The 57,671-nt window shown below is 65.3% G+C and carries 46 protein-coding genes and 1 tRNA gene (1 of these 47 running past the window's edge); 22 read left to right on the forward strand and 25 right to left on the reverse strand.

What is annotated here, in order from left to right:
* Both dnaA and HUK72_RS00010 read left to right on the forward strand, forming a co-directional pair.
* A partial coding sequence (gene dnaA / locus HUK72_RS00005; RefSeq protein WP_176594952.1) for a chromosomal replication initiator protein DnaA occupies window positions 1-1,416 on the forward strand: 1,416 nt, incomplete at its 5' end.
* Window positions 1,417-1,447: 31 nt separating this feature from the next.
* Entirely contained in the window at window positions 1,448-2,053 is a 606-nt protein-coding gene (locus HUK72_RS00010) for a peptidylprolyl isomerase (RefSeq protein ID WP_176594953.1), read from the forward strand.
* 269 nt (window positions 2,054-2,322) lie between these two features.
* Here HUK72_RS00010 and HUK72_RS00015 read toward each other — a convergent pair whose 3' ends face one another.
* The 4 genes from HUK72_RS00015 to secB all read right to left on the reverse strand — a co-directional run bounded on the left by HUK72_RS00015 (window position 2,323) and on the right by secB (window position 6,429).
* Window positions 2,323-2,973: a DUF4136 domain-containing protein gene (locus HUK72_RS00015; protein WP_176594954.1), complete on the reverse strand. Its 651-nt coding sequence runs from the start codon at window positions 2,971-2,973 to the stop codon at window positions 2,323-2,325.
* A 198-nt stretch (window positions 2,974-3,171) separates the two neighbouring features.
* Window positions 3,172-4,176, reverse strand: a complete 1,005-nt coding sequence (trpS, locus tag HUK72_RS00020) for a tryptophan--tRNA ligase (RefSeq protein WP_087575500.1) — start codon at window positions 4,174-4,176, stop codon at window positions 3,172-3,174.
* A gap of 3 nt (window positions 4,177-4,179) precedes the next feature.
* Window positions 4,180-5,784 (reverse strand): murein biosynthesis integral membrane protein MurJ, encoded by a 1,605-nt coding sequence (gene murJ, locus HUK72_RS00025; protein ID WP_176594955.1) that lies wholly within the window; start codon window positions 5,782-5,784, stop codon window positions 4,180-4,182.
* A gap of 147 nt (window positions 5,785-5,931) precedes the next feature.
* Window positions 5,932-6,429, reverse strand: a complete 498-nt coding sequence (secB, locus tag HUK72_RS00030; RefSeq protein ID WP_176594956.1) for a protein-export chaperone SecB — start codon at window positions 6,427-6,429, stop codon at window positions 5,932-5,934.
* 193 nt (window positions 6,430-6,622) lie between these two features.
* Here secB and HUK72_RS00035 point away from each other — a divergent pair, with 193 nt between their 5' ends.
* The 4 genes from HUK72_RS00035 to HUK72_RS00050 all read left to right on the forward strand — a co-directional run bounded on the left by HUK72_RS00035 (window position 6,623) and on the right by HUK72_RS00050 (window position 10,860).
* The gene (locus HUK72_RS00035; RefSeq protein ID WP_176597668.1) at window positions 6,623-7,279 is read left to right on the forward strand and encodes a Tim44/TimA family putative adaptor protein; all 657 of its coding nucleotides are present in this window, start codon (window positions 6,623-6,625) and stop codon (window positions 7,277-7,279) included.
* The gene (locus HUK72_RS00040) at window positions 7,276-8,550 is read left to right on the forward strand and encodes a murein transglycosylase A (RefSeq protein ID WP_176594957.1); all 1,275 of its coding nucleotides are present in this window, start codon (window positions 7,276-7,278) and stop codon (window positions 8,548-8,550) included. Before HUK72_RS00035 ends, HUK72_RS00040 begins: the two co-directional genes overlap by 4 nt.
* Before the next feature lie 12 nt (window positions 8,551-8,562).
* Window positions 8,563-9,093 (forward strand): Smr/MutS family protein, encoded by a 531-nt coding sequence (locus HUK72_RS00045; protein WP_176594958.1) that lies wholly within the window; start codon window positions 8,563-8,565, stop codon window positions 9,091-9,093.
* A 90-nt stretch (window positions 9,094-9,183) separates the two neighbouring features.
* A complete protein-coding gene (locus HUK72_RS00050; RefSeq protein WP_176594959.1) occupies window positions 9,184-10,860 on the forward strand; it encodes a bifunctional diguanylate cyclase/phosphodiesterase in 1,677 nt (558 codons plus the stop codon).
* A 202-nt stretch (window positions 10,861-11,062) separates the two neighbouring features.
* Here the strand turns inward: HUK72_RS00050 and dapE are convergent, their stop codons facing one another.
* Entirely contained in the window at window positions 11,063-12,205 is a 1,143-nt protein-coding gene (gene dapE / locus HUK72_RS00055) for a succinyl-diaminopimelate desuccinylase (protein ID WP_176594960.1), read from the reverse strand.
* 161 nt (window positions 12,206-12,366) lie between these two features.
* Between dapE and HUK72_RS00060 the strand changes: the two genes are divergently transcribed.
* Together HUK72_RS00060 and HUK72_RS00065 are read left to right on the forward strand one after the other, a co-directional pair.
* On the forward strand, window positions 12,367-12,810 hold the full coding sequence (locus tag HUK72_RS00060) for a cupin domain-containing protein (protein WP_176594961.1): 444 nt from the start codon (window positions 12,367-12,369) through the stop codon (window positions 12,808-12,810).
* Between the two features lie 20 nt (window positions 12,811-12,830).
* Window positions 12,831-13,838 carry an LD-carboxypeptidase gene (locus HUK72_RS00065; RefSeq protein ID WP_176597669.1) on the forward strand — a complete coding sequence of 336 codons (1,008 nt, stop codon included), beginning with the start codon at window positions 12,831-12,833 and terminating at the stop codon, window positions 13,836-13,838.
* Window positions 13,839-13,867: 29 nt separating this feature from the next.
* On the opposite strand, the gene HUK72_RS00070 is transcribed toward HUK72_RS00065, so the two are convergent.
* From HUK72_RS00070 to HUK72_RS00085, 4 genes are all read right to left on the reverse strand, one after another.
* On the reverse strand, window positions 13,868-14,242 hold the full coding sequence (locus tag HUK72_RS00070; RefSeq protein ID WP_255325568.1) for a hypothetical protein: 375 nt from the start codon (window positions 14,240-14,242) through the stop codon (window positions 13,868-13,870).
* A 17-nt stretch (window positions 14,243-14,259) separates the two neighbouring features.
* The gene (locus tag HUK72_RS00075; protein ID WP_176594963.1) at window positions 14,260-14,436 is read right to left on the reverse strand and encodes a hypothetical protein; all 177 of its coding nucleotides are present in this window, start codon (window positions 14,434-14,436) and stop codon (window positions 14,260-14,262) included.
* A 280-nt stretch (window positions 14,437-14,716) separates the two neighbouring features.
* Entirely contained in the window at window positions 14,717-15,181 is a 465-nt protein-coding gene (locus tag HUK72_RS00080) for a vgr related protein (protein WP_176594964.1), read from the reverse strand.
* Window positions 15,178-15,657, reverse strand: coding sequence for a copper chaperone PCu(A)C (locus HUK72_RS00085; RefSeq protein WP_176594965.1), 480 nt, complete (start codon window positions 15,655-15,657; stop codon window positions 15,178-15,180). The genes HUK72_RS00080 and HUK72_RS00085 overlap by 4 nt, the downstream gene beginning before the upstream one ends.
* A 176-nt stretch (window positions 15,658-15,833) precedes the next feature.
* Between HUK72_RS00085 and dnaK the strand changes: the two genes are divergently transcribed.
* Both dnaK and dnaJ read left to right on the forward strand, forming a co-directional pair.
* Complete coding sequence (gene dnaK / locus HUK72_RS00090) at window positions 15,834-17,732, forward strand: molecular chaperone DnaK (protein WP_176594966.1); 1,899 nt, start codon at window positions 15,834-15,836, stop codon at window positions 17,730-17,732.
* Window positions 17,733-17,795: 63 nt separating this feature from the next.
* Window positions 17,796-18,926: a molecular chaperone DnaJ gene (gene dnaJ, locus HUK72_RS00095; RefSeq protein ID WP_176594967.1), complete on the forward strand. Its 1,131-nt coding sequence runs from the start codon at window positions 17,796-17,798 to the stop codon at window positions 18,924-18,926.
* A gap of 49 nt (window positions 18,927-18,975) precedes the next feature.
* Here dnaJ and HUK72_RS00100 read toward each other — a convergent pair whose 3' ends face one another.
* From HUK72_RS00100 to HUK72_RS00110, 3 genes are all read right to left on the reverse strand, one after another.
* Entirely contained in the window at window positions 18,976-20,262 is a 1,287-nt protein-coding gene (locus HUK72_RS00100; protein WP_176594968.1) for an amino acid permease, read from the reverse strand.
* Between the two features lie 245 nt (window positions 20,263-20,507).
* Window positions 20,508-22,310 (reverse strand): acyl-CoA dehydrogenase C-terminal domain-containing protein, encoded by a 1,803-nt coding sequence (locus HUK72_RS00105; RefSeq protein WP_176594969.1) that lies wholly within the window; start codon window positions 22,308-22,310, stop codon window positions 20,508-20,510.
* A gap of 37 nt (window positions 22,311-22,347) precedes the next feature.
* The gene (locus tag HUK72_RS00110; protein ID WP_176594970.1) at window positions 22,348-22,755 is read right to left on the reverse strand and encodes a MerR family DNA-binding transcriptional regulator; all 408 of its coding nucleotides are present in this window, start codon (window positions 22,753-22,755) and stop codon (window positions 22,348-22,350) included.
* Window positions 22,756-22,859: 104 nt separating this feature from the next.
* Here HUK72_RS00110 and HUK72_RS00115 point away from each other — a divergent pair, with 104 nt between their 5' ends.
* The 4 genes from HUK72_RS00115 (at window position 22,860) to HUK72_RS00130 (ending at window position 27,828) form a co-directional block, all read left to right on the forward strand.
* The gene (locus HUK72_RS00115; protein WP_176594971.1) at window positions 22,860-23,282 is read left to right on the forward strand and encodes a DUF2946 family protein; all 423 of its coding nucleotides are present in this window, start codon (window positions 22,860-22,862) and stop codon (window positions 23,280-23,282) included.
* 42 nt (window positions 23,283-23,324) lie between these two features.
* Complete coding sequence (locus tag HUK72_RS00120) at window positions 23,325-25,349, forward strand: TonB-dependent receptor (RefSeq protein WP_176594972.1); 2,025 nt, start codon at window positions 23,325-23,327, stop codon at window positions 25,347-25,349.
* 42 nt (window positions 25,350-25,391) lie between these two features.
* On the forward strand, window positions 25,392-27,014 hold the full coding sequence (locus HUK72_RS00125; protein WP_176594973.1) for an NAD(P)/FAD-dependent oxidoreductase: 1,623 nt from the start codon (window positions 25,392-25,394) through the stop codon (window positions 27,012-27,014).
* Between the two features lie 421 nt (window positions 27,015-27,435).
* Complete coding sequence (locus tag HUK72_RS00130; RefSeq protein ID WP_255325569.1) at window positions 27,436-27,828, forward strand: energy transducer TonB; 393 nt, start codon at window positions 27,436-27,438, stop codon at window positions 27,826-27,828.
* 130 nt (window positions 27,829-27,958) lie between these two features.
* On the opposite strand, the gene HUK72_RS00135 is transcribed toward HUK72_RS00130, so the two are convergent.
* A complete protein-coding gene (locus tag HUK72_RS00135; protein ID WP_255325570.1) occupies window positions 27,959-28,966 on the reverse strand; it encodes a DUF2279 domain-containing protein in 1,008 nt (335 codons plus the stop codon).
* Here HUK72_RS00135 and HUK72_RS00140 point away from each other — a divergent pair.
* Window positions 28,954-29,343: a hypothetical protein gene (locus HUK72_RS00140; protein WP_176594975.1), complete on the forward strand. Its 390-nt coding sequence runs from the start codon at window positions 28,954-28,956 to the stop codon at window positions 29,341-29,343. The two genes, HUK72_RS00135 and HUK72_RS00140, sit on opposite strands and share 13 nt — an antisense overlap.
* Before the next feature lie 189 nt (window positions 29,344-29,532).
* Window positions 29,533-29,850 carry a thermonuclease family protein gene (locus HUK72_RS00145; RefSeq protein ID WP_176597671.1) on the forward strand — a complete coding sequence of 106 codons (318 nt, stop codon included), beginning with the start codon at window positions 29,533-29,535 and terminating at the stop codon, window positions 29,848-29,850.
* A 68-nt stretch (window positions 29,851-29,918) separates the two neighbouring features.
* On the opposite strand, the gene HUK72_RS00150 is transcribed toward HUK72_RS00145, so the two are convergent.
* From HUK72_RS00150 to rpoB, 3 genes are all read right to left on the reverse strand, one after another.
* A tRNA-Gln gene (locus HUK72_RS00150) sits at window positions 29,919-29,992 on the reverse strand.
* Window positions 29,993-30,228: 236 nt separating this feature from the next.
* Complete coding sequence (gene rpoC / locus HUK72_RS00155; RefSeq protein WP_176594976.1) at window positions 30,229-34,485, reverse strand: DNA-directed RNA polymerase subunit beta'; 4,257 nt, start codon at window positions 34,483-34,485, stop codon at window positions 30,229-30,231.
* An 80-nt stretch (window positions 34,486-34,565) separates the two neighbouring features.
* Complete coding sequence (gene rpoB / locus HUK72_RS00160; RefSeq protein ID WP_176594977.1) at window positions 34,566-38,732, reverse strand: DNA-directed RNA polymerase subunit beta; 4,167 nt, start codon at window positions 38,730-38,732, stop codon at window positions 34,566-34,568.
* Window positions 38,733-39,166: 434 nt separating this feature from the next.
* Between rpoB and HUK72_RS00165 the strand changes: the two genes are divergently transcribed.
* Window positions 39,167-41,467, forward strand: a complete 2,301-nt coding sequence (locus tag HUK72_RS00165; protein WP_336950454.1) for a TonB-dependent receptor domain-containing protein — start codon at window positions 39,167-39,169, stop codon at window positions 41,465-41,467.
* On the opposite strand, the gene HUK72_RS00170 is transcribed toward HUK72_RS00165, so the two are convergent.
* Window positions 41,447-42,661, reverse strand: coding sequence for an MFS transporter (locus tag HUK72_RS00170; RefSeq protein ID WP_176594978.1), 1,215 nt, complete (start codon window positions 42,659-42,661; stop codon window positions 41,447-41,449). The two genes, HUK72_RS00165 and HUK72_RS00170, sit on opposite strands and share 21 nt — an antisense overlap.
* A gap of 124 nt (window positions 42,662-42,785) precedes the next feature.
* Here HUK72_RS00170 and HUK72_RS00175 point away from each other — a divergent pair, with 124 nt between their 5' ends.
* Window positions 42,786-43,880, forward strand: a complete 1,095-nt coding sequence (locus HUK72_RS00175) for a helix-turn-helix transcriptional regulator (RefSeq protein WP_176594979.1) — start codon at window positions 42,786-42,788, stop codon at window positions 43,878-43,880.
* Window positions 43,881-43,889: 9 nt separating this feature from the next.
* Here HUK72_RS00175 and HUK72_RS00180 read toward each other — a convergent pair whose 3' ends face one another.
* The 8 genes from HUK72_RS00180 to hflK form a co-directional block, all read right to left on the reverse strand.
* Window positions 43,890-45,230, reverse strand: coding sequence for a cell wall hydrolase (locus tag HUK72_RS00180; protein ID WP_176594980.1), 1,341 nt, complete (start codon window positions 45,228-45,230; stop codon window positions 43,890-43,892).
* Window positions 45,231-45,260: 30 nt separating this feature from the next.
* On the reverse strand, window positions 45,261-46,178 hold the full coding sequence (cysK, locus tag HUK72_RS00185) for a cysteine synthase A (RefSeq protein WP_176594981.1): 918 nt from the start codon (window positions 46,176-46,178) through the stop codon (window positions 45,261-45,263).
* On the reverse strand, window positions 46,175-47,479 hold the full coding sequence (locus HUK72_RS00190) for an MFS transporter (RefSeq protein ID WP_176594982.1): 1,305 nt from the start codon (window positions 47,477-47,479) through the stop codon (window positions 46,175-46,177). The genes cysK and HUK72_RS00190 overlap by 4 nt, the downstream gene beginning before the upstream one ends.
* A 254-nt stretch (window positions 47,480-47,733) precedes the next feature.
* Complete coding sequence (locus HUK72_RS00195) at window positions 47,734-48,147, reverse strand: hypothetical protein (protein WP_176594983.1); 414 nt, start codon at window positions 48,145-48,147, stop codon at window positions 47,734-47,736.
* A gap of 16 nt (window positions 48,148-48,163) precedes the next feature.
* Window positions 48,164-49,792, reverse strand: coding sequence for a helicase HerA-like domain-containing protein (locus HUK72_RS00200; protein ID WP_176594984.1), 1,629 nt, complete (start codon window positions 49,790-49,792; stop codon window positions 48,164-48,166).
* A gap of 121 nt (window positions 49,793-49,913) precedes the next feature.
* Window positions 49,914-51,431, reverse strand: a complete 1,518-nt coding sequence (locus HUK72_RS00205) for a Do family serine endopeptidase (protein ID WP_176594985.1) — start codon at window positions 51,429-51,431, stop codon at window positions 49,914-49,916.
* A gap of 123 nt (window positions 51,432-51,554) precedes the next feature.
* Window positions 51,555-52,400, reverse strand: a complete 846-nt coding sequence (hflC, locus tag HUK72_RS00210; RefSeq protein ID WP_176594986.1) for a protease modulator HflC — start codon at window positions 52,398-52,400, stop codon at window positions 51,555-51,557.
* Window positions 52,400-53,518, reverse strand: coding sequence for an FtsH protease activity modulator HflK (gene hflK, locus HUK72_RS00215; RefSeq protein WP_176594987.1), 1,119 nt, complete (start codon window positions 53,516-53,518; stop codon window positions 52,400-52,402). Before hflK ends, hflC begins: the two co-directional genes overlap by 1 nt.
* Before the next feature lie 335 nt (window positions 53,519-53,853).
* Between hflK and HUK72_RS00220 the strand changes: the two genes are divergently transcribed.
* The 4 genes from HUK72_RS00220 to hemH form a co-directional block, all read left to right on the forward strand.
* Window positions 53,854-54,624 (forward strand): Mrp/NBP35 family ATP-binding protein, encoded by a 771-nt coding sequence (locus tag HUK72_RS00220; RefSeq protein WP_255325752.1) that lies wholly within the window; start codon window positions 53,854-53,856, stop codon window positions 54,622-54,624.
* 171 nt (window positions 54,625-54,795) lie between these two features.
* Window positions 54,796-55,230: a CoA-binding protein gene (locus tag HUK72_RS00225; protein ID WP_176594989.1), complete on the forward strand. Its 435-nt coding sequence runs from the start codon at window positions 54,796-54,798 to the stop codon at window positions 55,228-55,230.
* A 39-nt stretch (window positions 55,231-55,269) separates the two neighbouring features.
* Window positions 55,270-57,537 (forward strand): xanthine dehydrogenase family protein molybdopterin-binding subunit, encoded by a 2,268-nt coding sequence (locus HUK72_RS00230; RefSeq protein ID WP_176594990.1) that lies wholly within the window; start codon window positions 55,270-55,272, stop codon window positions 57,535-57,537.
* 5 nt (window positions 57,538-57,542) lie between these two features.
* Window positions 57,543-57,671: the start of a ferrochelatase gene (gene hemH, locus HUK72_RS00235; RefSeq protein WP_176594991.1), read on the forward strand. It continues 843 nt past the right edge of the window; only the first 129 of its 972 coding nucleotides appear in the window; its start codon is at window positions 57,543-57,545; its stop codon lies off the right edge, out of view.

Raw genomic sequence — 57,671 nt, forward strand, 5'->3', positions numbered from 1 at the left:
ATGAAGGATATTGCGGCAGTGATTGGAAGTTTGAGCGGTCTCGACACGCAGCAAAGCGCGCGCCTGGAGACTGTCTGGGCGACCATTCGCGCCGGCCTGCGCCGCGACATTGGCGCGCGCATGTTCGATCAGTGGCTGAAGGCCGCGCAACTGGGCGACTATTGCCCCGAATCGCAGACGCTCGATCTGCTGTTCGCTTCCGACTTCACGGCGAACTTCGTGTCGGGTCAGTTCGGTGACCGCCTGCGCATGGCATGGCGCTGCGCGGGGGCGGGCGTGCGCGAGGTCCGCCTGCGACGGGCGCCCAATGCGGTGGGTCCGCGCGTCCTTGAACTGCACCAGACGGAGACGGCGGCCGCCGCCGACAGCGTCGTGATGGACGTTCAGGGCCCCGCCTCGAATTTTCAGCCGCGCCACAGCTTCGACGAATTCGTGACGGGCGAAACCAATCATCTCGCCTTTTCGGCGGCGCAGGCCTTGGCCGGCAAGAGCCAGCCACGGTTCAGCCCGCTCTTCATCCATGGCGGCACCGGCCAGGGCAAGACGCATCTGCTCCACGCCATCGCCCGGCTCTTCTCGGAGCATTCTCCGTCGGCGCCGGTCCTCTATATGTCGGCCGAGCGGTTCATGATGGAATTCGTGAACGCGATGCGGGCCAATGAGACCATGATGTTCAAGGCGCGGCTGCGCGCCGCCCGCTTGCTGCTGATCGACGACATCCAGTTCATCGCCGGCAAGGGATCGACGCAGGAAGAGTTTCTGCACACGATCAACGATCTCATCGATTCGGGCGCCCGCATCGTCGTGACCGCCGACCGCGCACCGCAAATGCTGGACGCGATCGATGCGCGCATCCTCTCGCGCCTGGCCGGCGGGCTGGTGGCGGACATCCGCCCGGCGGGGCTCGACCTGCGCCTCGCGATCCTGGAGGCCAAGCGCGCCATTGCCGGCGATCCGCCGGTGCCCGACGCCGTGGTGGATTTCCTTGCCCGCTCGATCCGCTCCAATGTCCGCGAGCTGGAGGGCGCGTTCAACAAGCTGATCGCTTATGGCCAGCTCACCGGGCGGTCGATCGATCTGGAGTTCGCGCAGGCGATGCTGGCCGACGCGGTGCGCGCCAATGCCCGCCGCATCACCGTCGACGAGATCCAGAAGGCCTGCGCCGCGCATTACAAGATCGACGCGGCGGAAATGCGGTCCAAGCGCCGGGCGCGCGCGGTGGCTCGTCCCCGCCAGGTGGCGATGTATCTCGCCAAGAAGATGACGCCGCGCTCCTTGCCGGAGATCGGCCGCATCTTCGGCGGACGCGACCATAGCACCGTTATCCATGCCGTGCGCACAATCGAGGAATTGCGGCAGAGCAATCCGGATATCGACGCCGATATCCGCGCTTTGCAGCGCCAGTTGGAAGGCTGACAGGCGAGCGGCTTTGGATTAGGCTTCACGCATGATCCGACAGCTTGCTCTTTTCCTCGCCGCTTTTTTCTGTCTTGGCCCTGCCTTCGCGCAGACCGTTTCTGCGCCGTCACCCGCCGATGTGCGGGTCGCGCTCGAAACCAGCGTCGGGCGCATTGTTGTAGCCGTGCATGTCGCCAAGGCGCCGGTCACGGCCACGAACTTCCTGCGCTATGTCGATCAGAAGCGGCTGGACGGCACGCTATTCTATCGCGGTGTCGGCACGGCCGATTATGGCTTCGTGCAGGGTGGCGCGCAGAACAATCCCAAGCGCGTCCTGCCGCCGATCAAGCATGAACCGACAAGCCAGACGGGCCTTACCCATGATGATGGCGCGCTTTCCATGGCCCGCTATGCGCCGGGCAGCGCGACCGGCGATTTCTTCATCGTGCTGGGCAAGATGCCGGGCATGGACGCGCATCCGGAGGCGGGGGGAGACAATCAGGGTTTCGCCGTCTTCGCCCATATTGTCGAAGGCATGGACGTGGTGAAGGCGATCCTGGCCGCGCCCAAATCGCCCACGGCTGGCGAGGGCGTGATGAAGGGGCAGATGCTGGAGCAGCCGGTGAAGATTCTGACGGCGCGGCGCATGCCCTGAAGGATGGCGATTGAGGGTGGGTTGCGGACTTTCAGTTTCCGTTCGCCCTGGCTTGTCGAAGGGCCCTGCTGAGCGAAGGCGAAGCATGGGAGCCTCGCTCTGCTCGGTTGAGGGCTTCGACTTCGCTCAGCCCGAACGGATATCCCACGTCAGCAATTGGCCAAAACCCATCCATCAACAAGCCGAACGCTTCTCCCAAAAGAAAACCCGGCGATCCTAGACCGCCGGGTCATTGGGCTAGGCCGGGAGCCGCTCGTCTGGAAAGCCGCTCAGCCCTTCTTTTCGGGCGGCAGGGTGATCTTCACATTCTCCCCATTTTGCCCAGGGAAGCCGGTGAACATCGCGTCGATCAGGTTCGGCACCAGATAGGTCAGCTTGTTAGACAGCGACTGGGCCTGCGCCTTGCCTTCGAACAGGCGGCGATTGTCGGCGGCGCGGTCGATCTTCATGCTGAGGTCGCTGGTATAGACCGTATAGCTGCTGATGTCGTTATAGCTGCCGGGGCCGAACAGCCACGGGTCATAGAAGCCATAGCCCCAGGGACGGCCCCAGCGCCCGCGCCAACCCCAGCCGCCGTAGAAGAAGGGGTCAGGCGCACTGATGCCGGTCGAGCGCACCTTCTCGCGCCCATTGTCCACGCCGTAGGACACCCTGACGATCAGGTCGGCCCGCGCCGGGTCACCGGCCGCGACATAGCCGGTTTGGGTCAGGCGCTGGCCGACGAGATCGGCATAGTGCGAAAATTCAAGACCACCGGCGAGACGCGGATCGTCCGCGACGATGGTGAAGCTCTGCCCGGCGGGCGCCGGGAGCTGCTGAAAGCGGGCGACATCCGCCTTGAAGGAAGTTGCGCAGCCCGACAGAGCCACGAGCGCCAAAGCGGGCGCCGCGATCAGGCCGATCTTTTTGAAACGGGTCATTTTTCTGCGTCCTGTATCAGGCACTACGCCTGCCAAACATCTTGCGTCTTGCCATAGCAAAACGCAACTGAACATCGTTTGAACGCGCGTAACGGGCGAACGGGCGCAAACCATGTCCTGCCATCCTTACGACGGCGCGGGCAGGATTATTCCGTCGCGGGCAGGGAAGGGGCCGCCGCTTTGGCGACCCCTGTGGCATCAGCGCATCAGTCCCATGGCGTCATAAGCGGCACGCAACGTCGGCGCGGCTGCGGTGGATGCCTTGGCCGCGCCTTTTTCCAGGATCGCGTCGAGCGCGGCGTCATCCGTGCGCAATTCCATGAACCGCGACCGGATCGGCCGAAGCGTTTCGACCAACAGCTCGCCCAGCGCGGGCTTGAACGCGCCGAAGCCCTTGCCCGCAAACTCGGCGCAGACGGCGTCGGCAGTGGTGCCCGCCAGCGTCGCATAGATGCCGACCAGATTGTTCGCTTCAGGACGCCCGGCCAGCCCTGCGGCGGTTTCGGGCAGCGGCTCGGGATCGGTCTTGGCCTTCTTCACCTTCTGCATGATGGCATCGTCATCGTCGGTCAGGTTGATGCGGCTCATGTCGGAAGGGTCGGACTTCGACATCTTGGCCGTGCCGTCGCGGAAAGACATGATGCGCGCCGATTCCTTGGGGATGATCGGATCGGGCAGGGTGAACAGCTCCACGCCGAAATCAGTGTTGAACTTGGTGGCGATGTCGCGGGCCAGTTCCAGATGTTGCTTCTGGTCCTCGCCCACCGGCACATGGGTGGCGTTATAGACGAGGATGTCCGCCGCCTGGAGCACCGGATAGACGAACAGGCCGATGGAGGCGCCTTCGCGGTCCTTGCCGACCTTGTCCTTGAACTGGGTCATGCGGTTGAGCCAGCCGATCCGCGCCGTGCCGTTCAGCAGCCAGCAAAGCTCGGCATGGGCGGGCACCCGCGCCTGGTTGAAGAGTACCGAGCGGTCGGGATCGATCCCCGCGGCGACCAGAGCCGCGGCCATGTCGCGGACGTTGCGGATGCGTTGCTCGCGCCCTTCATGCACGGTGATCGAATGCATGTCGGCCAGGAAGAAGAAGCACTGGCTGTCGGCGTCCATCTCATCCTGCATCCGCACCCAGTTGCGGATCGCGCCCAGATAATTGCCCAGGTGCAGATTGCCGGTCGGCTGGATGCCGGAAAGGACGCGCATGACTTATCCGTTCTCTTCTTTGGTTGCACTTTTGCGACGCATCAGCGCCTTGAGGTCGGACAGCCGATAGGCGCCCGTGATGAAACAGGCCACCCCGTAAAGCGCAATGCCGGCGCCGACAAGCAGGGCAAGCGCCACATAACGCTGGAGCATCACCCCGCCGAGCCAGGGATCGAGCAGGCCTTCGCCCGCATAAAGCGCCGCGCCCATGGCGATCGCCGCCAGCGCGAGGCGGGGCAGGCGCCGCCGCAATTGCGCGTCGGCGGCGAAATGGCCGCGCTTCACCAGCGTCGAATAGAGCATGGCGACATTAACGGTGGAGGACAGCGCCGTCGCCAGCGGCGGGCCGACATGCCCCATGCCCACCCGAGCCAGCAGCGGGATCAGCAGGAAATTGCCGATGATGTTGATGACGATCGACAGCATCGCATAGCGCACCGGCGTCCTGGTGTCGCCCCGCGCATAATAGCCGGGCGTCAGCACTTTCACGAGGACATAGGAGGGCAGGCCGATGGAGAAGGCCGACAGGGCCCAGCCGCAGCGCTGCGCATCCTCGACCGTGAAGCGGCCATATTGGAACAGGCCGCGCACGATCGGCTCGGCCACGGTGATGAAGGCGACGGTGGCGGGCAGGGTCAGGAACAGCGCCAGCTCTATGCCGCGATTCTGCGTGTCCATCGCCACTTGCTCCTGCCCCGTCGACAGCAGGCGCGAGACGGTGGGCAGCAATATGGTGCCAAGGCCGATGCCGATCAGGCCCAAAGGCAACTGGTTCAGCCGGTCGGCATAATAGATATAGGTGATCGATCCCGAAGCGAGCAGCCAGCCCGACAAGGCGGTGGAGATCAGCAGGTTGATCTGTGACGCGCCCGCGCCCGCCGCTGCCGGAACGATCAGGCGGAGCAACTCCTTCACATCCGCGTCGAAACGCGGCCGCTTGAGCTTCATCGACACGCCCGCCCGGCGGCAGGCCCAGACCAGCCAGAGCAATTGCAGCGCGCCACCCACAGTGACGGAAATCGCCTGTACCCGCGCCGTTTCATATTCATTGGCACCGTGGAACAGCCAAAGTCCCGCGATCATGGCGACGTTGAGCAGGATCGGCGCGGCGGCATTCACCCAGAATTTGTCGAGCGAGTTCAATATTCCACCCAGCAGCGAGGCTAGGCTGATCAGCGCCAGATAGGGCAAGGTGATGCGCGACAGCATGACCGCGAAGGCGAATTGCTCGGCCGTCGGATGCTGGCGCGAAAAGCCGCCGGATAGCGCCCAGGTGATCGGCCAGGCCGCCGCGATCAGCAGCGCGGTGAAGACCACCAGCACCGGCAGCAGCACTGCCAGCGCCCGCTCGGCAAAATGATAGCCTTCCGCGATCCCGCCCGGTCCCGCCGCCTTGCGGTTGAACATCGGGATGAAGGCGGCGGAGAAGGCCCCCTCGGCAAAGAGGGCGCGGAACATGTTGGGCAGGCGGAAGGCGACGCCGTTGAACGCGTCCGACGCGAAACCCGCGCCGACATAGCGCGCCGCCAGCGAATCGCGCACCAGCGCGAGTATCCGGCTGGCGAGCGTCAGTCCGCCGACCGAGCCCAGCGCCCTGGCCAGTTTCATGCCATGGCTTCCCGTTCGTCCTGAGTAGCCGCTGAGCGAAGTCGAAGCGGCGTATCGAAGGATGGTTGCGGAGCTGCTTCGATACGGGCCTTCGACAAGCTCAGTCCCTACTCAGCACAAACGGACAGGAGAATATTCTGGCTTTGCTCAGGCGTGACCGGCCGGCTCGCCCGTCGTCTGCGCCATGGCTTCGGCCTGCTGGACATAGAGGCCGCCGAAATCGATCGGGTCGAGCAGCAGCGGCGGGAAGCCGCCGTCGCGGATCGCGTCGGCCAGCACGCGGCGGGCGAAGGGGAAGAGCAGGCGCGGCGCTTCGGCCAGCATGAAGGGCTGCATCTGGTCCTCCGGCACGTTGCGCATGCCGAAGATCGCGGCATAGACCAGCTCCACGGCGAAGGCGGTGCCCTGCGGCGCGGTCGCCTTGACCTCGATCTTCAGGGAGACTTCGACCACTTCGTCGCCCACCTTGTCGGCGCCGATGTTGAACTGCACGTCGATCTGCGGCTGGTCCTGCCACTGGTAGACGGCGGGTGCGTTCGGGTTCTCGAACGACAGATCCTTCACATATTGGCTGATCAGCGCGATTTGCGGGCCGTTGTCGGCGCCATTGCCGGTGGTCTGAATGGTATCGGCTTCCTCGGCCATCTTATTTCCCTGGGTGTTTAGGTTTGCCTTGGCAGGCAGAATGCCCGCGCATGTCGATCCGCGCGCTTAGCAGGGGCGGCAGGGCGGAGCAATGGCGGCCCCGCGAAAAGCCGCCATTTGAATATGCGGGGAAACATGCTTATGTTGGTTGCGTTACAGTAATTCAGATTCAATCCAAAGGGTGCCTGACCCCGTGTATGTGATCGTCATCCTCGCCATGATTGCCGGTTTTCTGGCGCTGCGGCTCTATTCCGTGCTCGGCAAGCGGACCGGGCATGAACAGGAGCCTGCTCTGCGTCCGGCGGAGGAACGCGCCAAGGTGACGATCGTGCAGCCCCGGCCGGTCACGGAAATGGCGGGCGATTCGGTACGGCTGTCCGATGGCCTGATCGCGCCCGGCGGCGAGGCGTGCGTGCGCGCCTTGATCGCGGCGGACCGCAGCTTCGACGTGCCCCAGTTCGTCGAAGGCGCCAAGGCTGCCTATAAGATGGTGCTGGAAGCCTTCTGGCGGGGCGACCGGCAGGAACTGGAATGGCTGTGCGACGCCGATGTGCTGGCGTCGTTCGAGGAGGCGATCGCGGCGCGGGAGGCGGAGGGCCATGTCCTCGACAACCGTCTGGTCCGCATCGAGAAGGCGCAGATCGTCGACGCCAGCGTCACCGGCCGAATGGCGGAGATTTCCCTGCGGTTCGAGGCGGACATCGCCGCCGTCACCCGCGACAGGGACGGCCATGTCGTCGCCGGTTCGCTGACCGACGCCGTCGGCACCAACGATATATGGACCTTCTCGCGCGATCTGCGCAGCACCGACCCCAACTGGAAGCTTAGCGAGACCGACGAGGCGGCATGAGCCTGCGGTCATTGGGTGGCGTGCGGGCGGGAGGCGCGCTGGCCACGGCCCTGCTGCTGTCCGCTTGCGCCGGCGGCGTGATTCCGCCGGGTGCGGGCGGTCCCGCGCCAGCCCGTCCGCCCCGCGGCAGCGGCGAGACGACGACCCGGCCGATTCCCTCAACGCCCAGGCCGCCCGTGCCCGTCACTCCGCCACCGACGACTATGCCCGCCGATACCGCCAATGCGGCCAGCGCGGGCGTCACGCGCGGACCCGACATTGCCGATCTCATTCCCTCGGGCGAACGCTCGCGCAAGGCGTTGCAGGCTTTCCGCCTCTCCTGCCCCTCGCTGATGAAGCGCGGTGACCAGAGCGGGCTGACGCGGGGAACGGACTGGAACAGCGCCTGCGCCGCCGCCTCTAGCTGGCCCGAGGCATCGGCCAACGAGTTTTTCTCCCGCTATTTCGAAGCGGTGCAGGTGGGCGAGGGGAAGGCCTTCGTCACTGGCTATTATGAGCCGGAGATCGCCGGATCACGCAACCGCCAGCCCGGCTATCAGGTGCCGATCTACCGCCGCCCGGCCAATCTGATCGACGTCAATCTGGGCCTGTTCAGCGACAGCCTGAAGGGCAAGACCATCAGGGGCAAGGTGGACGGCAGCAATTTCGTTCCCTTCGACGACCGGTCGCAGATCGTGGGCGGATCGCTGGCGGGCAAGGGGCTGGAACTGGCCTGGGCCGCCGATCCGGTCGAATTCTTCTTCCTCCAGGTGCAGGGCAGCGGCCGGTTGCTGCTGCCCGATGGCGGGGTGATGCGGATCGGCTATGACGGGCAGAATGGCCGCGATTATACCGGCATCGGCAAGCTGATGAAGGATCGCGGACTGATCCAGGCCGGGTCGATGCAAGACATCATGGCTTATTTGCGCGCCAACCCCGCAGAGGGCGCGGCGATCATGGACGAGAATAAGAGCTTCGTCTTCTTCCGCGAGCTGACCGGCGCTGGGCCGCTGGGGGCGCTGGGCGTGCCGGTCACGCCGGAGGCGACGGTGGCGGCCGACCCCAAATATGTGCCGCTGGGCGCGCCGGTGCTGCTGTCGCTCGACCGGGCCGAACCCAATGGCATCTGGATCGCGCAGGATACGGGCGGCGCGATCAAGGGCGCCAACCGCTTCGACAGCTTCTGGGGCGCGGGGGCCAGTGCGCGCAGCATCGCGGGCGGCATGTCGGCGCGGGGCAGCGCGCTCATCCTGCTGCCGCTGGGGTCGGCGGCCCGGCTCGGCCAGAACTGACGCCATGCTGCCATGGGTCGGCGCAATCTCTCCTCCGAAGAACAGGCGCTCTGGACGGCGCTGACCCGGTCGGTAAGGCCGCTGCGTCCTGGCGCGCGGACGCCTTCTCCGCCGGCGGTGCCAGTCAAGGCTGCGGACGCAACAGGGTTAACGCTTCCCTCCGTTCAGACGGGGGCCGCAGCCCCGGCGCGAACCCCGACGGCCACGCTGGATTCAAGCTGGGAGCGCAGAATCCGTAGCGGAAATATGGCGCCGGACATGGCCATCGACCTGCACGGGCATAGCCTTGCGGCGGCGCATGCCCGGCTTAACCAGGCGCTGGCGGCGGCATGGGCACGGGATGCGCGCATCCTGCTGGTGGTCACCGGCAAACCGCCGAAAACCGCCTCTGCCGGCGGATCGCGCCGGGGAGCCATTCGCGGCGAGATTGGTCACTGGCTGGAGACCAGCAGCTATGCCGACCGCATCGCCAGCGTGCGGATCGCGCATCAGCGCCATGGTGGCGAGGGTGCGCTCTACGTCATCCTGCGGCGCAAGAAATAAGCCCTTTTCGAGCGATACACTGACCTTTTCTTAACCACTGTCCTTCATATCCGGCTGATCCGGGATCGGATCGCGCGGGTAGGGAGGCACATGCAGGGCGTGACATTGACGAGCCGCGCCACTGCCTTCGCCTGCGCCGCGGGGGCGCTGGTGTTCATCCTGTCGCTGGTGCTGGGCCAGGGGCAGGCCACGGATATTGACGGCATCGGCCGGTCCCTCATCATCGCGATCCTGTGCGGCACTTTGAGCTGGGCTTCGGCGCGCCGAACCGTGGCGACGACGGCCAGCGCCATTGACGGGGCGACGGAGCGGTTGCTGGCGGCAGCGCATGGCGACCTGCAATCCGCCGTGCCCGCCGACATAGGCCAGGAACTGCCCGACCTGTCGGTGGCGATGGAGAGCCTGTTCAGCCAGGTGCGCACCAATCTGGATCATGTGCAGGCGCTGGCCCTGTTCGATCAGGTGACCGGCCTTGCGAACCGCGCCAGCTTTTGCCGGCAGGTTGAACGGATGCTGGCCGAGCGCAGCGAGGAGGGGCTGGCGGCGCTGTTCTTCATCGATCTCGACGGGTTCAAGGGCGTCAACGACACGCTGGGCCATGCGGCGGGCGACCAGTTGCTGGCCCGCGTCGCCGGTCGACTGCGCGAAGTCGCCATGGCGCAGGCCAGCGCGGGGACGGGCGATTGCCTGATCGGCCGTCTGGCGGGGGATGAATTCACCCTGTTCGTGCCCGCCATGCCTGATCTGGACACTGCCGGCCGCATCGCCCGCGCCATCCAGTTCGCGCTGCGCGAGCGCTTCGACCTGGGCAGCCAGCATGTCGATCTGGGCGCGTCGATCGGCATCGCCTGCTATCCCGAACATGGCGACACGCTGCCCGCGCTGCTGCGTTCGGCCGACATCGCCATGTATCATGCCAAGCATCAGGGCCGTAACCGGGCCGAGATGTTCACCACCGAACTGGCGCTGGAAGCCGCCGACCGCGCCGAACTGGAGCGCGATCTGCTGCTGGGCCTGCAGCGAGACGAATTCCTGCTGGAATTCCAGCCGCAGATCGAGATCGGCAGCGGCCGCGCGGTCAGCGCCGAAGCGCTGGTGCGTTGGGTCCATCCGGAACGGGATCTGGTCATGCCCGGTTCTTTCGTGCCGGTGGCGGAGGAAAGCGGCGCGATCGTGGCGCTGGGCGATTGGGTGATGGGGCGGGTGTGCGAAACGGCGGCGCGCTGGGCGCGGGCCGGGGTTGGGCAGCGCATCGCGGTCAACATTTCTTCGCGGGAATTGGCGCAGGCCGATTTCTTCCTGCGCCTGCGTCATGCCATGGACGCGCATCAGGCTCCGGCGGTCATGCTGGAACTGGAAATCACCGAATCGCTGGCGATGGACATGAAGGCGCAGACGCTCGATCAATTAAGCGCCCTGAGGCGCGATGGCGTGCGCGTGGCCATCGACGATTTCGGGACGGGCTATTCCAACCTGTCGCGCTTGCGCGAACTGCCCGTCGACCGGGTGAAGATCGACCGCTCTCTGGTCCGCGACATCGCCGTTTCGGCCGAGGCGCGCACGATTTGCAGCGCCGTCGTCGGGCTGATCCAGGGCCTTGGCATGGAAGTGGTGGTCGAGGGCGTGGAAACCGAGGCGCAGATGGAGATGCTGCGCGTGATCGGCTGCTCGCTGTTCCAGGGCTATCATCTGGCGCGGCCGACGGGGGAGGCGGATTATCTCGCCCGTTTCGCCTTCGTGCCAATGCCGGAGCGGCGCTCGGTCTAGAGCATCGTGCGCAAAAGTGGGAACCGGTTTTGCGCTTAAAATTATGCGACAACAAAAGCTTAGAGCGCGCGGCCTGCGTCCGATTTAACGCAGTGCGCTCTAAATCCGATATTCGTGTTCCTGCGAAGGCAGGAATCCAGTTCGGGCGGTGGAACTGGACTCCTGCCTTCGCAGGAGTACGGCTTGCGTTCGGGACGGGTTCTTATTCGCTCAAGGCGCGCATTGTCACCAGCCGGTAGATTTCCGTCAGATCCTTGAGATCGGCCAGCGCCACCGCCTCGTCCAGCTTGTGCATGGTCGCATTGTTCAGGCCGAATTCCACGACCGGGCAAAGGCGCGAGAGGAAACGGGCGTCCGACGTCCCGCCGGTGGTCGACAGTTCCGCCTCCACCCCCGTCACTTCCCGGATCGCGCCCGCCACCAGGTCCGACAGCGTGCCCGGCTCCGTCAGGAAGGGTTCGCCGCTGATCTTCGCCTCCACCGTGCCGCCTTCGGTCGCGGCGAGCGCCGTGATGAGGTCGACCAGTTCCGCGCCGCTATGTTCGTTGTTGAAACGGATCGAGATGCGCGCCTGCGCGGCGGCGGGGATGACGTTGGTGGTGGGATTGCCGACGTCGAGATTGGTGATCTCGATATTGCTGGCCTGGAACCAGTCATTGCCCTCGTCCAGCACAATGGCGTCGATGGCCGACAGGATGCGGATGAGGCGCGGGATCGGGTTGTCGGCCAGATGCGGATAGGCGACATGGCCCTGCACGCCCTGGACATTGATCCACATGTTGACCGAGCCGCGCCGGCCGATCTTGACGACGTTGCCCAGCCGTTGCGAGGATGTGGGCTCGCCCACCAGGCAGAGGTCGGGGCGCAGGCCATGGGCGGCCATGCGATCCATCAGGGCGAGCGTGCCGTGGACAGCCGCGCCTTCCTCATCGCCGGTGATGATCAGGCTGATCGTGCCGGGCAGGTCTTCGGGCAGGTCGTGCAGCGCGGCGACATAGGCGGCGATGGCGCCCTTCATATCCACCGCGCCGCGGCCGTAGAGCAACTCGCCGCGCCTTTCCGGCTGGAACGGATCGCTGGCCCAGCCATTGCCCGGCGGGACCACGTCCAGATGCCCGGCGAAGGCGAAATGCCTGCCCGGCCCGGTCGTCCGCCAGGCCAGCAGATTTTCCACTGGTCCGTCCGGCGCCTCGCCGGTCAGGAAGCGATCGACGGTGAAGCCCAGCGGCTTCAGCATCGCTTCCAGCACCGCGAAAACCTCCCCCGTGGCGGGCGTGACGGATGGGCAGGCGATCAGCTTCTCGGCTATGATGATCGGGTCGGCATCGGTGCTGGTCTTGGTCATGCGGTTGCGTTAGAGCATTTTGAAGCCGGCTGGAACAGCCGGCGGCTCGCAAAATGCGGCGGAAAACGGCAGGGCATTTTGAAGCCGGCTGGAACAGCCGGCGGCTCGCAAGATGCGCCTGCAACGGCGCCGGGCAGCTTTGCCGGCAAGGAGGATGTGTCATGCCCAAGATCGACCTTGCGGCCATCGAACAGAGCAATCGGACCGGCTATCCGCCGCAATATGCGGGCGCGGTGGCGGAACGATGGGTGCGCAAACTGGGACCGGCGACCGGCCTTTCCGATTTCGGCGTCAGTCATGTGGTGCTGAAGCCCGGCGCGGCATCCTCCCAGCGGCACTGGCATGAGGATGAGGACGAGTTCGTCGTCATGCTGAGCGGCGAGGCGGTGCTGGTCGAGGAAGGCAGCCGGACCAAGTTGCGTGGCGGCAACATGGCGTCCTTCCCCAAGGGCGAGCCCGATGGCCATCATCTGGTCAATGAGAGCGACGCGGACTGCGTGTTCCTGGCGGTGGGGCGCGTTCCGCTGGGGGATGCGCACTATCCCGACATCGACATGCAATGGGTCAAGGGCGCCTATCGCCGCAAGAATGGAAGCGGCTTTTGAAGCTGGACCGGCGGGCGTCGATGGCGTTGCTGGGCGCGGCGATGGCGGCTCCCCGGGCCTTGGCCGCGGCTCCGGCGGGGGTGGTGAAGCCGCCCCGGCTGCGTCCTGGCGACATGGTGGGGCTGGTCGAGCCGGCGGGCTTCACCGATGACGCCTTCGACCTCGATCTGGTCAAGGAAACGATCGTCGCCATGGGGCTGGTGCCCAAGCCGGCGAAGCATCTGGTGGAACGCTACGGCTATCTGGCGGGGACGGATGCGGACCGGGCGGCGGACATCAATGCGATGTTTGCCGATCCGCAGGTGCGGGCCGTGTTCGCGACGCGGGGCGGATGGGGGTGCGCGCGGCTGCTGCCCTATCTGGATTTCAAGGCGATCAGGGCCAATCCCAAGCTGCTGATCGGCTTTTCCGACATCACTGCGCTGCATCTGGCCTTTGCGGCGCGGGCGGGGTTCGTCACCATCCACGGGCCCAATGCGGCGAGCAGTTGGCCGCGCTTTTCCTGGGATGCCTTTCGCGCCATTGCTTTCGATGGGGCGACGCCCTTGCTCGCCAATCCGGAGGGGCGTGAGGACCGGCTGGTGCAGCGGAGCGGGCGTATCCGGACCTTTCGCGGCGGGAAGGCGAGCGGGCGGTTGCTGGGCGGGAACCTGACCGTGCTTTCGACGCTGATGGGCACGCCCTGGGTGCCGGATTTCGACGGGGCGATCCTGTTCATCGAGGATGTGAGCGAGCAGCCTTATCGGATCGACCGGATGTTGACGCAGCTCTCGCTGGCCGGTGTGCTGGGCAAGGTGGCGGGCGTGGTGTTCGGGCAATGCACCGATTGCGGACCGAGCGGGGCTTCCTATGGCGGCTTCACGCTGTCGGAAGTGTTGCAGCAGCATCTGGCGGGCTTGGGCGTGCCCGCCTTTCAGGGCGCGCTGTTCGGGCATGTCGCCAGCCAGTTCAGCCTGCCGGTCGGATGCCGGGCGGAGATTGATGCCGATGCGGGAACGATCCGGTTGCTGGAGGCGGCCGTCCGATAAGCGACGCCATGATAGAGCGCCGCAGCGGTTCAGTCCTTCTCGTCGGCAGGGCGGACATAGGCGCCATGGCCGTCGGGCGGGATCAGGGACTTGCCCTTGATGGTGAGGGCGAGGGTCTGGAAGCCGGGTTCGGGCACGTCCCTGGTCTTTTCCGCCGCGAGGATGACGGTGCCGTCTTTCTCTGTCCATCTGCCCTCCGCGAAGAGGTCCAGCGCGCCATAGACCAGATACCATTGGAACCGGCCGTCCGGGTGGAGCATCAGTTCGGAGCCGGTTTCCATGACCCCGCGTAAATAATAATGACCGGCGCGTTCGGGGGTTTGCGCCCATGCCGGACTGGCGAGGAAGGCGGCGAGGGGCAGGAAGGCGGTGAGGACGCGCATCCGGCGATGATGGCACAGCATGGCGCGGGGGAACAGGCTTACCAGGCGCGGGGGCTGTGGCCGACGCGATGGGAGACCTGCTGCTCGATCTCGTTGAGCTGGGCCTGGCTGAGCACGCCGGACAGGAGCAGCTTGCGCATCAGCTCGTCCACCAGCGCCGCGAGGAAGTGCAGCTCCGCCCGTTCGGACAGGGTGTCGTTGCTGTCGACGTTCATGGCTCGGGCCCTCCGGCGTAAAGGCTTAATTTTACGAGGGAACACAGCAAGGCATAGAGCGCGGGGACGCAGGGCATCCCTCATTCGAGGCGGCCTGGCGAATATGGTTAAGGATGAGGAAGGCGTGAGGGCCGCGGGTGGCCAATTTCCTGATGTGCGCCATGTTCCTGCGAAGGCAGGAACCCAGTCCAGACGGTGCGATGATGCTCTAAGAGCGGGACTGGGCTCCTGCCTTCGCAGGAGCATGTTTTGACCGAACATCAATTGCCCGCCTTCCACCCTAGCCCGCCGTGAACGGCAGCAGCGCGTCATAGACGGGCAGGGGCGGTTTGCCCTCCACTGGAACCCCGCGCCGCAGCAGAAAGGCATGGCGCGCAATCTCCGCCTGCTGCTCCAGCCCATAGCGGCGGAAGGGCCGCCCCGGCACGATCTCATAGCCATAGCGGCACAAGGGATGGCGCATCAGCGGCAGATACCATCTGCCGCCCCGCTGCGCCTGCCAGACATGGGTCATCTCATGGATGAAATGGCCCTGGATATGCAGAGGGCTGTCGCAGAAATCCGCGCAGAACAGGCCGCCTTCCGGATGGAACCAGAGGTCGCCGTCAGGCGCCATGGTGACGCCCCTGGGCTGAAGCGGCCACCATTTGCGATTATGCACCCGCACCCGCCCATAATCGATCGCGTCTCCGAAAACCGACCGAGCGAGGGCGGTTTCCGCCGCCGTCAGCGGGCGGCCGGTCAATGCGCCGCATGCTCCCCGGTCTGGGGGGCGGGAGCGGCCGCGCCGGGCTTCTGAATGACGGCGTCGACCAGCAGGCGGTCGCCATTGGCGAGCAGGAAGGTGAGCGTCATCTTGCCCCGATTGATCGCCGTGTCGTTGATACCCCAGAGCATCAGATGCTTGCCGCCCGGCGCGAAGGCGACCTTCGACTTGGCGGGGATGGGCACGCTGTCGAGCGGCTTCATCGTCATCTTGCCGCCTTCGCTCATGCTCTCATGCATCTCTACCTTCAGCGCATAATCGGTCAGCACACCGCGCAGGGCTGTGTCCACATCGCCGCCATGGGCGACGAAATAGCCGGAGGACGGCGTATCCTTATTGGGGCTGAGCCGCACCCAGGCCTGGTCGACATAGGTGGGCGCGGGGTCGCCGCAGGCCGCCAATGCAAAGGGCAGCGCAAGGGGGACAAGGGCGATAAGGGAGAAATAAGCGCGCATGGACAAGGCCTTTGTGACTGTCTCGTTTCCGGTCGATTGACTAGCTAATGTCCGCAGCTTCTTGTGCCAAGCAAAAGCGCGCCTATATCCCTTGCGCAAACGCCCTTGCCTTGGCGCTTTCGTGAGGTATGGGGCCGTCAACCGCTGAATATGATTTGGGGTTCAAAGAGGACAAGATGGCAAAAGTAATCGGTATCGACCTTGGCACCACCAATAGCTGCGTCGCCGTGATGGACGGCGGCAAGCCCAAGGTGATCGAAAATGCGGAAGGCGCGCGCACGACGCCCTCGATCGTGGCCTTCACCAAGGATGGCGAACGCCTGATCGGCCAGCCCGCCAAGCGTCAGGCCGTGACCAATCCCGACAATACGGTTTTCGCGGTCAAGCGCCTGATCGGCCGCCGCTTCGACGATCCGATGACCAAGAAGGACATGGAACTCGTCCCTTATGAAATCGCCAAGGGTCCGAACGGCGACGCCTGGGTGCAGGCTGGCGGCAAGGATTATTCGCCTTCGCAGATTTCCGCCTTCACCCTCCAGAAGATGAAGGAAACCGCCGAGAGCTATCTGGGCGAGACGGTCACGCAGGCGGTCATCACCGTTCCCGCTTATTTCAACGACGCCCAGCGTCAGGCGACCAAGGACGCCGGCCAGATCGCTGGCCTGGAAGTGCTGCGCATCATCAACGAGCCGACCGCGGCGGCGCTGGCTTATGGCCTCGAAAAGCAGGACGGCAAGACCATCGCGGTCTATGACCTTGGCGGCGGCACCTTCGACATCTCGATCCTGGAGATCGGCGATGGCGTGTTCGAGGTGAAGTCGACCAATGGCGACACTTTCCTGGGCGGTGAGGATTTCGACGCCAAGCTGGTGGAATATCTGGCGGAGGACTTCAAGAAGGCTGAAGGGATCGATCTCACCAAGGACAAGCTGGCGCTGCAACGTCTGAAGGAAGCGGCTGAAAAGGCGAAGATCGAGCTGTCGTCCGCGCAGTCGACCGAAGTCAACCTGCCCTTCATCACCGCTGACCAGAATGGTCCCAAGCACCTCGTCAAGAACATCACCCGCGCCGATCTGGAGCGGCTGGTGGCCGACCTCATCAAGCGGACCATGGAGCCGTGCAAGAAGGCGCTGGCCGACGCTGGCGTTTCCGCGAGCGAGATCAGCGAAGTCGTCCTCGTCGGCGGCATGACCCGCATGCCCAAGGTGCGCGAGGCCGTGAAGGATTTCTTCGGCAAGGAACCGCATACCGGCGTCAACCCGGACGAAGTCGTCGCCATGGGCGCTGCCATTCAGGCTGGCGTGTTGCAGGGCGACGTCAAAGACGTGCTGTTGCTGGACGTGACTCCGCTGTCGCTGGGCATCGAGACGCTGGGTGGCGTGTTCACCCGCATGATCGACCGCAACACCACCATCCCCGCTAAGAAGTCGCAGGTCTATTCGACCGCCGACGACAATCAGCAGGCGGTGACGATCCGCGTGTTCCAGGGCGAGCGTGAAATGGCGGCGGACAACAAGCTGCTCGGCCAGTTCGATCTGGTCGGCATCCCGCCCGCGCCGCGCGGCGTGCCGCAGATCGAAGTCACTTTCGACATCGACGCCAACGGTCTGGTCAACGTCCATGCCAAGGACAAGGGCACTGGCAAGGAACAGCAGATCCGCATTCAGGCTTCGGGCGGTCTGTCGGACGCCGACATCGACCAGATGGTCAAGGATGCCGAGCGCTTTGCCGAGGAAGACAAGAAGAAGCGGGAGTCGGCCGAGGCGAAGAACAATGCCGAGAGCCTGATCCACACCACCGAGCAGCAGCTTTCCGAGCATGGCGACAAGGTGGACGCTGGCCTGAAGTCGGAGATCGAGACCGCGATCGCCGCCACCAAGTCGGCGGTCGAGAGCGGCGATGCGGAAGCCATGAAGACCAAGGCGCAGGAACTGGCGCAGGTCGCCATGAAGCTGGGCCAGGCCATTTATGAGAAGGAGCAGGCGGCTGCGGCTGCTCCGGGTGCGGATGCTCCGAAGGCGGACGATGATGTCGTCGATGCCGAATTCTCCGAAGTGGACGACAACAAGGCGTAAGCTGATGTGCTTGCCCCGTCAGGACTGTTATGGCCGTGACGGGGCAGGGACGCCGGGGGCGAGATGAGCACCGAAATCGATTATTACGAACTGCTCGAAATTGAGCGCACGGCGGATGCCGGGGCTATCAAGAGCGCCTATCGCAAGCTGGCGATGAAATATCATCCGGACAAGACCGGGGGCTGCACCGACAGCGAGGCCAAGTTCAAGGCCGTTTCCGAAGCCTATGAGTGCCTGAAAGACCCGCAGAAGCGCGCGGCCTATGATCGGTTCGGCCATGCGGCGTTCCAGAATGGCGGCGCGGGCTTTGGCGGCGGGCGCGGCGGCGCGGGCGGCTTTTCCGACCTTGGCGATATTTTCGAGACGATCTTCGGCCAGGCGGCGGGCGGTTTCGGCGGCGGGCGTCAGGCCCAGCGGCGCGGGGCTGACCTGCGCTATGACATGGAAATCACGCTGGACGACGCCTATCACGGCAAGAAGACCGAGATCGAGATCGAGGTTTCGGCGTCTTGCGAAAGCTGCGACGGCTCCGGCGCGCAGCCGGGCACTGGGGTCAAGAGCTGCGGTACCTGCCATGGTCATGGCCAGGTGCGAGCGCAACAAGGCTTCTTCGTGGTCGAGCGGACCTGTCCCGCCTGCCATGGCGCGGGTCAGGTGATCGAAAGCCCCTGCCGTAGCTGCCGGGGCGAGGGACGGGTGGACAAGCCCAAGACCCTCTCCGTCAACATCCCCGCCGGCGTCGACGAAGGCACCCGCATCCGCCTGTCCGGCGAGGGCGAGGCCGGGGCGCGGGGGGCTCCTGCGGGCGACCTCTATATCTTCCTGCATGTGAAGCGGCACTCGATCTTCGAGCGGGACGGGACGACCCTGTTCGCTCGGGCGCCGGTCAGCATCACGACGGCGGCTCTGGGCGGCGTGATCGAAGTGCCGGGGCTCGACGGCCAGCGGCACGAGATCAAGATTCCGAGTGGCATCCAGTCGGGCAAGCAGATCCGCCAGCGCGGCGCGGGCATGCCGGTGCTGAACGGGCGCGGGCAGGGCGATCTGGTGATCCAGGTCGATGTCGAGACGCCAACCAAGCTGAGCGCCAAGCAGCGAGAATTGCTGGAGGCGTTCCGCGAGACGGAGACGGGCGAGGAATGTCCGCAATCGACGGGATTCTTCAGCAAGCTCAAGGAATTGTGGGGGGATTGATTTCTCCCCATATCTTTTAAGGGATTCGCAGGAGTACGGAGCGCCAAGTTTATCTGCTTCTGCGCTCCCGCCGCGCCCAGGCGTAAAAGGGAAAGCCCCCCGCCATCAGCAGGAAGCTGGCCCCGCTCGGCACCAGCCCCGCGCCCCATAGCGTCCATAGCGCATAACCCAACCCGACCAATGCCGCCGGAACCACCAGCCGGAACCTGAGCGCCGCCAGCGCGCACCCAACATAAAGCCACAATGTGGCAGAGGTCGACAGCAGCGCCATCGCGGTGAACAGCGCGACCAGCCCCTGCAGGCTGTTGGCGATCAGCATCAGCGTCCCCAGCATGCAGGACAGCAGCAGTGCGCGGACCGGCGTGCCGCGCCCATTGGTCCCGGCCAGCCAGCGCGGCAATTCCCCGCCCCGCGCCATGGCGAGCGGCACTTCGCCTTGCAGCAGCGTCCAGCCGTTGAGGGCGCCAAGGCAACTGATGGTGGCGAAGAGGGCGATCAAATGCGCCGGGCCGGGTGACCAGTAATGGGCGACGAAGGCGGCGAAGGGGGAGCCGGACTGGCTCTCCGCCGCAGGCAGGGTGAGCGCTATGCCGGAACATACGAGCAGGTAGATGAGGCCCGTCACCGCCGTGCCGATCAGCGTGGCGCGGGGGATGGTCCGGGCGGGGTCGCGAACCTTGTCGGCGGCGACGCTGGCGGATTCGAAACCGAGCAGCGCCCAGAGGGTCAACGCGGCCGATGCGGTGATGCCGGCGCTGGTGAAGCCCTGGGTGGGGAAGGGGGCAACCTCCGCCATGCCACTGCCCAGCGTCAGCGCGAGCAGGATGAGGACCGCGACGATCGGCACCAGCTTGAGCGCGGTGGTGACGAGCTGGGTCATGCCCGCCGCCCGCGCGCCGATCAGGTTGATGCCGGTCGTGGCCCAGAGAAAGCCGATGGAGACGAGCGCGCCAATGCCGGGGCGGTTCAGCGCGGGCAGGATGCTGCTAAGGTTGGCGGTGGCGGCGACGGCGATGGTGACGTTGGTGAAGATCACCGAAATCCAGTATATCCAGCCGATCGCGAAGCCCGCGAGCGGACCATAGGCGCGGGTGATGAACTGCGCGGTGCCGCCCGCATCGGGCATCAGCACCGTCAGCCGGGCGATGACATAGGCGAGAATCAGCGATCCGGCGATGGTGAAGACCCATCCCGCCACCGCGTCCCAGCCATAGGGCGCAAGCGAGGCGGGGAGGAGGAAGACGCCCGACCCGATCATATTGCCCATGACCAGCGCGATGCAGGCGGCCAGGCCCAAGCTGCGCGGGGTTCCGATGCTGCCGTGGCTGGCGTTCATGGCGGAATGCTATCCGTGCCGGTGGAGCTTGGCCAGTGCGGATTGGGGCGCGATTTCTGGGTGGTTGGCGGACAGTCCGCTTCCTTGAAGTACACCGTCCTTGAAGCGCGCCGTGCTCCTGCGCAGGCAGGAGCCCAGTTCAGATGGTGCAATGATCCACTAAGGGCAGGACTGGGCTCCTGCCTGCGCAGGAGCACGTGCCGCTTAATGGCAGCCAATGGCCGACTCCAGTCACGGGGCCGGGCTCACGCCGCCAGGAACATCTCCGGGTCGAGCGCCATCAGGCTGTCGGCGCCGCCCTCGATCTTGCGGCGGAGCGCTCCGGCGTCGGGCATGATGCGTTCCGCGAAGAAGCGGGCGGTCACCAGCTTGGCTTCCAGGAATTTGGCGTCCTCCGCCCCCGTCGCAAGCTGGGCCGCAGCCGCCTTCGCCATGCGCAGCCACATCAGGCCGGTCGCGACGATGCCCAATATGTGCATATAGTGCACGGCGCCCGCCCCGGCATTGTCGGGGTTCTTCATCGCATTCTGCATCAGCCACATGGTCGCCGCGCCGAGCTGGGCGCTCGCCTTTTCCAGCGCTTCGGCCAGCGGTGCCAACTTTTCGTCGCTCTTGGCCCCGGCCACCTCGTCCGCGACAATCTTCAGGAAGGCCTGAAGCGCCCGGCCGCCGTTCATGGCCAGCTTCCGCCCGACAAGGTCCATCGCCTGCACGCCGTTGGTGCCTTCGTAAATCTGGGCGATGCGGGCGTCGCGGACATATTGTTCGACGCCATTTTCCCAGATGTAGCCATGGCCGCCGAACACCTGCTGCGCCGTCACCGCGACGTCGAAGCCCTTGTCCGTGCCATAGCCCTTGATCACTGGGGTCAGCAGTTGGACCAGATCGTCGGCGGCCTGCCGTTCCTCTTCCGTGGCGGCCTGATGGGAAAGGTCGACCTGGAGCGCGCCCCAGAGCATCAAGGCGCGCAGCCCTTCGGTGAGCGCCTTCGCCTCCATCAGCATGCGGCGGACGTCGGGATGGACGAACAGCGTGTCGGCCTTCTCCTCCAAATCTTTAGGGCCGGTCAGGGCGCGGCCCTGGCGGCGGTCATGGGCATAATGAGCGGCGTTCTGATAGGCGATCTCCGCCTGGCCAAGCCCCTGGAGACCGACGCCCAGCCGCGCCGCGTTCATCATGATGAACATGGCGGCCAGGCCCTTATTCTCCTCGCCCACCAGCCAGCCGGTCGCGCCGTCATAGTTCATGACGCAGGTGGCGTTGCCGTGGATGCCCATCTTATGTTCCAGCGAGCCGCAGGAGACGGCATTGCGATCGCCCAGTGAGCCGTCCTCTTTCACCAGGAATTTGGGCACGACGAACAGCGAAATGCCCTTGCTGCCCTCCGGCGCGCCAGGGGTCTTGGCGAGGACGAGGTGGATGATGTTCTCCGCCAGGTCATGCTCGCCCGCCGAGATGAAGATCTTCGTCCCGTTGATCGCATAGCTGCCATCGTCGCGCTGGACCGCCTTGGTCTTGATGAGGCCAAGGTCGGTGCCGGCATGCGGTTCCGTCAGGTTCATCGTGCCGGTCCATCGGCCCGACACCATGTTGGGAAGATAGGTCCGCTTCTGCTCCTCGCTGCCCTTGGCGATCAGGGCGGCCACGGCGCCGCTGGTCAGGCCGTGATACATTTCGAAGCTGTGATTGGCGGAGAGGATATATTCGCTGACGGCGGTCGCGACGACATGGGGCAGGCCCTGGCCGCCATATTCGACCGGCGCGTGCAGCGTGGTCCAGCCGCCCTCGACATAGGCGTCATAGGCCGCCTTGAAGCCGGTCGGGGTGGTGACGCTGCCGTCCGGGTGGCGGGTGCAGCCTTCCTTGTCGCCCACCGCGTTCAGCGGGAACAGCACTTCGGCGGCGATCTTGCCGCCTTCGGTCAGGATCGCTTCCACCAGGTCAGCGGTCGCATTTTCGAAGCCGGGCAGGTTGGTGTAGCGGTCCAGCCCCAGCAGATGGTCGAGCACGAAGCGGGTGTCGCGGATGGGGGCGGTGTAGCTGGGCATGATCTTCTCCGGACGATTCTGTTCTGGGGGAGGGGGATTATTTGTGAAGGACGGCCACGAACTGGGCCAGTTCCGCTATGGCGGCGTCGATGTCGTCCTTTTGCCGGGTCAGCAGGTCGATGCGCGCCTCGCACTTCGCGATGGTGACGCGGCGCTGTTCCTCATGCCCCTCGTCAGCGTCGTAGAGGTCGATCATCTCGCGTATGTCGGACAGGCTGAAGCCGACCCGCTTGCCGCGCAATATCCAGGCGAGGCGGGCGCGGTCGCGGCGCGAATAGATGCGGGCGAGGCCCTGACGTTCCGGCGCGATCAGTCCCTCATCCTCATAGAAGCGCAGGGCGCGGGCGGTAACGCCGAATTCTTCCGACAGGTCGGTGATGGTATAGCTCTGCCGATCGCTGTGATCGGGCAGTTCGATGCCGGCGATGCTGGTGCGTTTGTCCATGCTCGGTGATGTAGCGATGCTTTACGTTTACGTCAAGGTGAGTATGGGCCATGGCGCTTTTGTCCTAGTGACAGGGCCGGTCCCCGCCGCTAGAGCCTGGCGCCATGATGGGGGCAATCAGAGGATCGGAGCGCGCGAGGGGCCTGTTGGCCGCGCTGGCTCTGCTCGTGCTGGCGATCCAGCTCATTGCGCCGTCGGGCTTCATGCCAGTGCGGACCGATCGGGGCGTCGTGGTGACGCTGTGCACAGGGCAGGGCGCGGTCAATGTCGTGGTCGACCGGGGTGCCTTCGACCGGCATGGTGCGTCGGGCGAGCATCGGACGCCGGATGACGGCATGACGGGGCAGCAGCATTGCCCCTTCGCCGCGTCGGTGCAGCCGGCGGTGCCGCCGCTGGTGCTGGCCGACCTGCCCTTGCCCGCTTGGCAGCTTGGCTTCGGGCCGATTGCCTTCGCGCTCAAGACCGGGCTGATCGCCCGCCTGGCCGCGCCGCCGCCGCCTTCCTCGGGACCGCCTGCCGCCTTCTGAAATCCGCCGGTTTTTGCGCTTTTTCAGTAAGGTTGTCTGTTCATGTCCCTATTTTCCGTTTCGCGCGGCGTTTCGTTGTGCGCGCTTGCCTGCTCGTTGTCCTCTCCCGCTTTGGCCGATGAGGCGGTGGAGCAGAGCCGGATCATCGTCACCGCCAGCCCCGTGGTCGAGGAGGCGGCGGCGAAAGTCGTCCGCACGCCCGGCGGGGTGGATGTCGTGTCCGCCGAGGATTTCGACGACAAGCTGGCCGTCTCGCTGCGCGACGCGCTGAGCTTTTCGCCCGGCGTCTATACCCAGCCGCGCTTCGGGCAGGAGGTGCGGATTTCCATTCGCGGGTCTGGCCTGTCGCGTGGTTATCATATGCGCGGGCTGACGCTGTTGCAGGACGGCATTCCGATCAACATGGCCGACGACAATGGCGATTTTCAGGAGCTGGACCCGCAGGTCTTCCAGCATTTGGAGGTCTATCGCGGCGGCAATGCGCTGCGGTTGGGCGGGTCGACGCTGGGCGGCGCGATCAATGCGGTGACGCCGACCGGGCGGACGGCGCCGGGTGCGGAGATGCGGGTCGATGGCGGGTCGTTCGATACGCTGCGGGCCAAGGCAGCCTATGGCTATAGCGACGGGCGGGGCGACGCCTGGGCGGCCGTCACCGCCGACCGGTCCGATGGCGATCGCGACCATGGGCGGCGCAAGGCGTTGCGCTTCAACGGCAATGTTGGGTTGAAGCTCAATGACCGGGTGGAGACGCGCTTCTATGCCAGCGTGCAGACGATCCGGCAAAAGTTGCCGGGCGCGCTCAATGAAAGCGACGCACTGGAACATCCGGCGAAGGGCAATTTTGTCGGGGATCAGGCGCGCAACATCGATTCGATCCGCTTGCAGAACCGCACCACGGTCGCGCTGGATAGCGGGGAACTGGCGTTCGGCGTCTATTACAACGCCAAGGCGCTGAATCATCCGATCTATCAGGTCGTGGACCAGAAATCGGAGGACCGCGGCGTATTCGCCAGCCTCGATCTGGCAGGGGAACTGGGCGGGATGCCGGTCGAGCTGACGCTGGGCGGCCAGGCGCGTTTCGGCCAAGGCCGCTTCCGTCAGTTCGTCAATCTGAACGGCAGACCCGGCGCACCGACCTCCTATCAGAAGGCGCGGGCGCAGACGATCAACAGCTATGGCGAGGTGAGGATCGCGCCGCTTGCGGGGCTGTGGCTGATCGCGGGCGGGATTTACACCCATGGCGAGCGGCGGCTGGACAATCGTTTCGCTCCGGCGCGGAGTGGCGATGTATCGTTCGATGCCTTCGCGCCGAAATTCGGATTGCTGTTCGATGCGGCTCAGACGATGCAATTTTATGCGAACTATAGCCGGTCGGTGGAATTGCCGGGCTTTATAGAGCTTGGCCAGACGCAGTTCGATACGCTGGCCGTCGGCTTCGTCCCGCTCCAGCCGCAAAAGGCAAGGACAGCGGAGATCGGCACTCGCGGGACGCTGGGCATGGCCCGTTGGGACATCAGCATCTACCGGGCCGATCTTCGCGGCGAGATGCTGCAATATGGCGCGGGCGACAGCGCCATTCCGGCGGCGACCTTCAATGCGGGCCGCACGCGCCATCAGGGCGTCGAGGCAGGACTGGACCTGACGCTGACGCCTTGGGCGACGCTGCGGCAAGTCTATCAATATAGCGATTTCCGCTTCCGCGACGATGCGCGCTACGGGGACAACCGCTTGTCGGTGGCGCCGCGCCATTTCTACCGGGCGGAACTGAAGCTGGGGACGGACCGGTTCAGCGTCTCGCCTGCTGTCGAATGGCTGCCGCAGGGTGCCTGGGTGGACTATGCCAACACGAAGCGGGCGGGCGATTACGCGACGCTGAACCTGGGCGCGCAGGCGGAAGTGCGGAAGGGGCTGGCCCTGTTCCTCGATGCGCGCAACCTGACCGGCGAGCGGGCGGTCGGGGACATCAGCGGCGTGGTCGACTATTCGAAGCTGGCGCCTGCGAGCCGGGCGATCTTCTATCCGATCGAAAGGCGGGCTCTTTATGGCGGGCTAAGGGCCCGCTTCTAACAGCACTGGAGCCGACTCGGTAATAGGTTTAGGGGCAGGCGGATGTTGCGCCTTTCCGGATTGAAACTGCCCCTCGACCATCCCGCCGAGGCGATGCCCGTCGCCATTTGCGAGCGCCTCGGCCTCGAACCGCAGGAATTGCTAGGCCATGTCATCGTGCGCCGGGGCAATGATGCGCGGCGGAAGAACGCGATCCAGCTCGTCTATACCGTCGATGTCGAACTGACCGACGAAGCGGGCGTGCTGGAGCGTTTCGCGGGTGATCATGACATCCGTCCGCGCCCGGACACGGACTATAAGTTCGTGACCAGGGCGTCGCCGGATTGGTCGGGCAAGCGGCCGGTGGTGATCGGCGCGGGGCCGTGCGGGCTGTTCGCGGGGCTGATCCTCGCGCAGATGGGCTTCCGTCCGATCATCCTCGACCGGGGCAAGGTGGTGCGGGAGCGGACCAAGGACACATGGGGCCTGTGGCGCCGGGCCGAACTCAATCCCGACAGCAATGTCCAGTTCGGGGAGGGCGGGGCCGGGACCTTCTCCGACGGCAAGCTTTATTGCCGGGTGAAGGACCCGCTTTTCCTGGGCCGCAAGGTGCTGGAGGAATTTGTCGCGGCGGGCGCGCCGGACGATATTCTAACCGAGGCGCATCCGCATATCGGCACCTTCCGCCTGGTTTCCATGGTGGAGGCGATGCGGCGGCAGATCGAGGGGCTGGGCGGTGAATATCGCTGGCAGCACCGGGTCGATGAGCTGGAGCTGGAAGAACAGGCGGACGGCACGCGGAAGCTGCGCGGTCTCCACCTGCACGACGGTACTTTTATCGAGACGGATCATGCCGTCCTGGCGGTGGGCCACAGCGCCCGCCCGACCTTCGAGATGCTCCATGCCAGGGGCGTGCATATCGAGGCGAAGCCCTTTTCCATCGGCGTGCGCATCGAACATCCGCAAAGCTGGATCGACCGGGCGCGCTACGGCAATTGCGCGGGGCATCCGCTGTTGGGCGCGGCGGCCTATAGCCTGGCCCATCATTGCGCCAATGGGCGCACGGTCTACAGCTTCTGCATGTGCCCCGGCGGGCGGGTGGTGGCCGCGACTTCGGAGGAAGGACGCGTCGTCACCAACGGCATGAGCCAATATTCGCGGGCCGAATTCAACGCCAATTCGGGCCTGGTCGTCGGCATCGATCCGGAACGGGACTATCCCGGCGGGCCGCTGGCGGGGATCGCATTGCAGCGCCATTGGGAAAGCATGGCCTTCGTCGCGGGCGGGGAAAGCTATCATGCGCCGGGGCAGAAGGTGGGGGATTTCCTCGCGGGCCGGGCTTCGAGCGAACTGGGCGAGGTCATCCCCTCCTACAAGCCGGGCGTCACCATGACCGACCTGTCGCGCTGCCTGCCTGAATTCGTGCTGGAGGCGTTCCATGAGGCGATTCCGGTCTTCGGCCGCCAGATCGCCCATTATGATCATCCCGACGCGGTGATGACCGGGGTGGAAACCCGCACCTCTTCCCCGATCCGCATCACCCGGGGCAAGGATTTCCAGAGCCTCAACGTCGCGGGGCTTTATCCCGCCGGGGAGGGGGCGGGCTATGCGGGCGGCATCCTCTCCGCCGCGATCGACGGGATCAAGGCGGCGGAGGCGGTGGGCCTGAGCATCGCGGCGGGCTGATTCCCGCCATCGCCGCCGCTCCGCCGAAGCGCCGAGTCGACGCGCCGGGGCGACCGGCGCCGGTCGCAAAAGCGCTTGATTAAAATCACTTGGGAATGGGCCTTGCGACGGCGCGGAAGCATTGCATCAAAATGGGACAATATGGCCGGATTTTGAAATATTATTTATGTCGATGAGATCATTCATTTATATTGGTTACTCAATCGCTCGCCTTTGTAATATATAACATCACGCAGCTTTTCGGCCGGCGAGGATGCCGCCGCAGCCGCTTCAGCAATAATCCGACATTATGGCAGAGGAGGCCCTCATGCATGCCAAGCCCTTGATTTTGGCGCTTTGCTCATCCCTGCTGCTGTCAACAGGGGTGAGTGCCAGACAGCCAGGCGACCAATTGACCGTCATCGCGTCACCGGAAAAGGAGATGACCTTCGAAAAATGGCAGGACCGGACGGCGAACCGCCTGACCAGCAGCATCCGCCGGACCGCCGGCCTGGATTTCGACCATAGCGCGACCGGCTATGCCAGGGTCCAGTTCCGTCTGGATGAGGGGGGACGGCCCCAAGCCATCGCCCTTGCCCAGCCTTCATCGTCGCGCGCCATCGACAGGATCTCCGTGCGGGCGGTCAGGACGATGGGGCGCCTGACGCCCCTGCCGTCGCAAATCGGTGCGGATTCCAAGTTCGAGGCGTGGATCATCGTCGCCAATGATGCGTGGGAGCGCGACGATATGCTGAGCCGACTGCGCACGGACCATCGGGCGCAGACTTTGGCGCGGGCAGGCGGCGAACAGCCGGTTCTGATTGCGTCGCGCTGAATGCCGCCCTTCCCCCGGATGGCGTGAGCGCGATGCGGAGTCTGGAGGAGCGGGCCGGTTGGCGGCACGATGCGGCGCGGGTTAGCCGGCGCTCATCCGCCTCCTTCGCTCTTCCAGCTTCCGCTTGTCCTCAATGGACATGCACGGCGGTATAGGGGAGCTGGAAATAGTTGAGCCCGCTGCCGATCGCGCGTCCCAGGCGCGATCGGCTGTTGCGGAAGAAGAGCTGCTTGATGTTGAGGCCGACGCCGAAGAAAATGTCGCGATCCGGCCTTATCCCGGCGGCGCGATCCGCATTGGTGAAATTCTTGCCGCGATAGCCGACTTGCAGTTCGACGAAGCGCAGCGGGCCGTCTCGCAATCCTTCGAAACCCGCCAGTTCAAGCGAGAGCAGAAAGCGCTGCTGCTCATAATGGCGTTTGCCCTTGAAGCTGTAGACCTCTGAATTGGGCATCATCAGCAGACGGAAATCCAGCTTCTCCTCCAGCCCCGGCACCGTATGGCGGAGCACCGAAAAGGCTGCGCCGCCCGTGTTGAAGAGGACGTCCTGCGGCGAAAAGCCGCTGTCCTTCTTATGCGCGTCCCACATCTCGCCATAGAGCATCAGCCCGATGGAAAGCAGCGCGGCCGGAGCAGCCGCCCTGGCCCGGTCATCGGTCTTGCGGGCGATCCGCGCCCCCAGAAATTCCGCGAACAGATAGGCGTTGAAGGCATGGGTCAGCTTGTCGATGCCCAGATTATTGGTGTTCTTGCCGAACCAGCCTTCATCCTTGAAGTGGAAATCAGTCGTGCCGTCCGTCCAATAGGCCTGCGTCGCAGTGATATAGGCGAAGAGGCCGATGGTTTCCCATTTGGCGGCGCCGATGCGGCTGCCCAGCGAGCGGTAGCGCGGTTTCGTTTCCTTATCCGGGGCGTCCGGGGGCGGCGGCGCGCTTTGCGGATCGACGGGCCCCTGCGGTGCGCTGCCCGCAGGTGGGGCTTGGGGCGTCATGGCGGCAAGGTCGAACGCGGTGTCCACCAGGGCCATTTGGCCGGAGGCGCCGGAGCGAAGGTTCGGATCGCCGCCACTTTGCGCGATTGCGGGGGTGGAGCCGATGCCCAGCGACAATGCGGGCAGGAAGGTCCATGCAGGGTGCATCCCATACTCCCCCTTTTACCCATGCCCATTTGGTCATTTCGCATGAGTTATTGATTTATCGGGATAAATTAGCGCCGACCGATGATGCGGGACAATTTGCGAAAATGGGTACTGGGCTGTCCATTAATGCTTATTTCCTCCGTCAGATGGCGGGATATGCATGGCTATATGGCTTTGGTCGCGGTCGCGATGCGGCCCGCGGATTGCGGCGCAGATCCGGCGGCGAGCGATCAGTCCGATATATCCGATGGCATATGGTGAACGAAGGGAATTTATTCTTTCGTGTCAAAGCGATACAGACTTGTTGGAATATTGCAAAAATTCGGGTGAAGAGATTGATGGACGGCTTACAGATGGATTTCTCGGTCCAAAATTGAGGTGGGGCTGGGGAATTCGGCGGGGCGCGCGCAAGCAAGGAGAGGTCGCGCTCGCGACTGGGCCTGGGGACGGCGATGATGGGGAGAGGATATGATCTGTAGCCTGGACGCCGCGCCGATCATGATGGGGCGGGAAGAGTGATCACCGGCCTGTTCTTCGCAGCCGCCTTGACGGTGGTCGATGGCGGCATGCTGCGCGTCAATGGCGAACGCATCCGGCTTTTGGGCATCGAGGCTCCGGACGTCGCCCGCCGCTGCGGCAAGGGCGGGACTTGCGTGCCCGTCAGTTCCCGGCAGAGCAAGGAGAGCCTGAAGCACGCCTTGCGCGATCCCATCACCATCGTTCCGGTGGCGCGCGACGCCAATGGCCGGACCGTCGCGATCGTCTATGCCGGAGGGCTCAACATGTCCTGCGAACAGCTTCGCAAGGGCATGGCCGTTTATAGGCCCGCATGGGATATGGGCCGCCGTTTGGCGAAGGAATGCCGTTTTCTGTCGAGGCGATGACCGGGCTTGCCTAGAGAAGCCCGGCGCAGCGCGTTTCGCCGGCGATGTGCGCTTTTCGAGGAAAAGTCTGGATGCCCGACAAGGATTCGAACCTTGATTGACGGAGTCAGAGTCCGCTCTCTTACCATTAGAGGATCGGGCATCAGGGTGGGCCAGTGGCTCACCGGAGAGGCGCAAATAGGCGGCGATTCCGGATTGGTCAAGAGGGTTTGCGACAGGCTTGCCGGACAATTTCATGGCTTGCCGGGCGCCACCCCAAAAGAAAACCCGCCGGACAGGCTGTCGCTTCCGGCGGGCTCTTCATCGACCCCTTATAGGGTACGAAGGGCTGGGAGCCGCTTCCCGAGATAGGAAGCGGCTCCCTTATTTTCAAAGCGCTTATTCCATGTCCTCGGTGGTGAAATCCTCACCCTGGACAGCGCCCAGCGGATCGTCACCGATGGCCGCTTCCGGACCCTGGCGCAGTTCGGCGGCATGTTCTTCAGCAGCCGTCTTGGGCGCGATCAGGTCGACCTGGCTGGAAGCGCGCAGCGCGGCCCGCATCGCCGCGTCACGCGACGAGGCGGCAACGCGCATGCGGTTCATGCCAGCGCCCGTACCCGCCGGGATGAGGCGGCCGACGATGACGTTTTCCTTGAGGCCAACCAGCGTGTCCTTCTTGCCCTGAACCGCCGCTTCCGTGAGGACGCGGGTGGTTTCCTGGAAGGATGCCGCCGAGATGAAGGAACGCGTCTGGAGCGAGGCCTTGGTGATGCCGAGCAGCACCGGCTTGCCCGCGGCGGGCGCGAAGCCCGGCTGGAGCTTGGCGTTGATCTCGTCCATTTCCTCGCGGTCGATCTGCTCGCCCACCAGCAACGTGGTGTCGCCGGACTCGATGATCTCGACCTTTTGCAGCATCTGACGAACGATCGTCTCGATGTGCTTGTCGTTGATCTTCACGCCCTGCAAGCGATAGACTTCCTGGATTTCCGCGACCAGATATTCGGCCAGCGGCTCGATGCCGAGCACTTCCAATATGTCGTGCGGGTCAGGCGAACCGCCGATCAGGTTGTCGCCGCGCTTGACATAGTCGCCTTCCTGAACGTCGATCACCTTGCTCTTGGGGATCAGATATTCGACCGGCTCGCCGCCATCCTCGGGATTGATGGCGATCTTGCGCTTCGCCTTGTAATCCTTGAGGAACTGGACGCGGCCCGACACCTTGGCAATGATTGCATTGTCCTTGGGCTTGCGGGCTTCGAACAGTTCAGCGACGCGCGGCAGACCGCCGGTGATGTCGCGGGTCTTCGCGGCTTCGCGGCTGACACGCGCCAGCACGTCACCGGCCTGAACCTGCGCACCGTCGTCGACCGACAGGGTCGCACCCACCGCCAGCATGTAACGGGCGGCTTCGCCCGACTGATCGTCGAGCAGAGTGAGGCGCGGCCGCAGATCTTCCTTGGTGCGGGCGGCACCACGATGCTCCGTCACGACGCGCTGGGCGATGCCGGTCGCTTCGTCGGTTTGCTCGGCCAGCGTCTTGCCGTCGATCAGGTCCTGATACTTCACGATACCGGGCTTTTCGGTGATCACCGGCATGGTGAAGGGATCCCACTCGGCAAAACGCTCGCCCTTCGCCACGGGGTCACCATCGGCAATCAGGACGGTGGCGCCGTAGGGCAGGCGGTGCGTTTCGCGTTCGCGGCCTTCGGAGTCGATGATCGCGATCTCGCCGTTGCGGGCGAGCGACAGGCGGCGACCATTCTTGTCGGTGATGGTCGGCATGTCGCGCAGCTCGATCGTGCCGTCCGACATGGCTTCCAGGTTCGACGTTTCGTTGAAGTTCGCCGCGCCGCCGATGTGGAAGGTCCGCATGGTGAGCTGCGTGCCCGGTTCACCGATGGACTGCGCCGCGATAACGCCGACCGCTTCACCGATATTGACCGGCGTACCGCGGGCGAGGTCACGGCCGTAACACTTGCCGCACACGCCCATCTTGCTTTCGCAGATCAGCGGGCTGCGGATCTTAACGGCCTGCGTGCCGATGGCTTCGATCTGGGCGACCAGCGCTTCGTCGAGCAGCGTGCCGATCGGCACGATGACCGAACCGTCCTTGCTGTCGACAATATCCTGCGCCGTGGTGCGGCCCAGGATACGCTCACCGAGCGAGGCGATGACCGAACCACCCTGAACGATGGCCTTCATCTCCAGCGCCTTTTCGGTGCCGCAATCTTCCTCGACGATGGTGCAGTCCTGCGACACGTCGACCAGACGGCGGGTCAGGTAACCCGAATTCGCCGTCTTGAGCGCGGTGTCGGCAAGCCCTTTTCGAGCACCATGGGTCGAGTTGAAATATTCAAGGACGGTCAGACCTTCCTTGAAGTTCGAGATGATCGGCGTTTCGATGATCTCGCCCGACGGCTTGGCCATCAGGCCGCGCATGCCGGCGAGCTGCTTCATCTGGGCCTGCGAACCACGGGCACCGGAGTGCGCCATCATGTAGATCGAGTTGATCTGGGCCATGCGGCCGGTCTGCGGGTCCTTAGGCTGAGCGCGGATCTCGTCCATCATGGCGTTCGCCACCACGTCGCCGCAACGGCTCCAGGCGTCGATCACCTTGTTGTACTTTTCCTGCTGGGTGATCAGACCGTCCTGATATTGCTGCTCATAGTCGGCCACCAGCGCCTTGGTTTCGGCAACGGTGCCTTCCTTCGAGTCCGGGATCACCATGTCGTCCTTGCCGAACGAAATGCCGGCCTGGAACGCGTGGCGGAAGCCCAGCGCCATGATGGCGTCCGCGAACAGCACCGTGTCCTTCTGGCCGGTGTGGCGATAGACCTGATCGATGACGTCCCCGATTTCCTTCTTGGTGAGAAGGCGGTTGACGACGTCGAAGGGCACCTTGTGGCTCTTGGGCAGACATTCGCCCAGCAGCATGCGGCCCGGCGTCGTTTCGAAGCGCTTCATATACTGATTGCCGGCTTCGTCGGTCTGCGGCACGCGGCTGGTGATCTTCGAGTGCAGCGTCACGGCCTTGGCATAGAGAGCCTGATGGACCTCCTGCATGTCGGACAGCAGCATGCCTTCGCCCGGCTCGCCTTCGCGTTCCATGGACAGATAATAGATGCCCAGCACCATGTCCTGCGACGGAACGATGATCGGTTTGCCGTTCGCGGGGCTGAGGATGTTGTTGGTCGACATCATCAGCACGCGGGCTTCAAGCTGGGCTTCCAGCGAAAGCGGCACGTGCACGGCCATCTGGTCACCGTCGAAGTCGGCGTTGAAGGCCGAGCAGACCAGCGGGTGCAACTGGATCGCCTTGCCCTCGATCAGCACGGGCTCGAACGCCTGAATGCCCAGACGGTGGAGCGTCGGTGCGCGGTTCAGCATGACCGGGTGCTCGCGAATGACTTCGTCGAGGATGTCCCAGACTTCCTTGCGCTCCTTCTCGACCCACTTCTTGGCCTGCTTCAAGGTCATGGAAAGACCCTTGGCGTCGAGGCGGGCGTAGATGAAGGGCTTGAACAGTTCGAGCGCCATCTTCTTGGGCAGGCCGCACTGGTGCAGCTTGAGTTCCGGGCCGGTCACGATGACCGAACGGCCCGAATAGTCGACGCGCTTGCCGAGCAGGTTCTGACGGAAGCGGCCCTGCTTGCCCTTGAGCATGTCGGACAGCGACTTCAGCGGACGCTTGTTGGCGCCGGTGATGACGCGGCCGCGGCGGCCATTGTCGAACAGGGCGTCGACGGCTTCCTGCAACATGCGCTTTTCGTTGCGGACGATGATGTCCGGCGCGCGCAGTTCCATCAGCCGCTTCAGGCGGTTGTTACGGTTGATCACGCGACGATAGAGGTCGTTCAAATCCGAGGTCGCGAAGCGGCCGCCGTCCAGCGGCACCAGCGGGCGCAGTTCCGGCGGAATGACCGGCACGACGTCGAGGATCATCCATTCCGGACGGTTGCCCGAATCCAGGAAGCTCTCGACGACCTTGAGCCGCTTGATGATCTTCTTGGGCTTGAGTTCCGACTTGGTGACGGCCAGCTCGTCCAGCAGCGCCTGCTTCTCGCCCTCAAGGTCGAGGTCCATCAGCATCTGCTTGACGGCTTCGGCGCCGATGCCGGCGGAGAAGGCGTCCTCGCCATATTCGTCCTGCGCGTCGAGCAGTTCGTCTTCGGTCAGAAGCTGGAACTTTTCGAGCGGGGTCAGGCCCGGCTCGGTGACGATGTAGGATTCGAAATACAGCACGCGCTCAAGCTGCTTGAGCTGCATGTCGAGCAGCAGGCCGATGCGCGAGGGCAGCGACTTCAGGAACCAGATGTGCGCGACAGGGGCGGCCAGTTCGATATGGCCCATCCGCTCGCGACGGACCTTCGATACCGTGACTTCGACACCGCATTTTTCGCAGACGATGCCCTTATATTTCATGCGCTTATATTTGCCGCACAGGCATTCATAGTCCTTGATCGGACCGAAGATGCGGGCGCAGAACAGGCCGTCACGCTCGGGCTTGAACGTGCGATAGTTGATGGTTTCCGGCTTCTTGATCTCACCGAAGGACCAGGATCGGATGCGCTCGGGCGAGGCGAGGCCGATCTGGATCTGGTCGAAGGTTTCCGGCTTCTGCACCGGGTTCGCGAAGTTGGTCAGTTCGTTCATGATTCATGTCCCTCTAGAGGGTAAAATTTCTCGGGCGAAGAAGGGGAGGGGCGCCGCCGACAGGCAGCGCCGGACACGCCTTATTCCGCTGCCTGCGCGAAGCCGTCGCCGTCGTCCTCGACCTCGTCCATCGCGGCGAGTTCGACGTTGAGGCCCAGCGAGCGCATTTCCTTGACCAGCACGTTGAAGCTTTCGGGAATGCCGGCTTCGAACGTGTCGTCGCCCTTGACGATCGCTTCGTAGACCTTGGTACGGCCGACCACGTCGTCCGACTTCACCGTCAGCATTTCCTGCAAGGTATAGGCGGCACCGTAAGCCTGAAGCGCCCACACCTCCATTTCACCGAAGCGCTGGCCGCCGAACTGCGCCTTGCCGCCCAGCGGCTGCTGGGTGACGAGCGAGTAGGGGCCGATGGAACGGGCGTGGATCTTGTCGTCGACCAGGTGGTGCAGCTTCAGCATGTAGATGATGCCGACAGTCACCTTGCGGTCGAAACGGTCGCCGGTGCGGCCATCATACAGGTCGCTCTGACCCGATGAGTGCAGGCCCGCCAGCTCTAGCATCGCGGACACGTCCGCTTCGCGGGCGCCGTCGAACACCGGGGTCGCCATCGGCACGCCGCGCTGGAGATGCTGGGCGAGGTCGATGATCTGTTCGGCCGTGCGGCCGTTGATCTGGTCGGCATATTGCTCGCCATAGGTTTCCAGCAGGCGGGTCTTGACCGCATCCGGCATTTCGCCAGCCTGCGCGTTCGGATTGGCTTCGCGCCAATCTTCCAGCGCATGCTTGAGCTGCTGGCCGAGGCCACGCGCGGCCCAGCCGAGGTGCGTTTCGAAAATCTGACCGACGTTCATGCGCGACGGCACGCCCAGCGGGTTCAGCACGATGTCGACATGGGTGCCGTCTTCGAGGAACGGCATGTCCTCGATCGGCAGGATGCGCGAGATGACACCCTTGTTCCCGTGACGGCCGGCCATCTTGTCGCCCGGCTGGAGCTTGCGCTTCACCGCGACGAAAACCTTGACCATCTTGAGCACGCCCGGCGGCAGCTCGTCGCCGCGCTGGAGCTTGTCGACGCGGTCCTCGAACTTCTCGACGATCAGCTTCACCGCTTCGTCATACTGCGCCTTGACGGCTTCGATGCCGGCCTGGCGGACGTCGTCCGCGACCGCGAACTTCCACCATTCATGACGCTCGACTTCGCTCAGCAAAGCTTCGTCGATCTCGACGCCCTTGCGCACGCCCTTGGGCGCGGCCGTGGCGGTCTGACCCAGCAGCATTTCCTGAAGGCGGTTGAAGGTCGCGCGGTTGAGGATGGCGCGTTCGTCCTCGCGGTCCTTGGCGAGACGGTCGATTTCCTCCCGCTCGATGGCCATGGCGCGCTCGTCCTTGTCGATGCCGTGGCGGTTGAAGACGCGCACTTCCACGACCGTACCGGCAACGCCCGGCGGCAGACGCAGCGAGGTGTCGCGCACGTCGCTCGCCTTTTCACCGAAGATGGCGCGGAGCAGCTTTTCTTCCGGGGTCATCGGGGATTCACCCTTGGGGGTGATCTTGCCGACCAATATGTCGCCCGGCTCCACTTCGGCGCCGATGTAAACGATGCCCGCCTCGTCGAGGTTGCGCAGCGCTTCTTCACCGACGTTCGGAATGTCGCGGGTGATGTCTTCCGGCCCCAGCTTGGTGTCGCGGGCCATGACCTCAAACTCCTCGATATGGATCGAGGTGAAGACGTCATCCTTCACGATCCGCTCGGAGATCAGGATGGAGTCTTCATAGTTGTAGCCGTTCCAGGGCATGAACGCGACCAGCGTATTGCGGCCCAGCGCCAGCTCGCCAAACTCGGTAGACGGGCCGTCTGCGATGACATCGCCGCCTTCGATCAGGTCGCCCACCTTCACCAGCGGACGCTGGTTGATGCAGGTGTCCTGGTTGGAGCGCTGGAACTTCTGGAGCGTGTAGATGTCGACGCCCGACTGGCCCGGCGCGATGTCGCCGGTGGCGCGGATGACGATACGGGTCGCGTCCACCTGATCGACGATGCCCGGACGCTTGGCGGCGATGGCGGCGCCGGAGTCCCGCGCAACCGTACCTTCCATGCCGGTGCCGACGAACGGCGCCTCGGCATTGACCAGCGGCACGGCCTGACGCTGCATGTTCGATCCCATGAGCGCGCGGTTGGCGTCGTCATTTTCCAGGAATGGAATGAGCGAGGCCGCGACCGAGACGAGCTGCTTGGGGCTGACGTCCATCAGGGTGATGTGGTCCTTGGGGGCCATCAGGAATTCGCCCGCCTCACGCGCGGAGATCAGGTCTTCGGCCAGCGTGCCCTCTTCGGTCAGCTCGGCGTTCGCCTGCGCGATGGTGTGCTTGGCTTCTTCCATCGCGGACAGATAGACGACCTCGTTGGTCACCTTGCCGTCGATCACCTTGCGGTACGGCGTCTCGATGAAGCCGTACTTGTTGACGCGGCTAAAGGTGGCCAGCGAGTTGATCAGACCGATGTTCGGGCCTTCGGGCGTTTCAATCGGGCAGATGCGGCCATAATGGGTCGGGTGAACGTCGCGGACTTCAAAGCCTGCGCGCTCACGGGTCAGACCGCCTGGCCCGAGCGCCGAAACGCGGCGCTTGTGGGTGACTTCCGACAGCGGGTTGGTCTGGTCCATGAACTGCGAAAGCTGCGAGCTGCCGAAGAACTCGCGCACCGCGGCCACGGCCGGCTTCGCGTTGATGAGGTCGTTCGGCATCACGGTCGACACGTCGACGGACGACATGCGCTCCTTGACGGCGCGCTCCATGCGCAGCAGGCCGACGCGATACTGGTTTTCCAGCAGCTCGCCCACCGAACGCACGCGGCGGTTGCCGAGATTGTCGATATCGTCGATCTCACCCTTGCCGTCCTTCAGGTTCACCAGTTCCTTGACCACGGCGAGGATGTCCTCGACGCGCAGGGTGGTGACGGTGTCCTCGGCATCGAGGTCGAGGCGCATGTTGAGCTTCACGCGGCCCACGGCCGAGAGGTCATAGCGCTCCGGATCGAAGAACAGGCCCGCGAACAGCGCTTCGGCGGTTTCCTTCGTCGGCGGTTCGCCGGGGCGCATCACGCGGTAGATGTCGGCCAGCGCCTGGTCGCGTTCCTCGGCCTTGTCGGCCTTGAGCGTGTTGCGGATCCACGGGCCCGTGGTGACATGGTCGATGTCGAGCAGTTCGAGACGGTCGATGCCCGCCTTGTCCAGCTTTTCGAGGTTTTCCGGCGACACTTCGTCACCAGCCTCGATGTAGATTTCGCCGGTGCTCTCATTGATGAGGTCGTAGGCGCTGTAGCGGCCATAGACTTCCTCGGTCGGGATCAGCAGCGTCTCAAGCCCGTCCTTCTCCGCCTTGTTGGCGGCGCGGGGCGAAATCTTGTGACCGGCGGCGAACACGACTTCGCCCGACTTGGCGTCGACGATGTCGAAGGCGGGCTTCTGGCCGCGCCACGCTTCGGTGACATAGGGAATCTGCCAGCCGCCTTCGCCGCGGACGAACGTCACCTTGTTGTAAAAATAGCCGAGCATGTCCTCGGGCGTCAGGCCCAGCGCATAGAGCAGCGCCGTGACCGGCAGTTTGCGCTTGCGGTCGATGCGGACGTTGACGATGTCCTTGGCGTCGAATTCGAAGTCGAGCCACGAACCACGGTAAGGGATGACGCGGGCGGCGAACAGATATTTGCCCGACGAGTGGGTCTTGCCACGGTCATGGTCGAACAGCACGCCCGGCGAGCGGTGCATCTGCGACACGATGACGCGCTCGGTTCCGTTGACGATGAAGGTGCCGTTCTGGGTCATGAGCGGCATGTCGCCCATGTAGACGTCCTGCTCCTTGATGTCCAAGACGGAGCGGGTTTCGGTGTCCTGGTCCACCTCGAACACGATCAGGCGCAGCGTGACGCGCATCGGCGCCGCATAGGTGATGCCGCGCTGACGGCATTCCTCGACGTCGTATTTCGGGTCTTCCAGCTCGTAATGGACGAAGTCCATTTCCGCCGTGCCCGCGAAGTCGCGGATCGGGAAGACCGAGCGCAGGGTCTTTTCCAGGCCGGAAACATAGCCGATCGACGGATCGGAACGCAGGAACTGCTCATAGCTCTCCCGCTGGACCTCGATCAGGTTCGGCATCTGCACCACTTCGTGGATGTCACCGAACACCTTCCTGATGCGCTTCTTCGCGCCGGTATTGCTGATCGTGGGGAGAGCTTTGGTCGCCATTGCGTATCCTGCCTGTTTGTTCGTCGCATTTTTTCGCATCGCAGCGAAAATTCAGCCTGGCATGTCGATTTCGGGGGTGATTCGCCCTTCTATCGCCACGCAAAAAAGTGCGGGCCGGGACTGTCCGATCCGCACTGTCAGCATGTTGTAACCCGCCGTTTTCGCCCCATTCCGCCGGCTTCGCGCGCTAATCGAAGCCGGTCCCCGGGCGATCCGGGGGACGGTTCCCACCCTGCCCTGGGGCATGGCGCGAACCGGATTTGAAGAACCCATATAGACCCCGCCCCTTGCTTTGTGAAGAGGGGAGGATGTCTGATCCAGTTTAGTTGCCGGGGTAAGTCGTTGCTGTAGAGAGATGGAATGATTCTCTCCGGCATTCAACTCCTTCCGACCATGGCGCGCCTGGCATGGGGATTGGGCATGAGGGAGCGGGCGTGAAAGGGTGGGCGCGCCTGTGCTGGCTGTCCGCGCTGGCGATGGCGGGGCCTGCCTTTGGTCAGGATGAGGATGAATCCCAGGGCCAGTTGGCGGGTCACAGGATCGTCTTCGTCACGGCCCGGCGGGTGGCCGAAGCGCAGGACAAGGTGCCGATCAGCCTGGTTCGCCTCGACCGAAACGATCTGGAGCGGCGCGGCATCGACACGCTGGCCGACCTGGCCGGGGCGGTGCCCAATCTGACCATGCCGACGGTTGGCGCTTTCGGGGCGCGGCAGCCTGTCATGCGCGGCGTCTTTTCCCCCATCGGGGCGTCCACGGTGGGCCTTTACGTCGACGATGTGCCGGTGCAGATCCGGTCGCTGGAGGTGGCGGGCAATCCTGACCTGCGCCGGTTCGACCTGGAGCGGGTGGAGGTGCTGCGCGGGCCGCAGGGGACGCTGTTCGGCGCGGATTCCATGGGGGGGACGATCCGCACCCTGACCCGCCAGCCGCAACTGCAAGGCCTGGAGGCGCGGGCCAGCGGCGAGGCGGCGGTGGTGAGGGGCGGCGGCCTTACCCGCGAGGTGCAGGCGGCGCTGGGCGGCGCGATCGTCCCGGACCGGATCGGCGCGCGGGTGAGCGGCTATTATCGCCGGGATGCGGGCGTGATCGACCGGTTCGATCCCGCTTCCGGGGCGTTGCTGACGAAGAATGCCGATCATGGCGAGGCGCTGGGCCTGCGCCTGGCGGCCAAGCTGGCGCCGGGCGAGCATCTGGAACTGACGCCCTCCCTTTTTTACCAGAGGACCGATCGAGGCGACCTGCCTTTCTACGAAAGTGACCTCGGGCCTTTCCGCCAGTCCGCGACCTTGCGCCAGCCGGGGCGCGACCGCTTCCTGCTGCCGAGCCTGACGGCGCGGCTGGACCTGAGCGGCGCCACGCTGACCAGCGTCACCGCCTGGCTGGATCGCCGGAACCGCCAGATCGTCGATTATTCGGGCTTTTTCGGGGAGATCGTGCTGGGCGGCGCGGTGCCCGGCATCCGCACGCCGGGCGGCAGTTATAGCCGCACCATGGTGGACCAGCGCAATTTCACGCAGGAAGTGCGGATCGTTTCGGATAGGGAAGGGTCGGTCCGCTGGCTGATCGGCGGCTTTTACGGCCAGTCGCGCATCGTCATGGAACAGCGGGTGGTGGAACCGGGCATCGCGGACCTCGCCCAATCGCAGCTTGGTCTGTCGATCGAGGAGATTTTCGGCCTGCCGCTGCTGCGGGGCGGCCAGAGCTATCATAGCCGCCAGCAGATAAGGGAACGCACGCTGGCCGCCTTCGGCCAGGCGACCTGGGCGCCCGCGCCCCGCTGGGAGGTGACGGCGGGACTGCGCGTGTCGCGCAATCCGCTGACCTTCCGCCTGATGTCGGAGGGGCCGTTCGCGGGCGGCAGCAACGCCGTCGGTCCCCGGCGACAGACCGGCACGCCCGTCACCCCGCATGCCAGCCTGTCCTGGCGTCCGGGCGGCGACAGTCTGATCTATCTGAGCGCGAGCAAGGGTTTCCGCAGCGGCGGCACCAATGGGGCGGTGCCGACGGGCAGTTGCGCCGCAGATCTGTCCGCGCTGGGGCGCGCCGCCGCGCCGGACAGCTATGGTTCGGATTCGCTCTGGAGCTATGAGGCGGGGGTGAAGGCGGAGTTTCCGCGGCGTGGGCTCCATCTCTCCGTGGCGGCCTTCCGCATCGACTGGCGCCGCATCCAGCAGTCGATCACCTTGCCCAATTGCGGCTTTTCCTATGTCGATAATCTCGGTTCGGCGCGCAACCAGGGGGTGGAGCTGGCGGTGCGGGCGGAGCCTTTGCGCCGGCTGACGCTGGATCTGGCGCTGGGCTATGTCGATGCGCGGTTCCGGCGGAATGTCGGACCGGGCGGGGCGGGTAGCATCGTCGCCGCGGGAGACCGGGTACCCTACGTGCCGCGCTGGTCGGGGACGCTGGCCGCCGATTATGGCTTTGCGCTGCCGGGCCGGCTCGACGGATTCGTCCGGTCGGAATGGCGGTATGCGGGCCATTATCGCCGCGCGCCTTCGATGCAATCGGTCGCCTATGATCCCCGCGTCTATGCGGGGGATGGGAGCGACCTGCTGTTCCTGCGCGTCGGGCTGGGCCGGGACGGATGGCAATTGTCCGCCTTTGCCGACAATCTGCTGGACAGCCGGGCGGTCCTCTACCGCAATGCGGAACTGGTGCCGGTTACCGGATCGCCGCTGCGCGAAATGGCGCAGCGCCCGCGCACCATCGGCCTGTCAGCCAGCATCGGCCTTTGACGGGCGCACCAGCGCGATGACCGGCGCGGCGGCCAGCGCCAGCGCGGCATAGACCAGGACGGGCAGGCCATAGCCGCCGCCCGCCGCCCGCATCTGGTCGGTCCAGAGCGGCGCCAGCGCGCCGAGCAGGCTGATGATCGCGGTATTGAGGCCGAGCAGCCGGGGAAAAGCCTCCGCCTCCACCGCATCGGCCAGCAGCATCGATCCGGACTGGCCAGGCAGCGCGCTCGCCACGCCCCACAGCAGGACGAACAGCCAGACGCCGGTCATGTCCATGGCGCGGACTCCCAGCAGCGCGGCCGTCCCCGCCGCCAGCAGCAGCGCGGTTGCGATCAGGCTGCGCCGGGGGCCGATGCGGTCGGCCAGCATGCCGCCCATCAACAGCGCGGGCAGGCCCAGCAGATTGGCGCTGCTATAGGCAAGGACCGCACTGGATTGCGTCAATCCCTGCGCCATCAAACTGTCCACCGCCGCGAACAGCACGCCGTTGATCGCAAGCTGTAACAGCGTCATCGCCAGGACGATCCGGCAGAAATTAGCGCTGCGCAGGGCGGCTCCCGTCGCGTGCGGTCCGGCTGCCGTCCGGCCGCTGTCGATCCGTCCGCCGGGCACCAGCAGGACCAACGGCGGACAGGCGAGCGCTATGACTGCGGCGCAGAGCAGCATGGCCGGGCGCCAGGACCAGAGCGCCATGGCCGATCCGACGAAGGGCGGCACCACCGCGCCCGCCACGACGGCGGCGCCCAGGAAGACCGCCAGCGCCATGCCGCGCCGCGCCGCATGACGCCGGGTGATGACGGCGATGCCGGGCACGATGGTGGATGCCCCGACGCCCAGGCCCGACAGCGCGAGGGCGGCGGTCAGCGCGATCCGGTCCTGCGCCAGCGCGGCAAGGCCATATCCGGCGGCGCTGAGCGCGATGCCCGCCAGCAGGACCGACCGGGCGCCGACCCGGCCCAGCGCCCAGCCGACCGCCAGGCTGGCCAGGCTCATCGCCAGCAGGAAGGCCGTGGCCGCGCCGCCCGCCCGTCCCCCGAAATCGGGCGCAAGGCCGGGCAGAAGCACGCCCAGCGACATCAGCGTGCAGCCCTGGATCAGCAGGGTGATCGCGGACAATGCGACGACCGGAGGCCAGGGGTTTCGCGCACCGCCATCTGCGGAAACCGGGGGAAGGGGGAAGAGGCGGCGGAGCACGATAGCAGCAATATCCGTTTTTTCAGCGATTTGAATGGGCTGATGTCCGATTTGTGCAATGCGGCAAGTGGAAGCTGCGTATATTCCCCCTGACGCCGGATGGCGTGGGGAGTAAGGACAGCTTGTGATCCGGACGGAGGAAATCTACGACGCGGCGACCGATGACGCGCTGTTCGAGCGGTTGGCCTCCACCTTGGCCGAAGCGGTCGGCGCCCGATCGGGCGTTCTGCATTGGGGGCGGGCGCCCCAGCATGTCGCGGAAATCTCCTATTCCGGCTATTTTTCCGACGCGCAAATGGCCCTTTACGATCAGGAATTCCAGGACGACGATATTTGGGGCGTGGCGCTCGACCGGGCCGAAGCGATCAATCGCCTCTGGAATATCGAAGCGTTCGTGCCGAGCAAGGCCTATGAAGGCAGCCGGATCTATAATGAGTGGATCAGGGGCATGGGCGACGACACCTTCCGCTGCCTGGGCGGGGTGATCCAGAAGGATGGGACGACCGGCCATATCGGCCTGCATCGCGGGCGCGCGCAAAAGCCCTTCAGCGAGCGCGAGGTGCGGGCGATGCAGGACAGTATCGATCATATCGGCCGCATGTTCGCGATCCGCAGCAAGCTGGACCGCGCCCATCATTATGGCCGGTCGCTGCACGCGACGCTCGACATGGTGGGCCATGCCGTCTTCACCTTGCGTCCCAATGGCGTGCTGATCGACTGCAACCGCCCGGCGGACGCGCTGCTGCGGCGGGCCGACGCGCTGACCCTGCGCCAGCGGCAATTGAAGGCGCGGGAGCCGCGTGACGACGAAGCCTTGCAGACCGCGCTGAGGGCGGCGGCGGCGCGGCAGGGCGGTCAGGCGAGCGCGATCTTCATCCATCGCGAACAGGGTCTGCCCTATGTGCTGTCGATCGCTTCGGTGCGGGTCGGCATGGAGCGGCAGATCGTCGCGATCGCGACCGATCCGGCCGACCGGGATCTCAGCCTCACCAGCCGTATCCGCGCGCTTTACGGCCTGACCCGGGCGGAGGCGGAGGTGGCCGAAGCGCTCTGCGCCGGGCGCGGGCTGGAGGAGCTGTCGCAGGAACGCGGGGTGGCGCTCAATACGGTGCGCACGCAGATCAAGAATATCTATGTGAAGCTGGATTGCAGCCGCCAGTCCGAACTGGTCGCCCGCATCGGCGCGCTGCCGCGCCTGAGCAGGTTCGACGAGGAATAGCCCTTCCTCTTACGGCTTGACCGGCGGGACCATGACCTGGGGCGGGGTTGTGGGCGGCGCGATCTTCACCACCTCGAACCGTTCCTTGCGCCGGACGCCCGCCAGTTCCGGCGCGGCGGCGGCTGGCGGCGCCGTGGCTGTGGCCGCCGGAACCCGCTGGCGCATGCATTCGTCCTTATTGCCCCTTGGCGTCAGGATGCAGTTCCACAGCGACCGCTGCAAACCCGTCGCGCTGTTGTGGATATAGGCGAAGGCCATGCTTTCCATCTGATCGCCCGACAGGGGCAGGCCGGCCGGCGCGGTGCCGGTCCGCCAGGCCATGATCCGGCATTCCGGCCGGCCGGCGCAGAAGGTCTGCGACAGCATCGGCCAACTGTCGGGCGAAGCGGCGCGGCCCAGTTCGACGAGGAAGCTCTTCGCCCCCGGCGCGATGGCGATCAGCCGCACGCCCGCCATCATCCGGCCCACGGATTCCGTCCCGATCATCTGTTGGGGCAGGGCCGCGAGATCCACGACCGTGCCGCCGGCCGGAACCGGCATCCCTGCGGCTCCATCCGGCCCGCCCTGATGCACGGCGGACAGGCGGGCGATGCGCTCGACCAGCGGTTCGCCGTTCTCCCCCATGCGGCGGAAGGCGGGCGGCGTCCCCCACCAGCCCTTCCAGCGGAAGAAGAGATGGGTGCCGACCGCGCCGATCTTGTCCAGGCTGTCGCTCCAATAGGGGACGACCCAGTCGGTGTGATAATGGGTGGCATAGCCGACCGGCTTGTAGACCTTGCCCGCCAGCGCCGATTTCGCGATGTCCCGCGCCCTTTCCCACGCCGCCTGGGTCGGGGTGCGGGCGAGCGCGCCATCGCAGGTGAAGGTGAACTGGCACCCGGTCGCGCGTTCCTGCCCCTGGAAGACGACGCCGCAGACCGTCTTGGGAAAGGCGGGATGCCGCACGCGGTTCAGCACCACCTGTGCGACCGCCCGCTCGCCCACGGCATCGTCGCCCGCTTCATAGATTTGCGCCGCCGCCAGACAATCCGTGGCGCGGGCGAGGTCGATCTGCGAGCCTGAGAAGATGAACGGCCGGGCCGCCGGATTGGGCAGGCGGGAAATGGGGATGCCCGCGTTGAACGCCCGGGCCTGATCGCGGTCCAGCGCGTAGAGCTGGACCGGCGCGACCGCCGGGGGCGGGGTGGTTGGGCGCTTGAACCGGGCGGCGGCGACCGCCTCCAGACGCGGCTTGCCTTGCGGCACCCGCGTCTCCCACGCGGCGACAAAAGCGGGCAGGCCGACGAACAGCATCAGCCAGAGCAGCCACATCGAACGATGCGGCTGGCCGGTGGAGGTGGCGTCGGTCATGCCCGGTCCGGCTCTTGCCCGTTTCTGGCCTTATTCGGGCAGGAAATCGGGCACCGACAGATAGCGTTCGCCGGTGTCATAGTTGAAACCCAGAACGCGGCTGCCCGCCGGGAGTTCCGGCAGCTTCTGATGGATGGCCGCCAGCGTCGCGCCGGATGAGATGCCGACCAGCACGCCTTCCTCCCGGGCAGCGCGGCGAGCAAACTCCTTGGCGTCGGCGGGATCGACCTGAATCACGCCGTCCAGCAACTGGGTGTGGAGGTTCGCGGGGATGAAGCCCGCGCCAATGCCCTGGATCGGGTGCGGGCCGGGCTGGCCGCCGCTGATGACATGGGACAGGGTGGGCTCGACCGCATAGACCTTCAGATGGGGCCAGAGCTGCTTAAGCACCTGCGCCACGCCGGTGATATGGCCGCCGGTGCCGACGCCGGTGATCAGCGCGTCGATCGGGCTGTCCGCAAAGTCGACGGCGATTTCCTGCGCGGTGGTGCGGACATGGACGTCGATATTCGCCGGATTCTCGAACTGCTGCGGCATCCAGCTATTGGGCGTCTGCTCGACCAGCTCCAATGCGCGCTCGATCGCGCCCTTCATGCCCTTTTCCCGCGGTGTCAGATCGAAGCTGGCGCCATAGGCCAGCATCAGGCGCCGCCGCTCCAGGCTCATGCTCTCGGGCATGACCAGGATCAGCTTGTACCCCTTGACCGCCGCGACCATGGCCAGGCCGACGCCGGTATTGCCGGACGTCGGCTCGATGATGGTGCCGCCGGGTTTCAGGTCGCCGGACGCTTCGGCGGCCTCGATCATGGAGAGGGCGATTCGGTCCTTGATCGACCCGCCGGGATTGGACCGTTCGGACTTGATCCACACTTCGGCGTCACCGAACAGCCGGTTGACGCGAATATGCGGCGTATTGCCGATGGTTTCCAAAATGCTGGATGCCTTCATTGCGCTTTCTCCTGCATGGGCTCGGCCGCCCTTGTTTCGGGTGGGTCGAAAGTACGGGCAAGGCGGAGTTCTGGAAAGAGCCGTGCCCAGATAAGGGTTATCATAATGGCGCCGATGCCGCCGCCGATCACCGCCGCGACCGGGCCGACGAGCGCGGCGAGGAAGCCGGATTCCGCCTCGCCCAGTTCGTTGGAGGCGGAAATGGTGAGCTGCGACAGGCTGGACACCCGGCCGCGCATCTCGTCCGGCGTATGGAGCTGGATCAGCGACTGGCGGACATAGACCGACACCATGTCGGCCGATCCCAGCAGGACCAGCGCCGCGATGCCCACTTCCGGCGCGATGCGGCGCGGCAGGAAGGCGGTGGAGCCAAAGATGATCGTGGCGATGCCGAACAGGACGACCGCGCCCAGCATCTTGAGCCCGACCTCCGTCTTCATCGGTCGGAAGGAGAAGAAGAGCGCGGTAAGGCCCGCGCCGACGCCCGGCGACGCGGCGAGATGGCCGAGGCCCGCCGATCCCACGTGCAATATGTCGCGGGCATAGACCGGCAGCAGCGCCGTCGCCCCCGCCAGCAGCACCGCGAACAGGTCGAGCGTGATGGTCGCCAGGACCAACCGGTTGGTGCGGACATAGGTGAGGCCGTCGATCATCTGGCGCACTGGATGGCGGCTGGTGTCGCGGGGCGGCTGGGGCACCGGGCCGATCAGCATCATGCAGAGCAGGGCGACGGCGAACAGGCCCGACGCCAGCGCATAGGCGCCCCAGGGCTGCATGGCATAGGCATAGCCGCCCAGCGCCGGGCCGGCGATCATGCCCGTCTGCCAGACGACGCTGGAAATGGCGATGGCGTTGGGCAGCACTTCACGCGGCACCAGATTGGGGGCGAGCGCGCTATAGGCCGGGCCGTTGAAGGCGCGGGCGATGCCGACGACGGCGGCGATGCCGAAGATCAGCGGCAGGCTGACCCGGCCTTCATAGGTGGCGAAGGCCAAAGCTCCCGACGCCAGCATCATCAGCAGCAGGGTGAAGCGGGTGATCATGCGGCGGTCGAAATGGTCGGCCACCCAGCCGGTCACTGGGGTCAGGAAGAAGAGGGGCAGGAATTGCGCCAGGCCGATGAGGCCGAGCTGGGCGGAGGCGGCGCCCGTGCTCATCGTTTCGCGGGCGACATTATAGGCCTGCCACGCGAGCACGATCATCATGCTGTACTGCGCCAGCACCGCCGTGAACCGCCCCAGCAGATAGGCCCGGAAATTGCCGAAGCGCAGGGGATGGTGGGGAACGGAGGGGCTATGCATGGCCCCTCCTTAGCGCCTGCACAACGACTCTCGCAACCGCGCCGGTAGAGAAAAGGGACAGCAATATTTGGGGTGGGGAAGGTGTGGCTTTAGGTGGGATTGGGGGAGTTCTTTAGCCATTCGTCATGCTGAACTTGTTTCAGCATCCATTCCTCCCCACGAGATGCGGCCTGTGGGGCACGATGGATGCTGAAACAAGTTCAGCATGACGGTTTTCCGATGGGTAAGCTTTTCGTCTCGAGTTGAGTTGAACCCTACCGATCCGGCTGCAACATGATCCCGCTCACAGATCCATTCCGCACAGAACAGACGAAAGGCACCGACCGCCGGTCGCCAAAGGGGCCGACTTCGCCTTCCACCTCCCAGCCGGTGGACATGGTGCTGGCGGCGATCCTTCCCAGGATTTTCGCGCCCGGTCCCGCCTCTTCCCGCACCTTGGCGGCGCAGACGTTGCGGGCCGCCGTGGCGCTATGGATCGGGCCATAGCCGGGCGAGGCATAGGGCTGACGCTTGGCATCGCGCTCGGCCTGACGGTCGCGGGCGATGTCGCTGGCGATGGCGGCGTCGGCGGCGCGGTGCAGGTCGCGATAATCCTGTGCATGAACGGGAATGGCGAGCGCCAGACCCAAGGTGCATATGCCCCCAATGCAGATGATCATCTTCCGCATGACGTTCCTCCCGCGCTTATTTGAACAGGCTGCCCAATATGCCCCGCACCAGTTGTCCCGCGATTCCGCCGGAGCTTTTGCGGCTGGACCCGCCGAACACCGCGCGGCCCAGCTCATTGGCGACCTGACGGCCGACCGATGAGGCGGCGGAACGGGTCGCGGACTGGATCGCCTTGTCGATGCCGGATGGCCTGGCGGCGTCGCGGGCCGCCGCGGCGTCCTGCCGGGCCTGTTCCTTGAGTTGCGCCTCGCGCTGCTTGGCCTCGATCTTGGCCTGGGCGGCGGCGGCCTTGTCGGCTTCGGCCTGCGCCTTGGACGCCTGGGCGGCGGCAGCGGCGGCCTGACCGCGCGCGGCCAGAATCTCCTCGGCGGATTCGCGATCCACCGTTGCATCATATTTGCCCGCGCAGGGGGAGATGGACTGGATGATCGCCCGCTCCTTGGCATCGACCGGACCGAGGCGTGAGCGGGGCGGGGCGATCAGCGTGCGCTGGACGATGCCGGGCGAACCATCCTCCTGCAACAGCGATACCAGCGCCTCGCCCACCTTGAGTTCGATGATCGCGGTTTCGACGTTCAGGTCCGGATTGACGCGGAAGGTCTCCGCCGCCGCCTTGATCGCCTTCTGGTCGCGGGGCGTGAAGGCGCGCAGCGCGTGCTGGACGCGGTTGCCAAGCTGGCCTGCCACATCCTCCGGAATGTCGATCGGGTTCTGCGTCACGAAATAGACGCCCACACCCTTGGAGCGGATCAGGCGCACGACCTGCTCGATCTTGTCGGTCAACGCCTTGGGCGCGTCGTCGAACAGCAGATGCGCCTCGTCGAAGAAGAAGACGAGCACCGGCTTGTCCGGGTCGCCTACTTCGGGGAGCGTCTCGAACAGTTCTGAGAGCAGCCAGAGCAGGAAGGTGGCGTAGAGCTTGGGGCTCTGCATCAGCTTGTCGGCGGCCAGCACGTTGACATAGCCGCGCCCCTTGTCGTCGAGCTTCAGCATGTCGTGAATGTCGAGCGCGGGTTCACCGAAGAAATGCGCGCCGCCCTGGCTTTCGAGCTGGAGCAACTGGCGCTGGATCGCACCGACGCTGGCCTTGGTCACATTGCCATATTGGGCGGACAGACTGTCGGCATTTTCCGCGCAATAGGCCAGCATCGCCTGCAAGTCGCCCAGATCGAGCAGCAGCAGCCCTTCCTCATCGGCATATTTGAAGGCGATCGAAAGGACGCCCTCCTGCGTCTCGTTCAGATCCATCAGCCGCGACAGCAGCAGCGGCCCCATTTCGCTGACGGTGGTGCGGATCGGATGACCCTGCTCGCCATACAAGTCCCAGAAGATGGCGGGATTGTCGGCATAGCTGTAATGTTCGAGGCCGATTTCCTTGGCGCGGGCGACCAGCTTGTCGGCATTTTTGGCGGTGGGGGAGCCGGCCATGGAAATGCCCGCCAGGTCGCCCTTCACATCCGCAAGGAAGACGGGGACGCCGAGCGCGGAGAAGCTTTCGGCAATGCCCTGGAGCGTCACGGTCTTGCCAGTGCCGGTCGCGCCCGCGATCAGGCCGTGGCGATTGGCCCTGCGCAGGTTCAGCGTCTGGGGGATGCCGCCATCCTTGTCCGGCGCGCCAAGGCCGATGAAAATGCCGTCGCTCATCTCGCGTCATGCTCCCTCAATGCTGCGGGCCGCGCCCGCCGGAGTCTGCCGCCATCGTTGTAGATGGGAGACAGGGCTTCCGGCAAGCGCGGCCCATAACGATCGGCTTTATTTCAGCCTTTTATTTGTCGCGCAGCCGCACGGGCAGGAATACGGCGGGCTGGCCGCGGCGTAGCACTTGCAGAAGGATTGCACTGCGGCCCTGCGCCGACACTGCCTTCACCTGCGCGTCCAGTTCCGCCTGGGTGGCGACCGGACGATTGTTGGCGGTGATGATCACGTCGCCACGGCGCAGACCCTTGGCGCCCGCATCGGTCGAACCATCCACCGCCGTGATCACGATGCCGCGCGTGTCGGCTGCAATGCCGAGCTGGCGGATGATGGTCGAGGTCAGCGGGATGGCGGAAATGCCGAGGGACTGCTGCGTCGCCTGACCACTGCTGGACTGGTCGTCCTGCTGCTGCTGGCTGAAATCGTCATCCTGCTGCTGGGCGAAGGCGTTCAGTTCGTCCTCGGAAGGACGCTCCCCGACTATGGCGGTCACCGTCTGGCGCTGGCCGTTGCGCAGCAGCACGATGGGGACGCGGCCGCCGATGGGTTGGTTGGCGACGATGGACGAGAGATTCTGGTCCGGCGTCACTTCCTGGCCCGCCACGCTGACGATCACGTCGCCTGCCTTGATCCCAGCCTTGTCGGCGCCCTTGCCGGGCTCGACGCCCTGGACGAACTCGCCGCGATTCTTGGCAAGGCCGAGCGAATCGGCCAGATCCTCGCCCAGCGGGCTGATCTGGATGCCGAGATAACCGCGCTTGACGGCCTGACCCTTGCGCAGCGTGTCCACGATCGGCGCGGCCTGTTCCGACGGGATGGCGAAGCCGATGCCGACATTGCCGCCCGAAGGCGAGAGGATCTGGCTGTTGATGCCGATCACATTGCCGCGCATGTCGAACATCGGGCCGCCGCTATTGCCCTGGTTGATCGACGCGTCGGTCTGGATGAACTTGTCGTAGGTGCCGCCGGTGCCGCGATGCACGGCGGAGATGATGCCCGCCGTCACCGTGCCCGACAGGGCGAAGGGATTGCCGATGGCGATCACCCAGTCGCCCACGCGCGCCTTGGTGCTGTCACCGAACTTCACGAAGGGCAGGGCTTTTTTCGGCTCGATCTTCAGCACGGCGATGTCGGTCGCGGGGTCGCGGCCGATCAGCTTCGCCGGATATTCCTCGCGGTTGGTCAGCGTGACGGTGATCGAGTCCACCGACGCGCCTTCCGCGCCCGCCGACACCACATGGTTGTTGGTGACGATATAGCCGTCGGCCGAGATGATGAAGCCCGATCCCAGCGACTGGGCTTGGCGGGTCTGGGGCTTGCCGCCCTGCTGCCCCTGGCCGAAGAGGTCGCCAAAGGGGGTTCCGGCGAAGGGATTCTGCACCTGCACCCGCTGGCGGGTCGAGATGTTGACGACGGCGGGCTGCAGCTTTTCGACCATGTCGGCCAGGCTGGCCGGGGCGCCGGCGGGCGCGGCGGCCTGCATGCCTTCATTCTGGGCGACTTGCGCGCCGACATTGGAGCTGGTCGTGACGGCGATGGCGGTGCCGCCGAGCAGCAGGGCGCCGGTAATGGCATAAGCGTAACGCACTCGTGACGGTCCTCTCATGAACTGGGCGAAGGAAAGGCGGGACTCTGCGAAGAGAGCGGGATGCGCCGCCTTGCCTTAACCGACTTTGAATGGCGCTGGTTCCGTAATGAATTCAACGCCTACTCAACGTCCCTGAAACTGCTTCAGGAAATCATTGTCGCGGGAGAGGACCATGGAGGTCGACCCCTGCTTGTCAGGTGAGAAAGTATAGCGATAGGCCTGCATGGCGCGATAGAAATCGTAAAATTGCGGATCCTTGCCGAAACTGTCCGAATAGATGCGCGCGGCGTTGGCGTCGGCTTCGGCGCGGATGATCTGCGCCTGCTTGGCGCCCTGCGCGCGGATGGTGAGCGCTTCCTGCTCGCGCGCGGTGCGCATGCGGGTGAAGGCGCTTTCCAGCGGCGCGCCGTCGGGCAGGTCGGCGCGCTTGATCCGCACGTCGACGATCTGCGCGCCATATTGCCGGGCGACGCGGTTCAGGCCCGCCTCGATATTGTCCATCACCTGCCCGCGCTCCGGGCTGAGCAGCGCCGCGAAGGGCCGCTTGCCCAATTCGTTGCGCAGCGCGGAGCCCAATATCGGGCGCAGCGCGTCGGATACGCGTTCCTCGCTGCCCGCCGCGATATACATGCGCAGCGGATCGACGATGCGGTAACGGGCGAAGGCGTCGACCTGCAACCGCAACTGGTCGGTGGACAGCACTTGCTGGCGCTCCATCTCGACCGACAGCACGCGCTTGTCGATCCAGACCACCTGGTCGATGAACGGCCAGCGCAGGATGATGCCCGCGCCGGTCTTGCCGAAATCCTCGTTCGGGCGGTAGCGGTTGATGATCTTCTTGGGATCACCGAAGCGCACGACCACGCCCTGCTTGGTTTCAGGCACGATGGCGATGGTGCTGCCGATCAGCAGCAATGCGGCGATGGCGAGCAGCGCGAGCGCGACGGGATGACGGATCAGGCCCTGCATCACTGGCCCTCCCCGGCGGCGGCGCCCTGCGCGGCGCTAGCCTGCGCCCTGCGCTTGAGTTCGGGCAGCGGCAGGAACGGCGTCACATTGCCGCTTTCGACGATGGTCTTGTCGACGTTCGACAGGACGCCCTCCATGGTTTCATAATACATGCGGCGGCGGGTCACGTCGGGCGAGAGCTTATACTGCTCATAGACCTTGTCGAAGGCGGCTGCCTCGCCCTGCGCCTTGGCCGTCACCTGCTGCGCGGCGGCGCGGGCTTCGTTGAGATAGGTCTGCGCGGTCTGCTGCGCGGCGGACACGGCCTTGAACGCATCGTTGACGGCGGTGGGCGGGTCGGCTTGCTTGATCGCGACGCCCTGCACGCGGATGCCGGACCGGTAGCCGTCGAGGATTTCCTGCATCCGCTGCTCGACCTGCTGCTCGATCTCTGTGCGGCCGGCGCCCAGCGCATCCTCCAGGCTGACGCTGGCGACGACGGAGCGCATCGCGCTTTCCGCGACCTCGCGGACGGACGCGTCGGGATCGGACAATTGGAACAGATAAAGTTCCGGGCTGCGGATGTTCCAGCGCACCGAATAAGCGAGGTCGATGATGTTCTGGTCGCCGGTCAGCACCAGATTCTCGCTCTCCGCCCGCGTCGATCCGATGTCGATGGTGCGGATTTCCTCCACATCGACGGTCGTCACATTTTCCAGCGGCGCGGGCAGGGTGAGGCTGATGCCGGGGGAAAGGGTGCGGCTATATTTGCCAAGCAGGGTGACGACGCCGCGTTCCTGCGGGCCGACGCGGTGGAAGCAGGTCAACACCAGCCACAGCACGACCAATATGCCGATGGCGGCGGGCCACAGCGCCTTGCCCGAAGGCCGGGGCGGAAGATTGCCGAAGCCGCCCCCGCCGCCCTGGCCGAAGCTTTCCTTGCTGCGGCGGAGCAGTTCCTCGATCGCGGAAGGACCCTTGGCGCCGAGGCGTCCGGGTTGGGTCCAGGGGTTGCGCGGGCCGCCTTCGCCCCCTTTGCCCTGACCGTCATTGCCATCCGGCCCGTCGCTCTTGCCGCCCCAGGGACCCTGGGTCATGGCGCTCGCACTGCCCTGCATCCACCCGAAAATTCTCTTCATCGCTCCTCTATAGGAAGGCTTTCCGGCGAAAAACAGTGCCCTTCGCAACGATTATTGTTTCGAATGATGTCGCTACGGGACAAAAAAGGGGTTGGGCCGGTTTCGCCGGATGTCGAAAGCCATTAGATGGCGCTCCCATGACCGAGCTTGAAGATTTCGCCGCCCGCCTGAAAACGCTGACCGAAGGGCGCGCCAGCGCGCCGCGGTTGAAGGACGGGATTATGACGTTGGCGCTGGACGTGGCGGGCCTGTCGTCCGATCAGCGCGACGCCGTGGCCGCCGCGATCCGCGAGGGCGCGCTGACCGTGCCAGGCGTCAGCGACGTGCGCATCGCCATGACCGCCGAGCGCAAGCCGCTGAAGATCATCGCTGTCGCTTCGGGCAAGGGCGGGGTCGGCAAATCGACCCTGTCGGCCAATCTGGCGGTCGCGCTCCAGCGGCTGGGGGTGAAGGTCGGGCTGGTCGACGCCGATATTTACGGCCCGTCGCAGGCGCGGCTGATGGCTAGCGAGGACCGGAAGCCGCAGGCCAAGGACAAGCAGCTCATCCCGGTGCAAAGCCCGCTGGGTATTCCGATGCTGTCCATGGGACATCTGGTCGAGCCGGGCAAAGCGCTGGCCTGGCGCGGGCCGATGGCGGGCAACGCGCTCGCCCAGTTGATCGAGGCGGACTGGGGCGATGCGGAGGTGCTGATCGTCGACATGCCGCCGGGCACCGGCGACGTGCAATTGTCGATGGTGCAGAAGCATAAGCCTGCCGGGGCCGTCATCGTTTCGACGCCGCAGGATCTGGCGCTGATCGACGCGACCCGCGCCGTCAGCCTGTTCGAGCAGACCCATGTGCCGATGATCGGGCTGGTCGAGAATATGGCGGGCTATGCCTGCCCCCATTGCGGGGAGTCGTCCGATCCCTTCGGTCAGGGCGGCGCGGAGGCGGCCGCCGGGGAGATGGGCATGCCGTTCCTTGGCCGGATACCGCTCGCCATCGACATTCGCCGCCGCTCCGACGCGGGCGATCCTCCAGCGGCGGGGGACGATGTGCATGGCGCCGCCTTCCGCGCGATTGCGGAGAAGGTGGTGGCGTGGCTGAGGGGCGGTGGGATTTAAGGGGCAGGTCTTTCCCCCAACTCGTCATGCTGAAACAAGTTCAGCATGACGGGGGATGGGGCGTTGGTTCGGCTACGACCGCCTGTGTTCGTCCCGCATCGTCATTTCAAGGGAACGGCTTGTGTCCCTCCCGCGTGCTTCCCATGTCCGAGGAATATGGAGGTCCGTTACATGCCGCTTACCGCTGCGCAGGATATTGCCGATCTGTTGAACGAAACCCGCACCATCGCGCTGGTCGGCATTTCCGACCGGCCCGACCGACCCAGCTATGGCGTCATGAAGACCCTGCAGGACCACGGCTATCGCGTGCTGCCGGTCAATCCGCAGATCGCGGGCGAGCATGTCCATGGCGAGTTCGTCTGGGCGAGACTGTCCGATATCGGCGTGCCGGTCGACATGGTCGACATCTTCCGCCGCAGCGAGGCCGCTGGGGACGCGGTGGACGATGCCATAGCCGCCGGCGCCAAGGCGGTATGGATGCAGTTGGCCGTGATCGATGATGCCGCGGCGGCCCGAGCGGAGGCGGCTGGTCTCAAAGTGGTGATGGACCGTTGTCCGGTGATCGAGATACGCCGTCTCCAGCTCCAGCCGGTCGACGCGCAATAGGGCTTTCCAGAGCTTCCAAGCCTCTTTATCAGCGGACTTATGGGGCGCGCACCGCGGAAGCAGGGTCAGCAGACGGAAAAGGGTTTGAACCGGCGCACGCTGTTGATCGGCGGGGGCGCTGCGGCGGGGCTGTTGCTGGCATGGGCGGCGTGGCCGCGAGCCTATCGCCCCAATCTCAACACCGCGCCGGGCGAAACCGCCTTCAACGCCTTCCTCAAGATCGACCGGTCCGGTCAGGTCATCGTCATCGTGCCGCAGACGGAGATGGGGCAGGGGATCAGCACGCTTTTGCCGCAGATATTGGCGGACGAACTGGGCGCCGACTGGCGCACCGTGGGGGTGCAGAGCGCGCCTGTCAGCCCGCTTTACGCCAATAATCTGCTGGCGCGAGAATGGCTCGCCAATGACTGGAGCCGCTTGGCGGGCGAAGCAGGCGAATGGGCCATCGATCAATATGCCACGCGCAGCGCGCTGATGCTGACCGGCGCGGGCACGTCGATCCCGATGTTCCATCAGGCCTATCGCGAGGCGGGCGCGGCGGCGCGGGTGCTGTTGTGCAAGGCGGCGGCGGCGCGCTGGGACGTGGCGTGGGAAAGTTGCGACATCCAGAACGGCATGATTTCCGATGGCGGGCAGCGCAAGCTGAAGCTGGGCGAGGTGGTGGAGGATGCCGCGACCTACGACCTTCCGGACATTTTGCCTTTCCGTCAGGCGGATGTGGACCGGCTGGCGGGGCAGGAGCTTCCCCGGCTCGACACGCCGTCCAAGATCGACGGCAGCCATAATTTCGCCGCCGACATCCGCCTGCCCGACATGGTCTTCGCCTCCATCCGGCAGGGGCCGATCGGGGACGCGGTGCTGAAAAGCGTCGATGAGGGCGCGGCGAAATCCGTCACCGGTTTCCTGAAGCTGGTCCGGCATGAGCGTTGGGTGGCGGTGGTCGCCAGCAACTGGTGGGCGGCGAACAAGGCGCTGGACCTGGCCGATCCTGTGTTCGAGCTGTCCGGCAGGCCTGTGGACAGCGCCGGGATGGAGGCGGCGCTGGAGCAGGCCTTTTCCGGCTCCGGCGAGCGGCTCTATGCGCGGGGCGATTTGAAGCCGCTGTTCGAGGACGCGACCATCCTTGCCAGCGAATATCGGGTGCGGCCCGGCCTGCATCTGGCGCTGGAGCCGATGAGCGCCACGGCGCGGATCAGCGAAGACGGCGCGGAAGTCTGGATGGCGACGCAGGCGCCCGGCCTGGCCCGCGCCGCCATCGCCAGCGCGCTGGGGCTGTCGGCGGAGGCAGTGACGCTCTATCCGCTGCATGCTGGCGGGGGCTATGGCCGCCATATGGAGTTCGGGGCGGGCGTGCAGGCGGCGCTTCTTTCCCGCGCAATGGGGCGGCCGGTGCAACTGCTCTGGTCGCGGCTGGAGGATGTGATCCAGGACCGGCCCAGCGCCCCGGCCCATGCGCGCATGGCGGGCAAGCTGGGTCGCAACGGCGCGATCGAAGGCTGGTCCGCGAAGGTCGCCGCCCCTTGCGCGATGACCCAGACATGGGCGCGCATCGCCCGTGGCAAGCTGCCGCATGAGGCCAGCGCCGAAGCTGCGGGCGTTTCGACCCGGCTGGCGGTGGCGGGCATGGAGCTGCCCTATGCCGTGCCCAATTGGGCCGTGGATCATTTCCCCGCCGATGTCGGCCTGCCCTTGGGGTTCGCGCGGGGCAACGCGCATCTGCACGGCGCCTTCTTCACCGAAAGTTTCATAGACGAGCTGGCGCATCAGGCGCAGATGGAGGCGATGTCCTTTCGTATCCAGATGCTGGGCGGCAATCCCCGGCTGGCGCATTGCCTGACCACGGTGGGCGCCATGGGCGGCTGGCAGGGCGGCATCGAGGGAAGTGGGCAGGGGCTGGCCGCGCATGTCATGAACGGCGCCTTCATTGCGATCATGGTGGAGGCGGGCATCATCGAAGGCAAGTTGCAGGTCGGGCGGATCGTCGCCGCCGTCGATGGTGGGGAGCAGGTCAATCCCGACATCGCCCGGCAGCAGATCGAAAGCGGCCTGATCCATGGCTTGGCGCTCGCCATGGGGGCGTCCGTGCCCTATGCGAAGGGCATGCCCACGCGGGCGATATTGGGCCGCATGGGTTTGCCACGTCTGGGGGATGTCGGGGAAGTGACCGTGGAACTGATCCGCAGCACCGCGCCGCCCGCCGGACTGACCGATCTGGGCGCGCCGCTGGTGGCGCCCGCGGTCGCCAATGCGCTGTTCACCACTACCGGGCGGCGCTTCCGCAGCCTGCCCTTGCTGATGGAAGGGTGAAGGCGATGGGCAGGATCGGTATCCTTATCATCAATCTCGGCACGCCGGACGGGCCCGATCCGGCGTCGGTGCGGCGTTATCTGGCCGAATTCCTGTCCGACCCGCGGGTGGTGGAGATTCCGCAACTGCTCTGG

The organism is Sphingobium sp. 15-1 (assembly GCF_013375535.1).
GTDB lineage: Bacteria > Pseudomonadota > Alphaproteobacteria > Sphingomonadales > Sphingomonadaceae > Sphingobium > Sphingobium aromaticivastans.

Excerpts from the sequence above, each read along its gene's own strand:
- HUK72_RS00190 (WP_176594982.1), bottom strand. The coding sequence starts at position 47,479 with ATGCATAGCCCCTCCGTTCCCCACCATCCCCTGCGCTTCGGCAATTTC.
- HUK72_RS00110 (WP_176594970.1), bottom strand. The coding sequence starts at position 22,755 with ATGGACAAACGCACCAGCATCGCCGGCATCGAACTGCCCGATCACAGC.
- HUK72_RS00045 (WP_176594958.1), top strand. The coding sequence starts at position 8,563 with ATGGGTCGGCGCAATCTCTCCTCCGAAGAACAGGCGCTCTGGACGGCG.
- HUK72_RS00140 (WP_176594975.1), top strand. The coding sequence starts at position 28,954 with ATGCAGGGTGCATCCCATACTCCCCCTTTTACCCATGCCCATTTGGTC.
- HUK72_RS00085 (WP_176594965.1), bottom strand. The coding sequence starts at position 15,657 with ATGCGCGCTTATTTCTCCCTTATCGCCCTTGTCCCCCTTGCGCTGCCC.
- secB (WP_176594956.1), bottom strand. The coding sequence starts at position 6,429 with ATGGCCGAGGAAGCCGATACCATTCAGACCACCGGCAATGGCGCCGAC.
- murJ (WP_176594955.1), bottom strand. The coding sequence starts at position 5,784 with ATGAAACTGGCCAGGGCGCTGGGCTCGGTCGGCGGACTGACGCTCGCC.
- rpoB (WP_176594977.1), bottom strand. The coding sequence starts at position 38,732 with ATGGCGACCAAAGCTCTCCCCACGATCAGCAATACCGGCGCGAAGAAG.
- hflC (WP_176594986.1), bottom strand. The coding sequence starts at position 52,400 with ATGCAGGGCCTGATCCGTCATCCCGTCGCGCTCGCGCTGCTCGCCATC.
- dnaK (WP_176594966.1), top strand. The coding sequence starts at position 15,834 with ATGGCAAAAGTAATCGGTATCGACCTTGGCACCACCAATAGCTGCGTC.
- HUK72_RS00075 (WP_176594963.1), bottom strand. The coding sequence starts at position 14,436 with ATGAACGTCGACAGCAACGACACCCTGTCCGAACGGGCGGAGCTGCAC.
- dapE (WP_176594960.1), bottom strand. The coding sequence starts at position 12,205 with ATGACCAAGACCAGCACCGATGCCGACCCGATCATCATAGCCGAGAAG.
- HUK72_RS00125 (WP_176594973.1), top strand. The coding sequence starts at position 25,392 with ATGTTGCGCCTTTCCGGATTGAAACTGCCCCTCGACCATCCCGCCGAG.
- trpS (WP_087575500.1), bottom strand. The coding sequence starts at position 4,176 with ATGCGCGTCCTTTCCGGCATCCAGCCGACCGGCAATCTGCACCTGGGC.
- HUK72_RS00100 (WP_176594968.1), bottom strand. The coding sequence starts at position 20,262 with ATGAACGCCAGCCACGGCAGCATCGGAACCCCGCGCAGCTTGGGCCTG.
- HUK72_RS00105 (WP_176594969.1), bottom strand. The coding sequence starts at position 22,310 with ATGCCCAGCTACACCGCCCCCATCCGCGACACCCGCTTCGTGCTCGAC.
- HUK72_RS00070 (WP_255325568.1), bottom strand. The coding sequence starts at position 14,242 with ATGCTGTGCCATCATCGCCGGATGCGCGTCCTCACCGCCTTCCTGCCC.
- hflK (WP_176594987.1), bottom strand. The coding sequence starts at position 53,518 with ATGAAGAGAATTTTCGGGTGGATGCAGGGCAGTGCGAGCGCCATGACC.
- HUK72_RS00230 (WP_176594990.1), top strand. The coding sequence starts at position 55,270 with ATGGGGCGCGCACCGCGGAAGCAGGGTCAGCAGACGGAAAAGGGTTTG.
- HUK72_RS00050 (WP_176594959.1), top strand. The coding sequence starts at position 9,184 with ATGCAGGGCGTGACATTGACGAGCCGCGCCACTGCCTTCGCCTGCGCC.
- HUK72_RS00225 (WP_176594989.1), top strand. The coding sequence starts at position 54,796 with ATGCCGCTTACCGCTGCGCAGGATATTGCCGATCTGTTGAACGAAACC.
- HUK72_RS00180 (WP_176594980.1), bottom strand. The coding sequence starts at position 45,230 with ATGACCGACGCCACCTCCACCGGCCAGCCGCATCGTTCGATGTGGCTG.
- HUK72_RS00135 (WP_255325570.1), bottom strand. The coding sequence starts at position 28,966 with ATGCACCCTGCATGGACCTTCCTGCCCGCATTGTCGCTGGGCATCGGC.
- HUK72_RS00200 (WP_176594984.1), bottom strand. The coding sequence starts at position 49,792 with ATGAGCGACGGCATTTTCATCGGCCTTGGCGCGCCGGACAAGGATGGC.
- HUK72_RS00120 (WP_176594972.1), top strand. The coding sequence starts at position 23,325 with ATGTCCCTATTTTCCGTTTCGCGCGGCGTTTCGTTGTGCGCGCTTGCC.
- HUK72_RS00130 (WP_255325569.1), top strand. The coding sequence starts at position 27,436 with ATGACCTTCGAAAAATGGCAGGACCGGACGGCGAACCGCCTGACCAGC.
- HUK72_RS00195 (WP_176594983.1), bottom strand. The coding sequence starts at position 48,147 with ATGCGGAAGATGATCATCTGCATTGGGGGCATATGCACCTTGGGTCTG.
- cysK (WP_176594981.1), bottom strand. The coding sequence starts at position 46,178 with ATGAAGGCATCCAGCATTTTGGAAACCATCGGCAATACGCCGCATATT.
- HUK72_RS00015 (WP_176594954.1), bottom strand. The coding sequence starts at position 2,973 with ATGACCCGTTTCAAAAAGATCGGCCTGATCGCGGCGCCCGCTTTGGCG.
- HUK72_RS00115 (WP_176594971.1), top strand. The coding sequence starts at position 22,860 with ATGATGGGGGCAATCAGAGGATCGGAGCGCGCGAGGGGCCTGTTGGCC.
- HUK72_RS00010 (WP_176594953.1), top strand. The coding sequence starts at position 1,448 with ATGATCCGACAGCTTGCTCTTTTCCTCGCCGCTTTTTTCTGTCTTGGC.
- dnaJ (WP_176594967.1), top strand. The coding sequence starts at position 17,796 with ATGAGCACCGAAATCGATTATTACGAACTGCTCGAAATTGAGCGCACG.
- HUK72_RS00040 (WP_176594957.1), top strand. The coding sequence starts at position 7,276 with ATGAGCCTGCGGTCATTGGGTGGCGTGCGGGCGGGAGGCGCGCTGGCC.
- rpoC (WP_176594976.1), bottom strand. The coding sequence starts at position 34,485 with ATGAACGAACTGACCAACTTCGCGAACCCGGTGCAGAAGCCGGAAACC.
- HUK72_RS00220 (WP_255325752.1), top strand. The coding sequence starts at position 53,854 with ATGACCGCCGAGCGCAAGCCGCTGAAGATCATCGCTGTCGCTTCGGGC.
- HUK72_RS00145 (WP_176597671.1), top strand. The coding sequence starts at position 29,533 with ATGCTGCGCGTCAATGGCGAACGCATCCGGCTTTTGGGCATCGAGGCT.
- HUK72_RS00060 (WP_176594961.1), top strand. The coding sequence starts at position 12,367 with ATGCCCAAGATCGACCTTGCGGCCATCGAACAGAGCAATCGGACCGGC.
- HUK72_RS00065 (WP_176597669.1), top strand. The coding sequence starts at position 12,831 with ATGGCGTTGCTGGGCGCGGCGATGGCGGCTCCCCGGGCCTTGGCCGCG.